This is a genomic window from bacterium (assembly GCA_021372535.1).
Taxonomy (GTDB): Bacteria; Latescibacterota; Latescibacteria; order Latescibacterales; family Latescibacteraceae; genus JAFGMP01.
The window spans coordinates 1-56,253 of sequence record JAJFUH010000015.1 but is presented as its reverse complement, the minus strand read 5'-3'; the positions used below and the strand labels follow the sequence as shown (position 1 = coordinate 56,253).

Genomic DNA, 56,253 nt, shown 5'->3' with positions numbered 1-56,253 from the left:
GTACTATGAACAGTGATTATAATATAATGGGTTTTTATGAAAAATGTAATACAGATTATATAATCAGAACTGTCCGGAAAAATATTGAATACCTTGTTGTTTGCAGTAGGACATGGTATTGCTACTATTAGTTACTGAAACTCACCACGCACATAACACTTTGATAATAAAGAATGTTAGCAGGTGATGCCCTTCTTTTGGAAAGGGGAGGATTGAGGGGTGAGTTCGGGTGGATAAAAGGGGTAGCAATTATATTATTTACAATCCATATACACGAAAAATCATAATTTTCAAGTATTTCGTGTTTTTGTTACAATTTTAACCGGACACTATTGTAATAGATGCAATCTTCGTGAACAAAATCCATCCATACGATGTTCCTTGCAGATACCCCATATTATCCACGGTGTAATATCAAGTTTGATGTTTCTGTTTGACATGAAGGTCTCCCGATTGCTATCTTGAACCATTGTAAGTGAAAATTGAAGCAAGGTTAACGAAAGGGGAATTATGGCGATTACGAAAGCTGTCATACCGGTCGCGGGACGGGGGACGCGGCTTCTGCCCGCAACGAAGAGCCAGCCGAAGGAGATGCTGCCCATCGGGCGCAAACCCATCGTGCAGTATGTTGTCGAGGAGCTGGTCGATGCCGGGCTGGACAACATCCTCTTTGTCACCGGGCGGAAAAAACGTTCCATCGAGGATCATTTCGATTACAATCCCGAGCTGGGCGAAGTAGGGCTCGAACCCGAATCATTCAACAATCTGTCTTTTTTCTATATCCGTCAGGCTGAACAGAACGGTCTCGGGGATGCCATCTCGTACGCGGAAAAATTTACGGATGGCGACAATTTCGCTGTGGCGCTCGGAGACTCGGTTATTCGCGGCGGGAGCCATTCGAGCCTGCTCAGGCGGATGATGGATGTTCACCAGAGTGAGGGAGCCGGTGCCACCGTGGCCTTCATGGAAGTGGCCGAGGATGATGTCCGCAAATACGGTATCGCAAAACCGAAGGGCCGTGCCGGAGCGACGTTCGAGGTGGAAGAGCTTATTGAAAAGCCCGCTCCTGCCGAGGCGCCCTCGCGGCTTGCCATTTCCGCACGGTATGTGTTCGATCCGGTGATCTTCGATGCCATCAGGCGTACCCCCGCGGGAAGAAAAGGCGAGCTCGAGATAACCGATGCCATGAACACTCTCCTGAAAATGGGAAGAAAAGTGATCGGTGTCAAGCTCCGCAAGGACGAGCACCGGTATGATGTAGGTGGATTCGAGTCCTATTTCAAGGCGTTTCTCGATTTTGCCCTCGATGATCCCGAATACGGGTACCTCGTGCGCCAGTATATGCGTCTCAAGCTTCATGAGGTATGACGGTGCCTGAGGACAGAATCACATATTCGGCTCCGGGGCGCTGCGGCATAGTGGGGAATCCTTCCGACATGTATGGCGGCTCGGTTATCTCCTGCTCGACAGTTGAGCGGGCTTTTGTGACGGTCGAGGATTGGAATACCCTTGAAATAGAGGTCGAAAATCACGTCCGCACGATACGGTCGAAGGCTGATCTCGTTCAGGACGGCGGTATGTTCGATGCCGTTCTTGCCGCTGTCGAATATTTCGAGCTCGGCAGCTCTCCGATTCGAATAACTGTAACATCCCGCATCCCGGTACGCGCCGGTCTTTCCGGTTCGACGGCGGTAATGACAGCCCTTGTCGCCGCGCTCCTCGAATGGATGGGAAAAACACGATTCGAGGCCTATGAAAAATCGGAACTGTGGAAAAGCGCACGAAAGAACCGATACATGCTTGCCGAAACGGTCCGGCATATCGAGCTCTATTTCCTGAAAATCGTCTGTGGATATCAGGATGCTTATATGTGCGTGTTCGGTTCGATCAATTTTCTCGATTTCAGCGATAAGGAAAACTATCTCTCGCTTGACCGGGAGCCGCTCGGCACCGTCGAGGATTTATCCCGTACTGCCCCCCCGCTTCCCGTTGTGCTTGCACATACCGGTGTTCAGCGTGTGTCGGGCTCCGTTCATAAACCGGTGCGCGATCGCTGGATTGAAGGGGACATGGTCGTGGTCAACGGCGTCCTCCGTCTTGCACATATAGCCCGCATGGCAAAGAGAGCCATCATATGCGGGGACTGGGAAATGCTCGGTGAAGCCATGACCGAGAATCATGAGATTGTCCGATCCTTCGGCTCATCGTCGGAGGTAAACGAGCATATTATACAAATTGCCCTCGATTCAGGTGCGATTGCGGCAAAACTTGCCGGAGCCGGGAAAGGCGGAACCGTACTTGCCCTCAATCCGGACCCTCAACCCATGATCGGGGCGTGGAAAGAAGCGGGTATAACGACCATCATGTTTCCGGTTCCTTCCGAGGGCGTCCGCAGGGAAAACCATGGCGATTAAACCGGTATGGCTGATACACAACATGCTGACCCGGATTATTCATAAATAATTCACCATTAAGACACTAAGACATTAAAAATATAATTGATTATTTATACTATGGTTAGAAATTATCAGCCGTCCACATTCAAAGTGATAAAAACAAATCAGCGAAAATCCGTGTTCTATTAATTTTGTGAACAGGTCGGGCTAAGAGGTTTATGAAATGAAGGCGATTATTCCGGTTGCTGGCTCGGGTACAAGGCTCAGGCCGCTCACCCACACCAAACCCAAGGCGCTCCTGTATGTCGGATCGAAACCGATTATCGCTCATATAGTGGATAGCCTGCTTCCTCTCGGGTGCAGACACCTTGTGCTCATTATCAGCGATGAAGGTTTCAATATCACCCGTTACCTGAAAAACCACTATCCCGGTCTTACCATAGAAACCATTGTTCAGGAGGAACGTCTCGGGCTCGGCCACGCGGTGAGTCTTACCGGAGATGCCGCCGGCGATGACGATCTCATCATTGTGTATGGCGATACAATCATCGAGGGAAACCTTACGGAAGTCACTCAGTGTGAAACCGATGGGCTGATCGCGGTCAAAAAAGTTAAAGATCCCCGTCGCTTCGGTGTGGTGAATATCCATGACGGACTGATTACCGAGTTCGAGGAAAAACCATCGAAACCTCGGTCGAACCTGGCAATCGTGGGATTCAACTATATAAAAAACTCCCGTGTTTTATTCGAGTGTCTGTCCGAAATCATCACGAAAGACTATAAAACACGAGGTGAATTCCAGATTACCGATGCCTTCCGGCTCATGGTCGAGCGCGGCTGTACGTTCAAACCGCTGATGATTGACAAATGGTTCGACTGCGGAACTCCCCGCTCACTCATGGAAACAAACCGTCACATGCTCGAACGCGAGGGAAACGATATCACCATTCCCGGCTCTATTATCATTCCGCCGGTTTCGATTCCCCCGAACGCGGAAATAACCACATCCATCATCGGGCCCTATGTGTCGGTCGGCGACTGTGCCGTTATCGATCACTCCATTATCTCGGACAGTATTATCGGCACCGGCGCCCGTGTTTCCAATGCCTCGGTGGCAAGCTCACTGATCGGGGATGATGCCACCATCGATGACCGGCCGAGGAGACTTATTATCGGAGATAATTCCAGCCTTGACTTTAACATGGAATAATAGTAAATTTGAGCCTTTGACAAACGAAGCCGGGCATTTTATGTGTTTTATATAATACCCGATAAATCAATATTTTACAGGTTAAGCAGGGGGTGTTTATGGCGATTGACAGGCCGAAGCCGGATTTTGTCAATACCGATGTGACCGGAGAGGATTATCCGTATAAAGTACCTGATCCTCCCAAAGTGATTCGTACTCTCGACATTGATGATATGGAACGCGTCAAGCGCTACAAGAGGCTGTACGGTGGTTGTGTAAGCGATGCCATGTGGCTTTCCGGCATCGTGAACACGATACTCGATCACGGTTTGAGGGCGCTCAAGGAACATGATATCATCGCAGGCCGCTGTCTGCCGATTAAATGGCATTCGGTCGCTACTGAGTCTCATCTGACCGAGGAAGAGAAGGACGCCCGTCAGCTCAAATGGCTCAAGGAGGATTCACCGCAGAAGAGGATGATGAAATCTATCTTCCCCGGCGCCGTTCTCGTTTTCGATACCGGCGGCGATATGCAGGCTGCGCAGTTCGGCGAAATGAGCTGCAACCTCGCACGGTCGCGCGGCTGTGTCGGCATCGTGAATTCCGGTATGACCCGTGACACCCAGTACATATTCAAGCTCGGCGATTTCCCGTACTTTGCCCGCGGCACAACGCCGAACTTTTACGGCGGCTGGCGTGTCCTGGAGGTCAATGTGCCCATTCACATACGCGGTCATCTGACCCATTATGTCGTGGTCAATCCGGGTGACTTCATTTTCGGTGATGATGACGGTCTCCAGATTATTCCGAAGCTCTATGTGGACGAGGTCCTCCTCCGCGCCGAGGAGATTCTGGCTTTCGAGAACGCCGAGCGCGAGGCTATCCGAAACGGCATGCCTATCGACAAGGTGTACGACACGTTCGGAGATTTGTGAGAAGCTGTAAGGTTTGAATAAATTATATAATAAACAAAGGGACGGTGAATGTGCCGTCCCTTTATTATTATGAGCGATTTCAGGTCGTTATTATGGCGTAATCACCAGATTTGCTTTCATTTTACCGTTTTGTCAAGTGGGATACCAAGGCTCTTATACAGCGAGCGCCTGCCTTCCTTGTCCCCCGCAAGCACTTCCTGCGCCCTGAGCGCCACTTCCTCGGCAACCTTCCTCGGTACCACGACGACGCCGTCGCCGTCAGCAACGATAACATCGCCGGGACAGACGAGCACGCCGCCGATCTCTACGGGACGGTTGACCGATTCGAGCTCGTTCCGTCCGGGGCGGATTCCACGGCCCTTTTTGAGGAGATAGAGTGGTACTTTCTCGATTGTCACCTCGTCCGTGTCGCGGGAGCTTGCATCGGTCACCACGCCGACTGCGCCTGCTTTATACCATGCGAGAATATTGTTCGAACCGATCGAGCCGATGTCTTTTTCCTCGACATCGTCGATGATAATGACGTTTCCGGGCTGAATGATCGACATGAAGGTCTCTGCGGAATAAGCGCCATAGAAATTGCCTTCCCAGTCGCTGAATTTTTCACCGGGCGCCGGTCTGTCCGGTCGTTGTGTCGGTACGAAGCGAACGGTGAGCGCTATACCCCGTATGATGTGCGACAGGTTCTCGAAATCCTGCCAGAGGGGATGAATTGAAGGATCGACAAGCCCGGTGTTCGGCAGGCCGACCTGATCGAGGCCATCGGAAACATCGGCGACACGCAGGTTTTCGTAGAGTTTGAGCAAGCGGGCGTTTTCTTCGGCGGTGTATGGATGTGTAGCGATGAAGTTGACGCCGTTTTCAAGGATTTTTTTATCGGCTTTCTGAGACCACGACAGGACTGGTAAGAACAGGAATATACTGACCGGGATTATGAATGTCCTCATGCAGCTGCCTCCTTTAATAGACATCTGTTCCGAAACCGGATTTACATTAAAAAAACTCCTCGCACCTTCATCTCCACGATTCGTTTATATTCCTTACGCCAGACCTTCGCTCCGCATCTTTTCAAGGTATCCCATGCAGTACTCGTCGTATCCCATGACCGCACGGGCCGAACAGAGGGTGATCATCATGTCGGCTTCGGTCGGATCGATTATGGCGCCGTCCGCACCCGCGGCAACGAGCATGGCAAGGAATGCCCGGTTGAAGTTGTTGCGTTTCGGAATGCCGAACGAGATATTCGAGAGCCCGAGCGCGATGTGCGCCTCCGGATACGTCTCCCTCGTGTACCGCACCGCATCGAGGATGAACCGCGCCTGCCCGGGATTGGTCGAGGCGGGACGGACGAGGTGGTCGAAGTACGCCCGGTCGTGCGACAGGCCGCTGGCGTTGAACATGGCAATGACATCGTCGGTGATCCGCGCCCTGCCCTCGTAGTCTTCCGGCATCCCCTGGTCGTTCATGGTCAGGCAGATTACTCCGGTGTTGAATTCTTTAACAAGAGGAAGGATGCCCCCGACGCGCTCTTTTTCCATGGTGATCGAGTTGACTATTGTTCCGGGACGGTTGCAGATTTCCAGGCCCGCCCTGATCGCCTCCGGATTCGCCGAATCGAACGAGAGCGGAATGCTCACCTCGTCGGAAACGACTCCGGCAAGCCATTTCATGTCATCGACTTCCTTGGAAGGGTCGCCGCCGGCATTGATGTCTATATGGGTTGCGCCGGCGTTTGCCTGACGGGCTGCTTCGGCGCGGATGAAGGCTTCGTCACGTTCCCATACCTTTGTCCGGATTGATTTACGGGTCATGTTGATACGTTCGCCGATTACTGTAAACATGCTGTTTCTCTCCTGTGAGGGCGGTGAAAAAGTATCATTTCCACGCGCGCGATAATGAAATGTATTGTTTTGTTGCTGTTGATGGCTTGTCAATCGGCACTTCGTGCCGACCCTTGACAGCTTTTATCCTGATATACCGTGTTTTATAACCACGCTTCCGCAGGTTCGTGGTTTACTGATACCGTTCTCTCATTTCTTTCATGCGGCCGCAGGACATTTTCCCCTCGGGACAATAACCGAGCTGCACGCATTTCGGTCCGATACCCCTGAAAATGACGGGCGATACCGCCCGTACCTGTACGAGCATACCATCCGCCGCGGTTCTGATTTCCCACTGGGCGCGGTTGCAGAGCCGCTCGCCGAAAAAGTGGAACAGCTCTCGGGCATTCATGGTCACCATGATTTTGGTTTCGGTCGCATTGGGAAGGACATACCGGGCATCCTCGATGGCCGATTCGTGCTCACCACCGAGCGCGGTTAAAAGTCTACGGTAGGTCTCTGCCGCATGCTTCATGAAATCCCTGAAATATATTTCGGCGTCAACACAGCCATCTTCCGTTTCGACCGTTTTTCCCCTGAGACTCGGCGGAACGATGTAGTCGAACGAATCATGCGAGACATACCGCTGGCTCCGCTGTGAATAGGAGGCTATACGGTGACGGACGAGCTGGTGAGTGAGCGCCCGCGAAATTCCCTCAAGGAGGAAGGTATACGAGGCATGTTCGAAAGGACTCAGGTGTCCCATGCTTCTGAGCCGCGCCAGAAATTTCCGTATCTCATCCCCGGAATTATCGAAAATGGTGCCGGGATCGGAGGCATAGCAGAGTTTTGCCGCCGCGCAGACAAGTTTTTCCGCATCGGCGGTGAATGTGAGAAGCTTGATATTCGGCTGATTCATTGAATACGACTTTTCCGGATGGTTGTATCGGGATGTTGTATATACCGAGAATATTTGCACACTTAACAAAGCGTGGTGAAAAACACCGTATGAGTGAATCTATGCTGTCAAGGGGCTGCACGAAGTGCCGATTAACATGCCCTTGACAGAAAACGGGCGATATATTTCATTATCGGGCGTGTGAAAAAGACACCTTTCACCGCTCTCTTAATTTAGGATTTTATCATACCTGTTATCAAGATAATTCCGCATGACAGGCATGTATAATACATGTGCTTCATGTCTGCGGTATCGTTTGTCCTGGTATAGCAAATCCGCTGTAATCTATTTGCTGATTTCCTTTCCCCAAACCGCATGGCTCTGAATCGATTCGATGACCGGAAGAAGCGGCTCCGCACGGTTCATCGAGGAAATCAGGTACAATCCGTATACCCGCGGCGCCATGCGCTCGACAAGCTCCCGTGCTATGGCGATCCCCTCCGTCTGCTGGTCGGCAGGCTCCGTATAACGCCCCAGACGCTCACGGATGGTATCGGGAATGTAAATACCGGGCACCTCGAAATGAAGATAATCCGCCTGGCCGGAGGATTTCAGCGGCATCAGGCCGATATAAACCGGGATATGAATATGCGCCTTGTCGAGCGCATCCTGCAGGGTATCGAGACGTTCGATATCGAAAATCGGCTGGGTGAGTACGAAATGAGCCCCCGCGTCGATTTTTCGCCGGAGTTTTCCGATCTGCCCGTCGATACTGCGGACATTGGGATTCAGCGCCACGCCGATGGAAAAGGATGTATGTCCCTGTTCGTTCAACCGCTGCCCCGAGTTGAACTCCGACACGAGCTTTACCAGTCCGATCGAAGTGACATCGAACACGCCCGAGGTGTTTGTTTCGTGGTACATCCGGATCGGATCGCCGGTAACACAGAGCAGCGACCGTATGCCGAGCACATGGGCGCCCAGTATGGTTGACTGCAAGCCTATACGGTTACGGTCACGGCCTGTGAGATGAGGTATGACCGGCATACCCGTTTTCTGCATGAGCGCTCCAGCCGCTGTCAGAACATCCACCCGCACGGAAGCGAGAGGATTGTCGGCGAGCGTAAAGGCTTGAACACCGGCCTTTTTGAGTGTCTCGGCGCTTTTCAGGAGTGCGGATATGTCGGGACGTTTCGGGGGGTCGAGCTCCACGAGAATACCGTGCGGCGGCGCGGGTATTTTCGATACAGCCGGTTCGGGAAGCGCTTCGATTCCTGTTGCGGGTCTGGCCTCGACATGGATCGGGGCCGGAACGACATACTTTCCCTCGGAAAGCGCTTTGACAATGGCCCTTATGGTATCGGGGCCAGTGCCGCAGCAGCCGCCGACAAGCCGGACGCCGCTGTGAACGAGCTCGGCGGCTTTTTTTGCCAGATAATCATGGGGGGCGATATAGATGAACCGATCCTCGATCCGCTCGGCGAATCCTGCATTCATGTATGCGCTCATGGGTATGCCGAACGGGGCGATTGTTCCGATAGCATCGACAACCGACTGTACCCCGCTGCCGCAATTCGCCCCCACGACATCGGCACCGGCTTTGATACAGGATTGGAGGAATTGTTCAGCGCTGTCGCCGCTCGCCGTCCGTCCCCCGCTCTCGAAAGCCATCTGGGCGATTATCGGGATACCTGTCAACGACCGCGCCAAGGCAAGCGCTCTCAGGAGTTGATTGAGATCAATGAATGTTTCGAAGATGAGGAGATCGACTCCGCTCTCCTGTAGAGCGGTTATCTGATCCGAAAACAATGAGTCCTGTTCTGAATCCGATAAGGGCTCGCCTTCGATGAGCGGCAGGGGGCCGACCGAACCGGCCACATAGATGTTTTTACCGGCGGCCTTTCGCGCCAGTTTTACCCCGGCGGCAATGATATCACGGGCTTCGTGGCCCGCCCCGTATTTTTCCAGATTCAGCCTGTTAGCGCCGAATGTATTCGTCTCGATGACTCTGCTGCCTGCCGCGACATAATCCTTGTGGAGTTCCAGCACCATATCCGGGGCCAGAAGATTCAACCGTTCCACGCCGGTGTTGAGGCTGGCTCCACGGGCGAACAGCTCTGTGCCGATAGCACCGTCCCCAATCAGTACGGTGCTGCGTATTTCATCCAGAAACGTATTCTGATTTCCCATAATTTGTACGTTCCATAATAGAGAACCGGTTGATGTCCAGTGTATGAAAGAATAGAGATATGGTTAATGAAACTTCTTCAACCATACGTATAGCACAATTAATATAATTCTATGGGGAAAGTAGCAAAAAATCTGCAGTACAGAATCCGTGCGGTTTCGATCCCCAATCAATGAGTACGCTCGATTTTCAGTGTACAAACTGAATAATAATCATGAAACGCTTTTCGTACTCCGAACGGGGAGCAGGGGAAAGATATGCGTCGTAAAATGCTCGCCGTTAATGATAAACCAAATGCGCTTCATTGTCAATATGAATGTTGAATCTGGCAAACACGAATTATTTATCATTATCCGGAATACAAAATTTAAGTATATTGTCAGTATAATTTTGTCTGTCTCTGGAGCCAGAAAATCCTTCTGTTCTCTGCCGGAGGAGATTTTTAAATGTTCATAGATTCGGAAAGATAACCAGGAGGTCCCAGTGTTGAATCGCCGTGAATTTGTACGACATATTGCTGCGGCTGTGCCATGCGCACTTGTGTTATCCGGCTGTGGTACGGAGAAATCGCCGGAAACAGAAAAGAAAAAAGCCGGGGTACTCACGAGTTTCGGATGCACCCTCGATGAAAAAGACAGGCAGTGGCTCGAAGATACCTGGAAAGCGATGACTCTCGAGGAAAAAGCATGCCAGATTCTCATGTCCTTTGTGGCGTCCCCTCAGCAGCTCGAAGATGCGCAGGCGCTTGCGGGCCAGGGGAGAGTCGGCGGCATCTGGGAGATACCCTTCTTCGAGAAAAACCGTACCCTCGACTATATCGTGTCATGGCGTGATGATCTCCGGAACCGGGCTCGCTTTCCTCTTCTCATGGGGTGCGATGCGGAATTCGGCACAAGAGGTATCTGTACGGAGGACGGTACGCTGACTCCTCCCAATATGGCGCTGTGCGCTACGGGTTCTCCTCAGAATGCCGCGGAAATCGCGCGTATAATCGCCCGTGAGTGCCGCGCCATGGGCTTTCATATCATCGGTTCCCCAGTCGTCGATGTCAACATAAATCCGGATAACGTCATCATCAATATTCGCAGTTTCAGCGACGACCCCGTCCGGGTCGCCGATATGGCGGAGGCGTTTGTCGGGGCAATGCAGGCTGAGGGCGCAGCGGCGACAGCAAAGCATTTCCCCGGTCACGGCGATACGAGTGTGAACAGCCACCTCGACCTGCCGGTCATCGATCATCCTCTCGAACGGATCGAACGGGTTGAGTTATTCCCGTACAAACGCCTCATTCCAAAGGGGCTTCTGGCAATCATGTCCGCGCATATCATATTTCCGGCGATAGACCCGTCACGGCCCGCGACGCTTTCAAAACCGGTGCTGACCGGGCTTCTCCGCGAAAAGCTCGGATTCAGGGGGATTATCGTGTCCGATGAGATGGCCATGAATGCCATCGAGAAGAACTTCCCGTTTCCGAATTCGGTTTATGATGCGGTCAACGCCGGGGTGGACCTCATCGTGACCCAGCACAACAAAAAAACTGCCGAGGCGCTGGCGGAAGGAGCCAGTTCAGGAAAGATCATGCCCGACCGTATCGAGGCTTCCGCCCGGAGGATTCTGGAGCTGAAAGCTTACCTCAAGGCGTATACCGCGCCGCCGTCGCTCGATGAAGCCCGTAAGATTGTCGGCTGCGCAGAGCACCGTGAGACCGCGCTGGCCATAGCCCGCAAGGCAGTCGTCGCCCCACGGTCGGAAGGGCTGCCGCTCAAAGCCGATAACTCCACTGCGCTCGTGATTTTGACCAATTCAAAGAGCGGAGCCCCCGAATTGAAATCCGTATTTCTCGAATCCGTTCCCGGCGGCACGGTCTTCGATCCGCCGCCTGACAGCGCTGATGCTTTGCCGGATGGTGTGCGGAAGGCGAAATCGGTAATCGTCGCCCTCAAAATTCAGCCTCTGAGCTGGGACCCGCTCGGCGGCAAAATGCCCGCTTCCCATAAAGCGCTGCTCGAAAAAATCCGCTCGCTCGGAAAGAAACCGGCATATCTCGTCATGGCATCGCCGTATATCGCCCGTGAGCTGCAGGATGCCCGGACGCTTGTCTTTACGTTCGGTGTGGGTGACCCGTGCGCACGGGCAGGTTTCGAGGCGCTTTTCGGCAGGCTTACACCGCAGGGGGTGCCCCCGGTCAGGATCGCGGGGATTCTCGAACCTCCGGCCTGAAAGCGTGTTTTGAAGCGCGCCGGGTGTGGCTGTATTTTACATGCCGTCTGTGAGAACACGTTTCTGCTGTGATGTATCCGGGTTTTCGACCGCCACGTGAGCATTCCCGGTGAGTCTGATATCCGATACTCTCGATATTCAGCGAGGTTTCAATGCCTGATATCATCCATGTCGATATGGACTGCTTTTTTGCAGCCGTAGAGGTCAAGGACAATCCCGACCTTGCCGGGAAACCGGTCATTGTCGGCGCGCTTCCCGGAACACGCGGCGTCGTGTCCGCCTGTTCCTACGAGGCGCGTGTATTCGGCGTCCACTCTGCGATGCCCATCAGCCAGGCCTACCGTAAATGTCCCCACGGCGTCTATCTGAAACCCCACGGGTACCGGTATGTCGAGGAGTCCGAGAAGATACGGGCGATTTTTCTCCATTACACCCCGCTTGTCGAGCCGCTGAGCCTCGATGAGGCGTTTCTCGATGTTTCCGGGTCGCACCGTCTTTTCGGAACGAGCGTTGAGATAGGCCGCGCCATCAAACGCCGCATCCTCGAAGATACCGGTCTCGTCGCCTCTGTCGGCATCGCACCGACCAAGTTCGTTGCGAAAATCGCCTCGGACCTCGAAAAACCGGACGGCTTCGTCGTAGTCAACGATGACGAGGTGCTCGATTTTCTCCGTCCCCTCGATGCCCGTAAAATGTGGGGAGTCGGCAAGGCGACCTGGAAAACCCTCGAAAAGCTCGGCCTCACCACCATCGGCGATATCGGCGATTATCCGGTCGATGAACTCGATCGCATGTTCGGAAAGCTCGGCTGTCACCTTCACAATCTCGCGCACGGGATCGACGAGCGTACGGTCAGCCCCGAAAGCGACCGCAAACAGGTCGGCGCCGAGTACACGTTCGATATCGATACCGCGGACACTGCCGAAGTCGAGCGGACACTTCTCGCCCTCAGCGACAAGGTTGCCTCGCGGCTCCTTGCGAAAGAGCGGAAGGGGAACCACATCACTCTCAAACTCCGCGACGAAACATTCAGGACGGTGACCCGCTCGCGGACGCTCGACCGCTCGATCGTATCCGGCGAGGATATCTACCGTGAGGCGCGCGACCTGTTCCGAAAGGAGAATCTTAAAGGGAAAAAGGTTCGGCTCATCGGCGTGTCGGTCTCCGGGTTCGAGTTCGAGGCGCAGACCTCGCTCTTTGACCATGGATCGGAGCGGAAGGAAAAGGTCGAGAAGCTGCTCGCCGATATACGGGGGCGGTTCGGAAAAGGGGCGATCACGAGGGCGTCGCTGATAAAGAATTCAAAAGATAGCAATAAAAAAAAGGATGCAAAAAGGGAAGGATTATCGAACAATGATGAGAAAAACTTTTAAAAGGGAAGAAAGCTGTATGTATTGGTGTGAAAAGATTAATATTTGATTAATTATCAATACATAATATACCTTGGATAATTTAATATCATACTATATTTCAGAATTAAATTGAACTAATTTTTTCCAGTTTATCTTTCCTCGATCACAGTATTTTTGAATAAATTCTTGAGTAAAATTATTCAAAATTTGAGCATAAGCTTCTATAAATTCTTCGTTTTTTCTTTTTGCTTTATGTCCGAGAGGTTCGATAATATCAGTATATAAATTATCATTGTCGGAGATAAATGACCAGAACCTCTGTCCGCACAATTTAAAATATTCACCCTTATCAGGTTTGTTATCTCTTCCGTAACAGCAGCCATTTATTGAGTTAACATTGATTTTCGAGTTACTTGACCTTAAAATCTTTTTTGCCTTTTTAAAATTATCTATCATTTTTCTTATTTGGCTACTATTACCCCAATTGGGTCCTGATTTTATTGATAAAATGTACCATATTCCTTCTTTTTCAAATTCCAGATCAATACCTTCAGCGGACGATTTATGGCCGCCATAAGCTTTTTCATTAATAAAAATTGCCAAACCTTCAAGAAAATCTCCAAAAATCGTTTCTTCTTGAGATGATAAATGTGCATCCAAAAGTGTTTTAACAAAATCTTGAGCGGTTAAAATATTTTTTGCCTTGAATAAATAAGGATTTTTACGCTTGAGAATTTTATCAAGCTTCAAATTTTCAAGACTCTGTAAACGTTTTGAATGAAATGACCCAATATTATGTTCAACATATTCAATAATTTCTTCCAACAGAACCTGATTCATATATTACCTTTTCTTCAAACAATAATGGTTTATTTATTTCCACTTTGTTTTTTACTATTTTAAAATATTCCGGTACAATTTCAATACCAATGGCATTTCTACCCATGTTTCGTGCGACAAATATTGTTGTACCGGAACCCATGAAAGGGTCTAAAACGGTATCATATTCATTTGTAAATAACTTGATAAACCATTCCGGTAATGCGTCCGGAAAGGCGGCACTGTGTTTTTTATTGTTACATTCGGTTGCCAGATAAAGAACATTGGTGGGATATACCATTGAACGGTTTATCCAATTTGATATATTTTTCCCGAATCCACTGCCGACTCTTGAATTATCTCTAACTTTATCCGTATTGCTCAGATTCTTTAAACGATTATCCGCCCAGTCACCAATTGGTACCATTACCCGGTCTTGATACATTTTAAATTTTTTATTCTTATTAAATTGCAGTAATCGCTCCCATGAATCTCTAAATCGGTTAGGCCATTTTCCCGGGTAGCAATTTTTTTTGTGCCACATATATTCTTCTGTCCATAACCATCCCTGTCTTCTCATCTCCATAATTAACTCAATTACATAGGTATGTCTCTCACCGTTATATACACGTTCTTTTATGTTCAGTATAAAAGTACCGGTTGTTTTTAAAACTCTCAATAATTCTTTTGAAATTGGTAAAAACCATTCAACATATTTGTCAGGATGTACCCCGCCATATGTTTTTTTGCGGCGATCAGCATAAGGCGGCGAAGTAAAAATCAAATCCACAGAATTATCTTCGATATTTTTTAATACTTCTCCGGAGTCACCCAAGTATATATTTGTGAAAGATTTCATTATATTGTCGCTCCCTTAAAGATAAATTATGTCTTCCTATGAGAAATAATAACATATTTTTTTTATCGCTACAATGTTTTTCTGGATAGTAGTTGTAACCAGTAGTTGAATTCAACTGTCAGGGAAGTACAATCCCATGAACATCCTCCTCATCAATCCCTGGATCACCGATTTTTCGGCCTACGATTTCTGGATCAGGCCGCTCGGGCTGCTCTATGCCGGCTCGTTTCTCAAGGAGCGCGGGCACGATGTCCGTCTTGTCGACTGCATGGATCGTTTTCAGGATGTCCATGGCCATGATATTCAGGGTCAGCGGCGGAAATACGGAACCGGCAAGTTCCGCCGTGAGGTCATCGGGAAACCGGCCTGTCTCGGTCATGTGCCGCGTTACTTCTGCCGGTATGGCATCCCCGTGGAGCAGTTTCGGGCGCTTGTATCCGGTGGGCCGCGGCCCGATGTCGTGCTTGTCACCTGCGTGATGACCTACTGGTATCACGGCGCTTTCGAGGCAATATCGGTTATCCATGACCTGTTTCCGGGCGTTCCCGTTCTCCTCGGCGGCATCTATGCATCGCTCTGCACTAATCATGCCCGGGCGAAGAGCGGCGCCGATGCGGTTATCGTCGAATCCCGGCCGTCCAGTATTATCGAAGCTGTCGAGTCGACAGGCGGGAAAAGGGGTGACGGGCCGGTTGTTCCCGATACATTTGACGAATGGCCCGAACCGCTCTGGGGCCTGTACGGCAGCCTTCCTGCCGCGGTGACCATGACCGCCCACGGATGTCCCATGCGGTGTACGGTGTGCGCATCGCATATTCTCTTCGATGGCTTCGAGCGGCGGCGTCCTTCGCATGCTGTGTCCGAAATCCATGCCCTTGCAGAGCGGGGCGCCCGTGATATCGCGTTCTGCGACGATGCCCTCCTGATCGATGCGCAGCGGTATGCCATGCCGATGTTCGAGGAGCTGGCGTCTGACAGATCGCCTGCCCGTCTCCATACACCCAACGGGCTTCATGTCCGCGAAATTACCCCGCAACTGGCAGGTCTCATGAAAAAGGCGGGAGTGACCACTGTCCGGCTGAGCCTCGAGACGGCATCGTGCGAGCGTGCCGGTGATTTTTCGGGAAAAGTCACCAGGGATGAGTTTTCCGGGGCAGTGGATGCTCTTTTCAACGCCGGGTATTCCGCCCGGGAAGTGGGTTCGTACATGCTGGCAGGGCTGCCCGGACAGACGGTGGAGGAGGTGCTCGATACCGCCGAGTTCATTCTCAGGTCGGGGATTACGGTCAAGCCGGCGCTGTTCAGCCCCGTTCCCGGCACGGTGGAATTTCATCGGGCGGTTAAAGCCGGCATGATACGGGAGGACAGCGATCCGGTTCTCCACAACAATACGCTGCGGGCGGTCGATTTCTGGAGCGAAGGCGAAAGAGGATATTCCGAATTCAGAGAGCTGATTACTCTCGCGAATAAACAGCTTGAAAACGGGATGAAAGCATTCGATGACAGGTTTGTGTCGGATGGTTTTGAAAAGCTGCGGAAACAATGCATGTGATGATACTTTCGGCATGACCGGTTGATTTATCGTTGTGAAATGCTGCCGAATTGACTTGCCCTTGAAAAGTAAGAGCGTTATAGTTCGTACTGCATGTGAGAATGACCATACGTTTTTCTATTCATTTGACCTAATGTACTCGTGCGTTACAACCGAAAGGATTCAGTGATGACCCGACAGCTTTCGCCGTTTTTTCGCCTTCCTCGATTCACCTGCCCCGGACGGGTATTGATAGTATTATCGGCCGCCTGTATGCTTCTTTCATCTTTCCCGGTATACGCCGCGCCGAAACCGGGAAAGGTAAAGCTCGAAAAGGATGTCGATGAGATTGCCCGGATGATCGAAGCCCGTGTCATTGCCTGGAGACGTGATATTCACGAGCATCCCGAGCTCGGTAACCGTGAGTTCCGGACTTCCAAGCTCGTCGCCGACCACCTTCAGAGTCTCGGTCTGGAAGTGAGGACAAATGTGGCCCATACGGGTGTTGTCGGTGTGCTCAGGGGCGGGAAACCGGGGCCGGTTGTCGCCTTACGTGCTGACATGGACGCGCTTCCGGTTACCGAGGAGACGGGGCTTCCGTTTGCTTCGAAGGTGCGAACCACGTACAACGGCCAGGAGGTCGGCGTCATGCATGCCTGCGGACATGACTGCCATACCGCGATGCTCATGGGTGTGGCGGAAGTGCTCACGGAGATCAGGGACCAGCTCCCCGGTACGGTGAAGTTCATTTTCCAGCCCGCAGAAGAGGGTTCTCCTTCCGGAGAAGATGGCGGAGCTTCGCTCATGATCCGTGAGGGAGCGCTCGAAAATCCGAAGCCTGATGTGATTTTCGGCCTCCACGTGAACGGCAGCGGGAAAACAGGCACCATTTCGTACCGTCCCGGCGGAACGATGGCGAGCGTGAACGGTCTCTCTGTAATTGTACGGGGAAGCCAGACCCATGCCGCGTATCCCTGGAATGGGGTCGATCCCGTGGTAACCGCCGCCCAGATTATCCTCGGGCTCCAGACCATAACGAGCCGTCAGATCGACCTGACCTGTGCCCCTGCTGTTGTTACGGTTGCCACGATACATGGCGGCATCCGGAGCAACATCATTCCCGGTGAGGTGACCATGACCGGGACGATCCGCACACTCGATCCCGACATGAAAAAGAAAATCCACGACCGTATCCGCCGCACGGCTGAAAATATTGCCCTGAGCGCCGGTGCGACTGCCGAGGTATCCATCACCGGCGACCTCCCGGTCACATATAACAACCCGGAGCTGGCGGAACGTATGCGCCCCTCGGTCGAGCGTGTGGTCGGGAAAGGGAACCTCGAAAACGCGGCGGCGCACACCGGCGGTGAGGATTTTGCCTATTACGCCGAGCAGGTTCCGGGGCTGTTCATATTTCTCGGCACCCGTCCGCCCGATCTTGCACCGGAGATCATAATCACGGGGCATTCGCCGACGTTTTTTGTCGATGAGGACGCCCTCATTTACGGTGTCAGGGCAATGGCAAGCATGACGGTGGATTATCTGGCGGGAGATAAATAGCAGTTCGAACATAAAATTATCAGTAAGCCCGATATTCATTCGGTTATTTCGTGTAAAAAAAGCATAACTGGATGTATGGTTTTTATTGCGGCAATTCATGAATAACCACTATATGTTTTTATAATAACGGCTATTAGATATATTACAAACCATTATGTGAATATGATCCCCCCTGCCTTCGGCATCCCCCCTTTTAAAGGGGGGAAAATGGGTCTGTTCCCCCTTTCTTTTATAAGGGTGATACGGCGAAGCCGAGGGGGATCAATTATTTAAAGTTATTACAGGATAAATAATTATCTCCCATGCCCACCTTTCCTGACAAACGTCTCCTTTTCCGGATGAGCATTTCCCGGATACGGGCGCTCCTTGAAGAAACCACGCCGGACGATACGGTCATCGATGCCCTTTCATCCGACAAAAGAGCCGGTGTCCGCGCCCTTGCACGGAAAATCGAAAACGAGCGTAGCCGTAAGAACAACCTGCGGGCGAAGCATGAGCGCCTTCTCGCCATCGAGCGAAGCCTCATGGCAGAGGGTAAAAAGCTCATTGCCGGTGTTGACGAGGCTGGACGGGGGCCGCTTGCGGGGCCGGTTGTTGCCGGAGCGGTCATTCTCCCGGATGGGGTGTGCCTGCTCGGTCTCGACGACTCGAAGAAGATGACGGCGAAACATCGAGAGGAGATGTTCGAACGCATTACTTCCCAGGCAGTCGCGTGGGGTATCGGGATGGCGGAGAACGACGAGATCGACGAAATCGGCATACTCGAAGCGACCATGAAGGCCATGCGCATTGCGGTGGAAAACCTCCATGTCAGGCCGGATATCGTGATCGTGGACGGGAACAGGGCTCCGGGCCTGCCGTGCGAGGAGCGCGCTGTGGTGGACGGCGATGCGCTGTCGCTGTCCGTTGCGGCGGCGTCGGTGATCGCCAAGGTGAGCAGGGATCGTATCATGGCCGATATGGATGGCATGTTCCCCGGGTACGGTTTCGCCCGTCACAAAGGGTACGGATGCAGCAGCCATATCGAGGCGATACGGCGTCTCGGGCCATGCGACATCCACCGTTTTTCGTTCGGGATCGTGCCGGAATCCGCGCCGCCGGGTACTGTTTTTGCGATTCTGAAAAAAAGGCTGCTCAAGGCCATGACAGGCGCATCGTTCGACCGCGCGGCGCAGGGTATCGCCCGTATTCGTGATCATATTCCGGAAAGCGAGCTCGAAATACTCCGGAAAGTATACTGCGACCGACGGGCAAAACTGAAAAAGACAACACGCAATACCGGCGCCCACGGTGAAAAGACCGGCTGCGAGTTTCTCATGCACAAAGGATATGCGATTCTCGACCGTAACTGGCGCGCCGATGGGTGCGGGTATGAAATCGACATTGTCGCCCGGCATGACGAGACCGTTGTGTTCTGTGAAGTGAAAACGGCGAATACGGCGGTGTTCGGCGAACCCGTCTCATGGGTAACCCCGGAAAAAACCAGGCATATTGCCCGCGCCGCGAGCGAATATATCGTGACCCACAATCTCGGCGGATGTCCCTACCGGTTCGATGTTATCGGCCTTCAGATGAAAGGGGAACTCAGTGAGATCGTCCATATCGAAAACGCGTTTAACGCCCCGGAGAACCTGTGAACGATAAAAAACAGATTTTCGGATGGGCTATGTACGACTGGGCGAATTCCGCCTATGTGACGACGGTGGCCGTTGCGGTGCTCCCCATATTTTTCTCCGGTGTGGTCGTAGGGGAGGGAGGATACGAATTTTTAGGAGTGCGGTATGATTCCCAGTCGCTGTGGGGCTTCATGATGAGCTTTTCGGCGCTCTGGGTTTTTATCTTCGCACCGGTTCTCGGGGCTATCTCCGATTTCTCCGCATCGAAAAAGAAATTCCTCATGGTGTTCTGCTATATGGGAAGCCTCTTTTCCATACTCCTGTTTTTCTGCGGTTCGGGCGATGTTGTCAGAACGATGATTTTTTTCATGATCGCCCAGATCGGATTTGTTGGCGGAAACGTGTTTTACGATGCCTTTCTTCCGCAAATCGCTTCCGAGGACACGATAGACCGGGTTTCTGGGAAAGGATTCGCCTACGGTTATGTCGGTGGAGGGCTGCAGTTTGCCCTTTCGCTCGCTCTTATCGCCGGGCATGACAGGATTGGTATCAGCGAGTCGCTCGCTGCCCGTATCGCAATCGCCACGGCTGGTTTGTGGTGGGCAGGCTTTTCGATTATCACATTTATCAGGCTGAAGGAAATGGAGGCCGTTGAACGGTTTCCCGAAACATACCGTTCGCTGCCTCCGGTTCTGGCTTATGCGAAAATAGGCTTGTCCCGCACGGTTGCGACGGCAAAAAAAGTCCGGAAATTCAAGCATCTTCTCCTTTTTCTCATCGCCTTCATGATATATAACGACGGTATCCAGACGGTGATCAGCATGTCTACCATTTATGGCACGAGCGAGCTGAAACTTCCCTCGTGGGTGCTCATGGCTACTCTTCTCATTATCCAGTTCATCGCATTTTTCGGCGCCCTCATTTTCAGCAGGCTCGCGGAAAAAACAACGGCAAAAAAGGCGCTCATGCTCACCCTTCTCATATGGGCCTTTGTCGTTGTATATGCATATTTTATTACGAGCGCAAAGGAATTCTTCATACTCGGAATTCTTGTCGGGCTTACGATGGGCGGCTCCCAGTCGCTGAGCCGATCATTATATGGCTCGATGATACCGAAACAGGCATCTGCCGAGTTTTATGGCTTTTATTCGGTTTTCAGCAAGTTTTCCTCGATCTGGGGGCCTGCGGTGTTTGCGGTGATCAATATCATGAGTGGGTCTTCCCGCAACGCTATTATTTCTCTCGTGGTTTTTTTCGCCCTGGGCATTATCATACTCTCCTTTGTCGATGTGGAAAAAGCCAGGGAGGCAAAAACGTCCGCGTTGTTCACATAATCCGGATTATTTCGGAAAATACTCATAAACAATGTCACCACTGAGACCTGCTGCGACAAAGCGCCAGCACGGTGAGCACGGAGATAAGGAGAAAAGCGCGATATTTTTATGAAAATACATTTTCATCCTTCGTTGTGATCATGTATGGTTATGAGGATTATTCATTTAACATATTTCACCACAAAGACATAAAAACAAATAATATATTATTTATATTGGCATTAGTAATTATCAATAGTTCGCATATAAAAATATATATATAAAAAACAAATCCGTGAAAATCCGCCCGATCCGCGAAAATCAGCGTTCCATTTGATTTTTGTGAGTAGGTCGGATAAATTTTGCCAGATGGAGCACACTATGACATCACGTGAACGGGTGCGGGCGGCTCTCAATCACCATCAGCCCGACAGAGTGCCGGTCGATTTCGGCGCAACATTTGAAACCGGGATAACGGTGAGCGTTGTCTCACAGCTCAGAAAAGTGCTCGGGCTTGCCGGTCCCGGCGACCGTGTGAAAGTAGTCGAATCTTACCAGATGCTCGGTGAGATCGATGACGACCTTAAACGGGCGCTCGCTGTCGACTGTACCGGTATCTTCAATATCATGAGCGTTTTCGGCTTCGAGAACAAGGACTGGAAACCGTGGACGACATTCGACGGCACCGATGTCCTCGTTCCGGCGCTGTTCAACACCGAGCCGGACGGGCACGGGAATATCCTCATGTATCCGCAGGGCGACCGTTCCGTTCCGCCGAGCGGGATCATGCCCCAGGGTGGCTTCTACTTTGACTCGATCAACCGTCAGAAGCCCATCGACGATTCCCGCTTGAATGTCGAGGATAACCTCGAGGAGTTCGGCCCGTTCACGGACAGGCTCCTCGATCATCTCAGGCAACGCTCTGAATGGCTCTATGCAAATACCGATTACGCAATCGTGTACAGCTTTTCCGGCACATCGTTCAACGACATCGGCAATGTTCCCGCTCCCGAGCTGAAAGACCCGCTGGGAATCCGTGATGTCGAGGAATGGTATGTATCGACGGTAACGAGACGCGATTATGTCCGCGAGGTGTTCGAACGTCAGTGCGAAATCGGGCTCGCCAACCTCGCCCGCGTGAGGGATGCGGTCGGCGACCGTATAGACGTGATCAAGATAACCGGGGCCGATTTCGGGATGCAGCGCGGCCCGCTCATCTCGCCGGATTTCTATCGCGAGATGCTCAAGCCGTTCCATTCACGGCTCTGCGGCTGGATTCACCGTCATACGTCGTGGAAAACGTTCATGCATACCTGCGGCGGCATCAGGCCGCTCCTCGATGATATTATCGATGCGGGTTTCGATGTCATCAGCCCCGTACAGTGTTCAGCCGAGGGTATGGAGCCGAGGAAGCTCAAAGAGGATTTCGGCGACCGTATCGTGTTCTGGGGTGGTGGCGTGGATACCCAGACAACACTTCCCTTTGGTACTCCGGACGATGTATATAACGAGGTCAGTGAGCGGATAAAGATATTCAACAAAGGCGGCGGATATGTGTTCAATGCCATTCATAATATTCAGACAAACACTCCTGTCGGGAATATTATTGCAATGACCCGGGCAATCGCGGATTCGTTTCAGAATGAGTCGTGCACATGAGCTGTTGAGTGTAACTACAATGATTTCATGGTGATCATAGAACGTGAGACAATCGTGGACGTGATGAAATGGGCTGTTCATTCACCCGATAAGCTCATGTTCTGCGATCATGGTTTTACAGATAATCGTTATGGATATGATTTAACGTTTATAAATATACTCTCGTCCGGAAATACGGGAACAGAAATGCATCGAGGGCGTTTATTATATATTGATATGCCGGGTGTGGTTTATGGTACGATGGTTTTTCGTCATCGTTGCTTTTCCATGATGATTGTAAATACGTATTACGGCTTACATATTGCAGGTATGCAGAAGTAATAATGTAAAACAGTAGTGACGGTTAAAATTTTTACGGAAAAATAAAAATCTTTTAAATCGAACTTCTACCGGCGCTTTAATTGTTTGGGATATGATTTTCACCCCTTTTCTCCACCCGAACTCACCCCTCGATCCCCTCTCTAACCAAGAAAGGGGAAGCGCCACTAACATCTGTATTGTCAAGATGTTATTCGCTGGATGAGTTCCCTTGATCAACGATGGTAACTATCATGTTCTGCTGTAAATGCAGGATGAGAAATATTTTACCACAGTTCTGAATGTAAAAAATAATCAATATGAAATTACCGCACTCTTTTTTCCAGTTATTAATTACAGTTGTATATGAACAAACGGGAAATCTTTTTAAAAAGCTTTTTTGTAAAGAATATTATTGAAAATAATGGAAACTTTGTATATATATGTCAATATAACAAGTTTTTTTGTGTTTTTTTTAAGTTTTAATAAATAACACGATAAACTGTGCGATCCATTTTAATTAATAAAAAATAGAGTTTTATTATTTTCAGCCGGTACCATGCGTTCAGTTGTCGGTATCTGTAATACGGTTCATCAATGATGGGATTCCGATTGAAAAAGAACAATAAAAGGGTATTGAAGAGCACCATCGGGACAAATAACATGACCTCGAATACCATGTATCTCGATCAGTTATGGAACATGTATTCTCAGAGTACCATACCGACCGTCATATCCGATAGTGAAGGAAACATTATCAGATACAACGATGCAATGTATGAACTGACCGGATATACCTATGATGAGGTTGCCGATTTTGAATCGTGGATGACGAAGGTCTATCCTGATGAAACATACAGGAAAGAAGTGGTGGAAATCAGCAGCAAGGCCAGGCAACATGAAATCGATCTTCTGAGATATCGATTGGTCATTACCAGAAAAGACGGGCAGAAGCGGTATACGGAATTTTCTTCATATGATATTGTACAAAAGGGAAAAAGAACCGGAGAACAGATTGTTCAGATTGTGGATATCACCGGGCGGATAACCGCTGAAAAAGCATTACAATACCGGATTGATTTCGAACAGCTTATTGTCGCTATTATAAATGACTTTATTACCCTGAAAGTCGATGAAATTGATTCGGGTATAAAAAAAGCCCTGGAAGAAATCGGGAAATTTACCGGAGTTGACCGCAGCTATATATTTGTATTTACTGATGATATGAAAAAATTGAGTAATACACATGAATGGTGTGCGGAGGGTATTGAGCCTCAAATACAAAGAATTCAGGAATTGCCGGTCGAACGGCTTCCCTATTTCTTTGAGAAAATGAAAAGAAACGAGATCTTTTATGTTCCCTGTACAGATGATCTTCCGGTCGAGGCGCAGGCTGAAAAAGAAGAGCTCAAAGAACAGAGTATAAAGTCGTTAATAGATGTGCCGCTTATTTACTCCGGCATTCTTGTCGGTATGCTCGGTTTTGATGCCGTGCTATCGGAACGCATGTGGACTCAGGATGAGATCACATTACTGAAAATTGCCGGCGGGATGTTTGTCAATGTTCTTGAACGGAAAAGAACGGAAAAGGCGCTCCGGGATAGTGAAGAAAAATTCCGTCAGCTCTTTGAGATGGAATCCGATGCGCTTTTTCTGATCGAAAATGTATCCGGCCGTATTCTTGAGGTCAACAATGCGGGAGTCTCGCTCTACGGATATTCCAAGGAAGAACTGCTCGGTATGCGAAATGTCGATCTTTCCGATGAAGCCGATCAAACGAGTAAAGCGACCCGGGGACATTTAACACGGATTCCGGTTCGTTATCATCGACGGAAGAACGGAACTGTTTTTCCGGTAGAGATCGCCGCTCGTCATTTTATTTTTCAGGGACGGGAAGTTCATGTCGCTGCGATACGTGATATTACTGAAAGACATGCGGCCCAGGAAGAATTACAACGGCAGGAAGAATTCCTCAAAATGGTGATCGACCAACTCCCCGTATATATCGCCGTAAAAGACAGAAAAGCCCGCGTTATTCTGGCCAACCGGATGTATACGTTAATATTCGGACTCAGTATGGAACAGATGATGGGGAAAACCTCCGATGTACTCCATGCTGACCGTGAAGCCGGCAAAAAAATATACCGTGATGATATGACGCTCATACACAAGGAGAAACCGTTCATAGAGTATGAAGATCAATTCCTGGATAAACAAGGTACATACCATTCTGTCAATACACTTAAAATTCCCTTGTTCGATAAAAACGGGGATGTTGAATATATCCTTATTGTCGGATCGGATATGACCAGCCAGAAACAGGCGGAACATGCTCTCCGGGAAAGCGAACGAATCCTTTCTACCCTCATAAGTAACCTGCCGGGCATCGCATACCGTTGTAAAAACGATGAATACTGGACCATGGAGTTCATCAGTGAAAGGTGTAAGGAAATTACAGGCTACGACAGTGCGGATCTGATAGGTAACCGGGTATTATCATATGATGATATCATTCATCCGGACGATCGCGAAATGGTTCGGGTATTCGTCATGGAATCGTTGTCAGAGAATAAGCCTTTCCGGTTGAATTATCGCATTATCACCGCTTCCGGACAGGAAAAGTGGGTATGGGAACAGGGTGAAGGAGTCCCTTCCGATGATAGTGAACTGGCCACAATCGAGGGATTCATTGCCGATATTACGAATCAGAAGGCAGCTCAGGAAGCTCTTCGTGAGAGTGAGGAACGGTATCGCTCTCTTTTTGAAACCTCCCTCGATCCGATTATGATCACTTCATTTGATGGAACGGTTCTCAATGCAAACAAGGCATGGTTCGATATTTTTGGATATCAGAGAGAAGAAGTAATCGGACACGATATTCGAGAAACATACGTCAGACAAGAAGACCGTAAAAACTTTTTATTTGAACTCGAAAAGAAGGGATATTTGAATAGTTACCCGCTCCAGTTTCGGAAAAAGGACGGTTCACTTATTGATTTTGAGGTTACTACTAATGTACGGCGGAAAGAAGACGGGCAGATTGCATATTTCCAGAGCGTAGGTCGTGACGTTACCGAGCGCAGACGGCTGGAGATGCAGTTTCTTCAGGCCCAGAAGATGGAGATGGTTGCGCGGCTTGCGGGCGGGATCGCACATGATTTCAACAACCTGCTGACGGCGATTATCGGATATGCGGAAATTATAATGCTTTCGGTACCCCCCATGGACCCGATACACTTCGATGTGGAAGAGATACTGAAAACATCTCAGCGCGCCGCCAATCTGACCCGTCAGCTCCTCGCTTTCTCGCGCCGTCAGATCATCGAGCCACGCATCATCAACTTGAATAAAGTGCTCCTGGAAATGAATAAGATGCTCCGCCGGATAATCGGAGAGGATATCGAGCTCGTGATTCTTCTGCCTGAGGACCTGTGGTTCATCAAGGTTGATCCCGGCCAGATCGAACAGGTTTTAACCAACCTTGTGGTAAATGCGCGTGACGCCATGCCGAACGGCGGCAAGCTTACCATTGAGACCAGGAATGTCATGATTGATCAGCTTTATGCCGATGTTCATCCTGATACCAGGCCGGGGGACTATGTCTTGATTGCGGTGAGCGATACCGGTATCGGAATGGATCAGGAAACAATGTCCCATCTTTTCGAGCCGTTTTTTACCACAAAAGAGAAAGGTAAAGGAACCGGACTGGGTCTTTCGACATGTTACGGCATCGTTAAACAGAATTTAGGAAACATCTGGATATACAGTGAGCTCGGACATGGAACGACGGTAAAAATTTACCTTCCCCGGACTGCCGGCGAACCTGTTCATATATCATTTGAACGTGATATGGCAGAACTGCCGGAAGGCAGTGAAACAGTACTCGTCGTTGAAGATGAAACAAGTGTCCGCAGAATGGTTTCCCGTCTGCTCCGTGAACATGGATATACTGTTCTGGAGGCGATCAACGGCGAGGAGGCTCTACGGGTTGTCGATAAAGCAGGCGGATCGGGCATTCATCTTCTTCTGACCGATGTGATCATGCCGCGTATGGGCGGGAAAGAGCTTGCCATAAAATTGAGTAATATTTTTCCTGATATAAAAGTTCTGTATATGTCCGGTTATACCGATAATTCCATTGTTTCCCATGGTGTTCTTGATCCGGGTATTGACTTCCTTCAGAAACCTTTTTCACCGAGGGCTTTTCTCGAAAAAGTACGGAAGGTGCTCGACCAGAAGCCTGATGAGTGAAAAACTCCGGTGTACCGTAAAATAACGGGGCGCCGGGGAATCGAGACATTCACGGACCCGGGAATTGCCGTTCGTGAAGATTATGACACCGTGGAGGTTGATTTTTGAATATTTAACCGCGCTTTCCCCGGCAGCAGCACTGGCGGGAAGTGTTAACCTTTGGCAGGAGAAAGAGTCAGTGAGTGTGAAAAACAATCGTGTGTGCCCGGTTGAACGGGCGGGCAGTCTCGATAATCGGATTCGGAGGTGGATACAGAACCCTCAGAAAATACTGAGCCCCTATATTGAAAAGGGAATGACAGTCCTGGATATTGGGTGCGGCCCCGGCTTTTTTTCTATAGAAATGGCTCGGATGGTTGGCGAATCCGGCCGGGTGATTGCCGCTGATCTGCAGGAAGGGATGCTTCGGAAACTGAGAGATAAGATTGAAGGAACGGAACTCGAGAAACGTATCACACTCCATAAGTGTGAAAAAAATAAAATTGGCGTATCGGATACCGTAGATTTTGTTCTATCGTTCTATATGGTTCACGAAGTCCCCGATGCAGCAGATTTTTTTTATGAAATTGGTATAATACTGAGACCGGACGGCCTGCTTTTCATTGTTGAACCGTCTTTTCATGTTTCTGCGGCTGCGTTTGAAGAAACCGTCAAAAAAGCACTGGAGGCCGGATTCACAGTTGCCGGAAGGCCGAAAATGCTTTTAAGCAAGACTGTTATATTGAAAAAAAGCTGAACTCCCTCTGTTCTGCACGAATCCGCATTCAACTCCCACCTGTGCATGGCATGAATTATTCCGTCAGCATATGCGGATATATTGAATTTTTTGGATTGAGACCTGGTATTCCGCACGAAAAAGGGGTATCGAAAACATCCCCGATACCCCTTTCAATTGCTTTATGAACAGGCCGTTATGCTTTAATTGCCTCTTCGAATTTCGCTTTGAACACCGCAAGCGCTTCACGGATGACTTCCACGTTGCCGGGAGCCTTTTTGTCGGCTACGAGCGCCAGCGGGGCGCTCATGCCCAGAACAGGCGTGTATCCGTTCTTGGAGATGGTTTTGATATATTCCGGTCCGGTCACATAATCCACCGCGCCGGTTGGCATGATGATCCTGCCGTTGTGCCGTTCGCGGACATAAGGCGCCAGGAGGTCGCCCACACCCTTTGGGCCGTGCGAGCGGGCGGGGAAAACCTTGATGGCGTCCGGCTCGTTGCCGTCCTCGCGCTCGATGAAATAATTGAGTTCGCTTGGGCTGAAAACTGCCGGGGCGCAGAAACGGTTTGCGGCATGGGCAATCTTGACGAATTCGATGCCGGGGGCGTAGCCGCCCATGACATTTGCCGGGGCGACGATCATGTCGAAGCCCATATCGATTGCCATTTCAAGCTCTTTCGGATTGATGATGGAGCCGACTCCAAGCACGAACGGCCGGTCGGCTGGGCTCGCGGCGCGGCGCTTGAGGAGTTCCTGCATGCCTTCCTTGAGGATGCCAGGGTCAATGCGGAATGTGCACTCGCTCACATACCCGGCCTGGTATACTTCCCACATCGTGGTGACAAAATGGTCGGGAGCCTGGATGTGGCTTTTGTTCATGACCACGACGACGCCGCTTTTTCTGAGGGCTTTGTCGACACGTTTCCTGTCATATGTGTATTCTGCCATCGTTTCGTTCTCCATAATTGTTTTGTGTTTACGTTACATGTATTAAGGACTGTTAGTCCCGGTTGCTTGCCTTTGCTTATTATCGCAGTGCGCTTACGCCGCCGCCGGATTTTGCGCGCTTGATTTCTTTTTCGATCATCGACAGGGTCGCCATGGTTGTGTCACCGGGGAACTCCTGAACGATGATGCCGTGAGCCGCGCCGTAATCGACCGCTTCCTCGGTGGATTTGCCCATCATGAGCGAACCTGCAACACCGCTGCAGAAGGAGTCGCCACCGCCGGTACGGTCGGCGATTTCGACACGCTCGCGCACGACCCCCTGGTAAATCTTGTCTTCGGCGACATCATAGAGCACGGCACCCCAGTTGATGAGGTCAGCCGAGAGCGCGCTCCTGAGCTGTGTGCCGATGATCTTGAGATTGGGATAATCCTTGGCCACCGTGCGAAGCGTTTCGGTGTATGCAGCCATGAAAGCATCCATCGGCTCGTCTTTACCCACCTTGCGGGTTTCATAGCCGAGTGCATCGAAGAAATCGCCCTGGTTGCCAACGAGGAATTCCACATGCTCGACGATTTTGCGGTTATTGGCGCGGGCTTTGTCTTTATCGGGCTGAACCTTGGAGCGGTAGTTCAGGTCGAACGAGCGGAAGGTACCGTATTTACCGGCCGCTTTCATCGCTTCGAGGGCGAATTCCGCAGTTCTGGGGCCGATGAGGGTGAAAATACCGCCCGAGCTGAACCATCTGACTCCCTTGGAAAACAGCGCATCCCAGTCGAAATCACCGGGTTTGAGTGTCGATGCCGGGGTATGTGCGCGGTAGTACTCGGTTACGGACGGCAGCACGCCCTTGCCTTTCCATGTGAAATTGATGCCGTTGTGGAGCGTTCCCTTACCGTCGGTGGAATGATCCCCTTTACCCGATGTATTGAACCAGATGATGTTCTTTGTATCGACACCCGCTTCATTTATCTGCGATTCGATGTTCCGTCCGATACCGTCGTCGACAAGCGCCGTGATAATGGCGGCTCTTGCGCGGAATACATATGCAAGTCCCTCGGCGACATTGGTTTCGCCGCCGCCGTGCCATATCCGGGCGTTACGGGCGCGGGCGGTTGGAATATCGCCGGGATCGATGCGCATCATGACTTCGCCCAGAGAGACGATATCGTATGTGGTTTCGGAAATCGGTTTAAACGTGAAAGTGCTTGCCATTGCAGTTCCTCCATGTGAAAAATGTAACCGGTAAATAATGATGGGTATTGAATAGGCTTTATTGTTTAAAATATGCTCTTGTCGAAATAAGATAATAAAATTGAGCGTAAAAATCAAAGGGATAGCGGGAGGAAAACAAGATTATTATCATTATTATTGCATAAGCAAAGACTCGGAGTTGACTCTGAAACGGGATTGTGGTATTATTACCTAATTAATGTGATATGATACCATCTTTCCAATATAATGAGAAAAAAACTATGCTCGAGAAAAAAATCGAAGATAAAAGCGCCCGGATCGCCGTGACAGGTCTCGGTTATGTCGGGCTGCCCCTTGCGGTTGCTTTTGCCCGCGCCGGGTACAGGGTATTCGGCCTCGATGTACAGAAGAAAAAAGCCGATGCGGTGAACAGGGGAGAATCGTACATCGGCGATATCTCTTCCGAGGATGTCGCGGCATTCGTCAAAAGCGGACAGCTCACCGCTTCGAGCGATTTCAGCCTCCTCGAACAGGCCGATTGCGTTTCGATCTGTGTTCCCACTCCCATCGACAAGAACAAGGTTCCCGATACGAGCTATATTTCAAATGTTTCTGATATTGTCCGTAAATATATGAAGAAACAGCAGCTCGTTGTGCTCGAATCGACAACCTACCCCGGTACGACCGAAGAGGTCGTTCTTCCTATTCTTGCGCGGGACGGGAAAAAAGTGGGGCATGATTTTTTTCTCGCATTCTCTCCCGAGCGTATCGATCCGGGTAACAGATTGTACGGTTTCAGTAAGGTGCCCAGGGTTGTCGGCGGTGTTACGGGCAGATGTACGGCGATAGCAGCTTCATTGTACGAGCATGTGGTGCCGTCCGTGTTCAGGGTCGATTCGCCGAAAGTAGCCGAAATGAGCAAACTCCTGGAAAATATTTTCCGGATCGTCAATATCTCCATGATCAACGAAATGGCCCTGCTCTGTGACCGGATGGGTATCGACATCTGGCAGGTTGTCGATGCGGCGTCGTCCAAACCGTACGGTTTCATGCCCTTTTATCCCGGTCCGGGACTTGGCGGTCACTGCATCCCCGTTGATCCGTTCTACCTGTCATGGAAAGCTAAAGAGTACGATTTTTACACACGATTCATCGATCTTGCCGGTGAAATCAACGATATGATGCCCCATTTTGTCGTAACCAAGGTCGGTTATGCGCTCAACACGGTCGGAAAATCCCTGAAAAACTCGAAAATTCTCGTGATCGGCGTGGCCTACAAACGCGATATAGACGATATCCGCGAATCGCCCGCGCTTTCGGTCATCCAGATACTCCAAAAGAAGATGGCAAAGGTTACCCTTTGCGATCCGTACGTGCCATCGGTGACGATCGGGAACCGTGCCTACACCAGCCATCGCGCTGTTACCGAAAAACTCGTTGCTTCGGCTGATGCGGTATTGATTCTCACCGATCACAGCGCCGTGGATTACAATCTTATTGGCCGGCATGCCGATATAATCGTGGATACCAGAAATGCCATGCACGGCATCAGAAAAAGAAAGGTATATAAACTCTAACCTATGAGAGTACTGATTATTGCAAATCCCATTATCGGCATAAACAAGGAAAAACGTGAGATTCTCAATGTATTGTCATCGCGTATCAGCCGTAACGGCGGAAATGTCGATATAACATATACCATGAAACCCGGGCTCGGGAAAGTGTATTCATCCCGGGCGGCACTCGAAGGGTATGATGCGGTTTACGCCGCCGGCGGAGATGGGACTATCAACGATGTGGCTTCGGGGCTGGTAAAGCGTCCCACACCGCTCGGGATAATTCCTCTCGGGACGGGAAACGGTTTGGCGCGCAGCCTCGGTATCCCTTTGCAGACAGATCGTCTTATCGAGATGCTTCTGGCACATAAAACCACATTAATCGATGTGGGTAAAATTTCTTCACGGTTTTTTGTCGCGACTGCCGGCATTGGTTACGATGCCATGATCGCTCATGATTTTAATAAACAGCACACCCCTTTTCGCCATTTGTACAAATACTTCTGGGTCGGAATAAAGAATTATTTCGTTCAGCCCTCGGAAAAGCTCGTGCTCTTTGTTGATGGAACGGAGATGCATCGAAAAGTATTTGCGCTGACGATTGCGAATGTTTCACAGTACGGCGGCGGTGCTGTCATTGCCCCTCAGGCAGGCCCGCAGAGCGGTTCCCTGATTGCGGTCCTCGTCCCCAAGCTGAACATGTTCAAAGCAATTCCAGCGGTACTCAAGCTGTTCACCGGCTCGGTGAACACCCTCAAGGATATCGAATTCCTGGAATTTAAAAACCTTAAAATAAAACGCGCAAAACCTGGATTTTTCCATGTCGACGGCGAGGTTTTCGAGGGATCCGCAACCCTGAATGTGACAGTCATTCCAGGCGCGCTCAAGGTTATCGTACCGTGATATAATCATCTTGTCTTACTGACATACATATCTGCCATATCCACAGATAATGCTGCCATAATGACAGTTTGGCACTGCCACTCCTTGTCTGCTCATGTAGTTCCCCCGGTTATTAACAAATTATCTTACCTTAGTAATAATAATAAGATAAGTATTAATATCATTTTTTGGCACGCTCGTTGCTCTTTAATACGTGTGAAAAAAATGAACGATTAATTAATAAAAGGAGGAACTTCCATGACATTAGTACGATTTATACCGACTTCACAGAACAGAACAGCGAGCGACGGGTGGAATATACCGGTTGATATCATTGAAAAATCGGATGGTTTTTCCCTCGTGTTCGATGCGCCGGGATTCAACAAAGACGATCTGAATGTCAAGGTTCATGAGAACCTGCTTACGGTGAGTGGCGAAAGGAAACGTGCCGAGGACAATGAGAACAATTATTTCACTCATTACGAAAGGCCTTCGGGAGCTTTTTCGCGGACGTTCAGGCTGCCCGAATATGCCGACGGCGAACATGTGAAAGCCACTTATGAACAGGGTGTTCTGACGCTGAAAATCGATAAAAAAGAAGAGGCAAAACCTCGTACAATCGAGATCAAGTAACCGTAACCAAACAACATAACAATCACACAAACAATTATAAACGTTATATAAGGAGGTGTTCACCATGTTACCGGAACTTTGGGGAAACAGAGGCTTACTAAGGGGACCGTCCCTCGATGATTTTGTTGAAAAATTCTTTTACGGATGGCCGCGGTACGAAGGTGCATCCGATGTAACCTGGAGCCCGAGGGTCGACATTAATGAGACGGACAAAGACCTCGTTATCGATGCCGAACTTCCGGGTATCGACAAAAAGGATGTCAAGGTTGAGGTAAAGGATAACCTTCTCACCATCTCCGGAGAGCGTAAACAGGAGAAGAAGACCGAAGATGCCGAATGCTGCAGGCTTGAACGGCATTACGGCAAGTTTGAGCGGTCGTTCGCTCTCTCCGATACTGTCGATACGGGCAAGATATCCGCAAAGTACAAGGATGGTGTGCTGACGGTGACTCTTGCAAAAACAGAGAAAGCTTTACCCAAAGAAATCTCTGTTGAAGTCAATTAACGGAATACCATCCGGATTCAACCATTACGGGCAGAACACAGGTTCTGCCCTTTTTTTATCGAATTCGCAAAAAAACTTTTCACAAAAGCATGAAAATGTATTATTCTATGGGGGCGTTTTTAAAATGCTTATTACCAGTGATTGCATGGATCAGGACTGCTACAACGTTGCAACACCTGTAGACAGCCATGGAACATGTAATCTCATATATTCTTAACGTTTCACACAGGAGGGGAACCATGGGGGTAAAAAGGCAGACATGCCGGATTCTTTTAGTGGCCATTGTTCTTTTTGCCTTGAGCGGGGTAACTGGAGCCTTTTGCATGACAATTAAAGTTGCTTTGCCGACCGCACAGGTTGTCACGGTCGAAGCCGTGCCCGAAGATACGGTTCTCCGTGTCAAGGAATTCGTATACAATGTCACGGAAATCCATGTGGGAAACCAGAGAATGTTTAAAAACGCTGCCGAGCTTGACAATATGAAAACCCTTGCATCATATGGTGTTGCCGATGGCGATACACTTCAGGTAAAATACGGTGTCGATGATTCCGGTGAACAGGTCAGAGCAACAGGCGGCTGGTGGAAAATACTTATTATCATCGTCATACTTGCGGCAGTAGCATTATGGGTCAAGAAGAAAGTGTTTTCCGGTGAGCAGGAATAATCCCATATTTGCATTCATGCTGTATGTGTATTAATCGCAGGAATCCTCATTTTTTCCGCAATACTCATGTACGATAGATTCAAACATCTCCATGTCCTCAGATGCGCCCGAATCCGCATCTTTACTCTATGGCATTTTGTTCAATAAAATAACTCCGGTCCATGCATTACTGTTGTTCATTTTGAGTTCTTTCGGTATGAAATATGAACGGACAGGGATGCGTGAAGCCCTGAGAGGCAATGCTTATTTCATGCCCCTGTAATAGGAGGTGACAAGGTCGGCGGCTTTTTTATCCTCGGGCACATCGAGAACCGGAATGAGCTCTGAGCGCCTGATATCAAGAACACCGTCAGCCGTTCGCGAGAGCGTGACAAGGCCGACGAACTGTCCCCGCGCACCCGGCGCGACGAGGATTCCATGTTGAGAGCGGTATGGCGTTTCGAGACGGTCGTTGCTGTAGCCCTGAACGACAATATCTATTTCGGGGTAATCGGCAAGCAGACGCTTGTTTGAACCGGTTTCCATGTGGGAGAGAACGATGATGAAGTCGACTTTTTTCCTGAGATCGCCGAGAACGGGTTTAAGGGAGCGGTCGAACGGAAGAAGTGAAAAATCCGGCTTTATCGATTCAGTGGTCAGGAAACACGTGGTATCGCAGACCGAGATAATTCCGGCGGTTTGCCCCCCGATCGTGCGTGTCATGTACGATTTGAAAACGGGGGTGGCGGTATTCATCCGGACGATCGAAGAGGAAAGCAGGGTAAATTGCGCGCTGCCGGCCATTTCCAGCGCGTTGTCGACACCGTGATACATTTCGAGCTGACCGATTCCTGCGGCATCGTACTTCATGAGATTCATGATCTTTGCAATGGTCGTTGTCTTTAACTTGTAGTCACCGTAAAGGCTCACCATGTTCCCGCTGTCGACGAGGAGAAAGGGCGGTTCCTTTTCACGGAGCTTTTTGATGAGGGTAACCCGCTCCGATAGACCGCCGTACGGGTCGCCGGGGCATCCGCACTCCCTGAGTTTCCCCTGGCTGTTTGCTGTATAAACGATGGTCAGCTCGCCGCCGAACGAATCAACGGGGCATAACCAGAGTATTGTCAGGAGGAGCAGCGAGACGGCGACGCATATTTTTTTCATTGAACGATGTCCTTCCCGACAAGCGATTGTGCGATAAATTCTCCGAGCACACGGTATCCTTCGGGAGTAAGGTGCCGTGTATCCTCGAAATACCCGGCCCGGCCTTTTTTCATGGTTTCGAAAACCGCCGCCGCATCGAAAAGAAAGGTATCTGTCTCCGTGGCAATCTGCCTGATGATCGTGTCGTAAGCATGGTATACTTTCAGGAAATCCCCAAAGTTTTCATCCTCGATAAAATCGGGCAGAGTCGCTGCGGAAATGTCCGGGTCATCCGGTCGGGAAAGGGAATCCGGTATCAGCTTCGGGAGGGTCAGGAGCACCGGCAACGCGGATGCCTTCCGTATCTCTGAAATAATGAGTGAGAGGTTGTATTCGAAATTGAAGGGAACGAATTCATCGGGCGTATAGGTAAGGGGAATCGGTTTACGGTTCTCGTACCCGGCGATTTCACGGATTTTTGCCGCGAGATGAAACCTTATGTTTTTCTGCGAGAGAGTATGCCAGTATGAGCTGTAGGGGAGACGGTTGTCACAGTACCGGTCGACCGGCTCGTTGAAAAGATCGTTCCATCCTGCATATACTATGACGATATCCGGTTTGAACCCCAGAAGATGCTGAATTCTGAAGATCATATTGCTTGTCGAATGGCCGCAGACACCCGCGTTTATAACCTCGACGGGACGGCTCGTGCGCCGTTTGGCAAGCATGGTCTGAACGATTTGAGGATAGGGATTTTTCTCTCCGGAAGGACCGAAAGTCGTTGCGTCGCCGAGACACAGTATCCGGGTCATGTCACCTTTGATAAGCTCCGGCCCGCGAAAACCATGGTGGTTAATCCGGATATCCCCGGAAACAAACCCCGGGATCAATTCCCAGCCTGAACAGGGATCGAACCGTTCCCACGGCCGCTCCATCGTCCACCGTTCGCGGTGAAAACGGGTTCTGGAAGCCGCACGGTCTTTAAGCCTCAGAACGATTTCCGCTGCTCCGAGAGCTGCTGTGGCAATTCCGATGCCATAGAGCAGATTTTCCCTTTTCATCGAATATCCTCCCAATGATTTCGTCACAACCCGTATCATAATAACACGACGAAAAACATTATAAGTTCCCCCAAATTTTATCGCCGTATCCGGGAATAAATGTACGGATTTTAACGTGTAAGGACAAGATAAAACAGGATTCGTATACATGATATACTTACCTCTAAGTCTCTCTGCCTCTCTGTTCCTTTGCTACTTTATAAAAGGAATTATGTTGTAAATATCTGTTTTCATTTTTATATTTTTATCATGAGAGGACTGAGAATAACCATAGGGCAGATAAATCCCACGGTCGGTGATCTGGAAGGCAATGTCGACCGGTGTCTCGAGGCTGTTGCCGCAGCGGCCGAACGTGGAAGCGACCTTGTGGTTTTCCCCGAACTCGCCGTTACCGGGTATCCCCCGGAAGACCTCCTGCTCAAGCCGGGTTTTCTCAAACGATGCCGCACTGCCATCGAGCGGTTTGCGGACGGTGTTACCGATATCTGCGCCGTCATAGGATTCGTGGACGGTGTCGGGCCGGTCTATAACGCCGCCGCGGTGATCTCCGGAAAAACCATATACTCCGTATACCATAAGATGTTCCTGCCCAATTATGGTGTTTTCGACGAGAAACGGTATTTCACGCCCGGAAGCCAGCCCGTCTCGTTCATGCTCGGCACGGTGGGTATCGGGTTGAACATCTGCGAGGACATATGGGTGGAAAACGGCCCTTATGGTACCCTCATGGGCGATCATCGCGTGGATATGCTGCTCAACCTGTCCGCGTCCCCGTTCCATGCCGGAAAAGTCCATGAACGTGAGGAGCTTCTCAGAAAACGATCATCCACAGGCGGCGCTGCCATTGTCTACGTGAATCTTGTCGGCGGTCAGGACGAGATCGTGTTCGACGGAGGCTCGCTGGTTTTCGACAGGGACGGCAACTATATCCATAAAGCCCCGGCATTTGTCGAAACGCTCGCGACCTTCGACATGGAATTTTCCGGACCCGCTCCCGGCGGACACATGGCATCCGCCCGCATCGGTCTCCATGTTCACAAAAAGCCGCCGGTCGAACCGATTATCTCACGCGCGCTCACCCATGACGAGGAAATACTCGAAGCGCTTGTGCTCGGTACCCGCGACTATATTCTCAAGAACGGTTTCTCGAAGGTCGTTATCGGGCTTTCCGGAGGTATCGATTCGGCGCTCGTGGCGGCAATCGCCGTTCATGCTCTCGGCGCTGAGAACGTTATCGGGGTGACCATGCCCTCGCAGTATACATCGACCGGAACACGTTCCGATGCCGGGATATTGGCGGATAATCTCGGCATACGGTTCATGGAGATACCCATTTCACCGATTTTCGGGGCGTTCAACGAGTCGCTTGCCGATGCTTTCAGGGGATACGGACAGGATGTCACCGAGGAAAATATTCAGGCGCGGATTCGCGGGACACTGCTCATGGCGCTTTCGAACAAATTCGGGTGGCTTGTGCTCACGACGGGGAACAAGAGCGAGATGGCGACCGGGTATGCAACCCTGTATGGCGATATGGCAGGCGGTTTCGCGGTGATCAAGGATGTTCCCAAAACGACCGTTTTCCGGATCAGCAGGCTTGTAAACAGCCAGGCGGGACGAGAGATAATACCGGAGAGCATCATCACGCGCGCTCCTTCTGCCGAGCTGCGGCCCGACCAGAAGGATTCCGACTCCCTGCCAGAATACCCTGTCCTCGATCCCATTATCAAGGCTTATATCGAGGAAGACCAAGGTATCGAGGACATTGTCGCGATGGGATTCGACCGTGAAATGGTACAGAAGGTGGTCAGAATCAGCGACCGCTCCGAATACAAGCGCCGTCAGGCCCCGCCCGGGGTCAAGATAACTCCGCGCGCTTTTGGCCGCGACCGCAGGCTTCCGCTTACCAACCGCTTCAGACCCTGATGGTTATACGTTTGGACGTCCTGATGAATCTCCCGATGGTTATCGAATCCTTGTACGCAGGCATTTCCTCCCCATCATATCCGGAATGGATTATAGCTGCGGGCACGAATCATGATTCCCGTATGGCAGAAATGATGCTGCCAATGCCCCGCTACAGGCCTGACATCGATCATGTATGGGGGAATCGGAGATGAAGCAGGTGCGGACAGCCGTCCGGAGTGTCAAAAACATCGCCAACTTTATTCGGAGTATCCCCGCGGTTGTTCTTGCCAACATACTCCTGACCCGGCGGTGCACACAGAACTGCCTCCAGTGCACCATTCCGCGGAACGCCGGTGACCCGCCGTATATACCGATGGAGCATTTTATCTTTCTCGTCGACCGTTTCGACAGTCACGGCACTCAGTTTATCAGCCTTTCCGGCGGTGAGCCGATCCTTCATCCCAATATCCATGAATGTCTGCGTTATGCGGCAGGAAAGCGGTTCGTTCATGTCCAGCTCCTCTCGACGCTCTATGCGCCGATGAAAAATGTGGAAAAGACTGTGGAAACCCTCCTTTCGACCGGAGCGGGCATACAGGTTTCGTTCGACGGCTTTGACGAGATTGCCGACATGCTCCGCGGCGCACCTCATGTGTCCGATACCGTCCGGCAGGGCATGGAACTCCTTACCCGCGAAAACAGAAAGCTCCGGAAACCCATACGTACATCGGCAAACATCGTGGTGAGCAGGCTGAATCTCCGCCAGATTCCCGATATCTTGCGCTATATCGAGAGCCTCGGCTGGAAATGCAATGTCGATCTTTACCGCTGGACTTCCGACAACACGGACGAAGTGAGCGACATGAAGATCGAGGACGGTGAGGCATTCAGGAACATGCTCAGCGCTGTCAGAAACTCGCCGGCAGTGACGACGCCGCGGGTTATCATCGACGGCTTTCCCGACTATCTGCGCGGGAAGGCTGCCAAACGCTGCCCGTACCTCGATTCGCGGGGTTTCGGAACAAAAATCTACGTGAATCCCGATGCCTCGGTCAGTGTCTGCCTCGGCAAACCGTTCGGAAATCTTCTCGAACAGACTCCCGCCGAACTGTTCCGCTCGAATGAATGGAAAAAACGTATCGAGGAGATACGCGCCTGCAGGGGATGCTGGAATTCATGCTACACACCATCGGGTATCGTTTTCCACCCGTCCGGCTTCGGCGACATACGGGCCATCTGGGGAATTATCAGAAAAGGCTGATGTAATTTCCGCGTTCGAATACCGGCTTTTTTACCTTAGAAATTCAGAAATAATGTACGATTTACGGTCTATAGAGGTCTGTCGAATAAAAAATCGTAAATCTGAAATCGTATATCGTAAATACTCGGTTTAAAGAGTAATTCAGCCTCATGCGAACAGATCGGATACCTTCCCTCCACGCTTTATCATGCGGTCGAGTGCGAGCAGGTTGAGCATGAGGTGGCGCGGATGGTGAAAGTTGCCGACACGGTTGTAATGGGGCACGAAGGTCACCTTCCTGTCGGCGGCGAGTATCCAGATGGGGAAACCGTACTGCTTGAGCGGGAATTTCTCACGGACATAGGTGAACATCCTTCTGAATATGTCCTTCGCCCACTGTTCGCCGGTATGTTCGACGATTAAGAGCGACCCGATGAGTACTTCCTCCTGCGCCCAGAGAACTTTATCGAGCGTCCACTCGTTATTGTCAACATGCTTGAGACCGGCGAACACCCCGCCGTACACATCGTCCCAGGCGACCTCCACATGACGTCTGAACCATTCGGCTGCGGTGAAAAACAGCTCCTTGTTCCTGCTGCGCGCGGCTTCAGACATCACCATCCAGAGGGTTTCGATGGCGTGACCCGTGTAAACGAGCTGGGCGATTTCATTATCGGGCCGTGACATGTCGTGGTTGACAATCTCGTTGATAAGGTCGAACTGCGGGTTGAAATGATATTTTGTTATCGCCTCGACACACCGTTTGTTGACCGCCTCGATATCGGAGTCCTGTTTGTGAGTGAGCATCTGCGTGGTAAGACGGACAAGCACCATCCACACGCCGAGAATACGGGCGCCGGGGATAAGTGGGGCCTTCGCGTCGAGATAGCCGCGGGCGGCTTCGGGCTGGTAATCCGGTTTGTCATAATACTCGACATAATCGAGGAGAATTTCCTTCGCCGTGTTCCAGCTGGAATCATCGCCGGAGGCTTTGGCGTATTCCGCGAGTCCGTTCGCGATGAACAGGTTGCCGTACCCGCGCATGTCCGGCGCGCCGGATGGCTTCCCCTCGCGGGTGTAACTTTCCGGCCAGAATCCACCGCGCGGCGGCCTGTGTTTCATGATGAACTCGACCGATTTACGGGCGATTTCGAGGTTTTTCGGTTCATGTTCGAGGTTATTGAAGAGAAACGAATAGACCCATATCCCGCGTCCCTCGTACCAGGCGCGCTTGTTTTTGGTGATATTGGTACCGTCACGGTCGGTGTCGCACATGAATCCGCCGTATTCGTGATCGATGACAAACTTATCCAGAAACGGGAGAAAGTCATCGAAAAGATCGTACCGGTACTGTTCGCGGAGCTCATCGAGCGTTTTTCCCGCCAGAAAGCCGTTGTCGGTGACCGAAAGAGTTTGAGCGGCAGGCTTTTGTCCCTGTCTGTCGGCACCGGTACCGCATCCGGCTGTTCCGGCAATGGCCGGAGCAACGGTGCCGGTTATCTGAAGGAACGATCGACGTTTCATGGGCGGATTCTCCTTTATGTGCACCAGTCAAAACGGCGCAGAACTTGATCTGTTGACTGAATAAACCGTACATTATTCCCGGTTACAACTTTATGAAAATCTTCCTGCGGTAGAGCCAGAAACAGACGAGCCACTCTGCCGTGAGACGGACTGCATGTTCGAGAGGAGCAACCCAAACACCGATAAGCACAGCGAGAGGCTCGATAAATATCCCCGAGGTATCCAGAAGCCAGGGATTGAAAAGCCCGTTGAGCATGTACACGAAAATCGAGTTCATGCCGAAAACCATGAACGGGAAACTCCACTTCGTATATCCCCGGACATCGATAAGCCAGTAAAAGAGTATGAGAAGAAAAGACGCGAGGCCGCAGGTGAACAGGGTGTACGAGCTTGTGAACATCCGCTTGATAATCGGGATGACCGGATGGAGCCCCAGCCCGCTGAGAACGCCGATTGCACCGAACACCGCGAGCGTCTTCATGAACTGCGTGTGGGAGGTCCGGTTGAGGAGGAGCCTGCTGACGATGCTCCCGTAAACGACGACGGCGACCGATGTTATGGTCGGGTACAGGTATCCCCATCGTGATGTGCTTCCCGTCAGCCTGTTGTCGATAAGATACACGAGGTTCTTGAATACCTCATAGCTGTTACGCCCCGCTTCGGGAACCGGGATGATGAAGATGAAGAGCCAGTAGATGAACAGGAGCGCCCCGAACACGGCGAACTGGGTTTTCATGTTCTTCGTGAGACATAAAAAACCTCCGAAATAGCACATGGCGAGAACCTGGAGAACCCCGGGGCCTAAGGTTGGTTTCTTAGCGCCGATCCATGTCAGGATAAATCCCAGGCAGAAGAGGACAACGGCCCGTTTGAGGGCATGGTTGAATCTCGCCCGGTACGGCTCTCCGCGCGAGCGCCGCTTTTCATCGGAAAGTCCCAGCGACACGCCCATGATAAACAGGAACGAGGGAAGAATGAGGTCCTCGAAATGAAAACCCACCCACGGAACATGGTTGAGCTGGTTGAAAATGAATCCGACGACCGGGAAATCCTTGAGCTTTTCGAGCCCGAACGTATGGAGCAGCATCGAAAACATGATGAATCCGCGCAGCGCATCGAGCGAGCCGACCCTTTTGCCGGGATCGGGCAGTGACACCGTGTTCTGATTCATGATCCGCCTCAGTTCATAAGTGGTTACCGAATATTTTCGATATTTTTTTCATGGTCTGTCCCGGTTATATGAGTGAATAGAGGGTATAAGTCTTAGACCGTCACATTTCATCATGCGAAAAGGTCCGTTACTTTGCCTCCCCGTTCGATCATCCTGTTGAGGCAGAGGAGATTCAACATGAGGTGACGGGGGTGGTGAAAATTTCCGACCCTGTTGTAATGTTCGACAAAAGTGACTTTTCTGTCCGCACCCAGTATCCACAGCGGGTACCCGTACTGCTTGAGGGGGAACTTTTCGTGGACGTAGGTGAACATCCTGCCGAACCAGTCCTTCGCCCACTGGTCGCCGGTATGTTCGATCAGGAACAGCGTGCCGATGAGCACCTCTTCCTGAAGCCAGAGGACCTTGTCGACCTTCCAGACATTGTTGTCGACATTATCGAGGCACCGGAAAGCACCGCCGTAGACATCGTCCCATGAAACCTCGACATGACGTTTGAATATGTCTGCCGCACGGGTGAACAGTTCTTTGTCTTTACGGCGGGCCGCCTCGAAGAGCACCATCCAGAGAGTTTCGATGGCATGTCCGGTGTACGAGAATTGTTCATACCCGTTTCCGGCGCGCGAGAGGTCATGGTTGACGGCCTCGTTCATGAGACCGTATTCGGTGTTATAGTGGTAGTTGAGAATTGCATCGATCGACCGGTCCGCAATCTTTTCAATATCGGGGTCCGACCTGTTTTCGAGCATCTGGGTCGCGAGCCTCAGGAGAACCATCCAGTGACCGAGTACGCGGGGCGCAGGAAGAGGGGGCGGTTCGGGCATGAAGTAGGTGACCTTGTAATCGTAATCCGGGCTGTCATATCGTTTCATGTGCCGCAAGAGAATATCTTTCGCGAGATCCCAGTACGAGGCATCCCCGACCGCTTTTGAATATTCAGTCAGCCCGTTTGCGATAAAGAGCCCGCCATAGATGTCGCCGGGACCGCTGAGAGGATTACCCTCCTTCGAATACGAGCCTGTCCAGAATTCGTCATCCTTCGGTTTGTGTTTCAGGATGAATCCCACCGATTTACGGGCGACTTCGATGTATTGATCCTCATGGGCGACCCTGTTGTAAAGGAACGAGTATACCCATATACCCCTGCCTTCATACCATGCCGACTTGTTCGTCGTGATGTTTGTGCCGTCACGGTCGGTGTTGCACATGAAACCTCCATACTCGTGGTCGATGACATGTTTATCGAGGAACGGCAGGAAATCATCGAACAGGTCGTACTGGTAACGGGCACGGAGGTCCTCGAGAGTCATACCCGCGAGGAGTCCTTTATCGGTGACCGAGGGTGATTTCGTGGGGGGAGTAATTTTCTCGACTTTACACCCGTTTATTCCGGCCAGCGCAGCAGCGGTTCCTGCACCGGCTCCCATAAATGTGCGTCTTTTCATTCTTCCTCCTGGGAGGGCGCGCGAAAATGATACTTTTTCACCGCCCGCCTCGTTTCTTGTGCTATCATGAATATCCGGTCCCTTCCGCCGCTTCAGCCATTCATTTTTCACTACCCGGATCATCGTTGTCCGAATCCATTTCGTCATCGTCGCTCTGTTTACCTGTACGGTCATCGGGAATAAAATCATGCCTTTCAAGGGCGGTTTTTATGAGTCTCTTGGCCCGCCTGCTCAGCTCATCGGCCTCTTTTGACATTATATCGAGATCATCGATAAGATTTCTGAATTCATCATCGGTAATACGTTTCTCGAATTTCGGGCACCGTACGATTTTCAAGTGTTCGTCCTGTTTGCATGTATTGACGCATCTTTGACATAGTTTGTGAATCATCACCATGTTCCTCCACGGTGTTATGACGTGCAACCGATATATAACACAGGAAATTCGGACAGGCAACGGAAAACATGAGTTTATCCGGTTCGAAGAGGAAATTCGGTGATTTATGTACTTATGGGGTGGTATGTCTGCAGAGCATCGAGCAGGGAGTCGAGACACATGACCAGAAACACCATGCCTTCTTCATGGATATCCTCGACTTTTTTCAGGATGAGGAAACGGTTGACAGCTATAAAGTAAAGTGAAAAATCCTGGCTGTTTTTTCCGGAGGCTGTTGAATATTCGGCGGAAATTTCCGGCAGAACAAGCTGGATGTATGCCATGAATTCCCATATTGCGCTGAGGAATTCCCGGTGTTTTTCATCACGGTACGAGTGAGCGAGACGGTCGAGAATCTTTTTGATACGGTCAGGCTGGTCGTGTTTGAAGAGCTTTATATGGGAAATGTTTTTTCGCATATGCCGGATAAGATCGTTGACCGCATCGGTCCGGGCATACTCCTCTTTTGCCATGATACGGTAGAAGTTGTTGCCCGCGCCGAGGACACGGCATACGGCGTTGAGAAGCTGGAGCCTGAGCGTGCTCGACCGGAAATCCTCCATCCTGTCCATGACCGCTTCCACGATTTCCCTCACACCGAGCCGTGAGAGACCATCTGCAAGTGTGGGGAAAATATCGCTGTTGTACGGTGCGGTGAACAGCTCGAAAAGCCTCTGTTTCGCTTCTTCGCCCCCGATTTCCGCAAGAGCGGTCACCGCTGCGCTGCGTATCCTGTTGTCTGTATCATCGAGCGTTTTCACAAGCGTTTCAACGGCGGTTTTGTGCCCGATTTTGCCGAGGGCTTCGCATGCTTCATACCGGATGTCCGATTCCCTGTTTTCCAGTTCACGGATGAGCGGGGCAACCGCTTCCTCAGACTGTGTTTTTGCGAGCGCGAATACAGCGTTTCTCCGTACTTCCGGGCTCGCATCGTCGAGGGCTTCAACGAGGGCGTCGATTGCCATGGGGCTTCGCGACCTGCCGAGCTCATCGATTGCTTTTGCACGGGACTCCTCGGTGCGGGCATTGAGAAGGTAGAGGGTGTGATAGGCATACATGAGCGGATTTCCCCTCGTGAGCTGACGAAGGACATAACCGAGCGGTTTATCATGAAGCGAGGGTATAGTGAACGAAATGAGCAGAGGTACCGCCATAAGCACAGCACTGGAAAAAAAGACCATATGAATACCGGACAGGACAACCGACCCGTACGAGAGATGAACGCTGCCGAAACCTTTCATGATCATTACAGCGGCAAGCGGAGCTGCGACAGTGGCGCACCCCACATATGAATTCCATGCCGAAAGAAAAACAGGCGGGGGTGAATTTTGAGGAATAGTGTTAAACAGGAGATTGCGGGACGCTACGGTCATACCGGACTGGAAAAAACCGCTCATTCCCATGATGAACGGGATCAGAAACGTGTTGTCCCGGTTGACGAATATCCACATAACGGGAATAAACAGCGAAACGGCAAAAACCGTATGGAGCACCGGCTTCGAGCCGTACTTTTCCGCGGCGAACTTCCAGAATGAAAAACCGGCGACAAAAAGAACAATCTGGATGTTTGCATAAAGGGCGACAAGGGAAAGGCGCATGTCGAGATAGTTCACCGATTTCATGTAAACAATGTAAAACGGCAGCGCCATGCCCAGCGACAGAAACGTCGAAGCGCGCATGAATACGAGACGCCCGAAATCCCTGTATCGCCAGGGTATAGTATAAGTGCGGAACGGAGTGGCAGGCAGGTCATCAACCCTGCCGGGAAGCTCGACATTTTTCAGAAAAAGGTACCCGGTACACCCGCAAACGAGCCCGATGGCGAACACCAGTCCATAAGCCCGGACGCTTTCATGACCGGGATACTCGAGGAAAAAACCGAAAAGAACCGAAAAGAGCACCGCAGTTGCGTTCATCCAGAGCCAGAGCCTCTGAATGTATCGTACCCGGAGAGTTTCGGAAAAGCTCGCGGTAAGCCATGAGGTCGTGGCGGTCTGCACCGCATTCTGAATAAGCACGCCGAGATTCAGTAAAATACCGATAGTCACTATCCGTAACATCGGGCCTGTAATAACCACAGGAACCAGCACGGTGGCTGTGATGAAAACAACTTCAATCAGACCCCCGATTACGATGATTCGTTTTCCTGTAAGAAAACGGCGTGAGAATGAGTCCAGAAAAGGGATGAAAACAGCCGGAAGTGAATATAACATGATAACGATACCCACATCGGTATCATCTATCCGGGCGACCGTAAGGAGGAATGCAATAAAAATAAAACCGGTCGCACTTCCTGTCTGGCTGTATACGGAGGTAAAAATCGTATTCCAGAAAAAAGCCCGCTTGGCTCGTGAAGTTCTGGAGCGGATTTGTCTCATGGCTGTCAGCGTCTGCTTCATCCGCGGAACCTTGTTTGTTTCCTGTGCATTTTCATGAAAGGTAAAATTTCCATATTCCGGTGGAATAGTTCCATACAGACTCAGGGCCGGTTTATGGGTCGGGAAAAAAGAACCGTGAAGAAGTTTATCCCGCAGTCTTCTTCACGGGTATGTGCCATTAAGAGGGCGATGAAAACATCTATTTCACCGCCCGCGTCAAAAATATACAAAAAATATTCCATCGTATCAATACGTATACGGGATGGAATCCCGATCCGTAAAGGTCAGTGCTCCGATTCCACCGTTTCAGGCTTCGGGTAGAGCTCCTCGATTTTTGCGGCGATATCATCGGGAATGACCACATCAGCGGCCCTGATGTTATCCTCGACCTGTGAAACCTTTGTAGCCGCAGAGATGACACTTGTCACCGCAGGATTTCTGAGACACCATGCGATAGAGAGCTGCGCCGCGGTGATACCCATATCCGAGGCGATTTTCACGAGCTCCTGGCTCCTGCGCTTGTTTTCCTCGGTCCAGTACAGGCGCATGATGACTTCGTTCGTATCATCGTCGGAAGCGCGTGTTCCTTCTGGAGCCTGTTCTCCCGGTTTGTACTTGCCGGTCAGCATGCCGTGCGCGAGAGCTGAAAATACGACATTACCGATTCCCTCCGCCTGTGTTGCAGGAAAAAGATTCCGTTCAGGATATCGGAACAGAAGGTTATACCGAGGCTCGCTCACTCCAATCTGCCGGGCGCCGATCTCCGCGGCGACACGGTTGGCGCGGGTTATGAGATGAGCAGGCCATTCGCTGACCCCCCAGTAAAAAATCTTACCCTGACGGGCGAGGTCCTCAAGCGCCCGGATGGTCTCTTCGAGCGGCGTGCCGGGGTCGGGGCGATGGCACATGAAGAGGTCGATGTAATCGGTTTTGAGACGTTTCAGGCTGGCATGGCACGCCTCGACGATATGTTTTGCGGAAAGGCCGCCGCCGTTCACGAAACCCGTGATGTTGAGCCAGCACTTGGTCAGGATGAAAAGCGATTCGCGGGGAAATTCCGAGAGATATGTACCGAGCACCCGCTCTGCCTGGCCTTTGTTGTATGCATCCGAAGTATCGAAAAAGTTGATTCCGCCGTCATAAGCCTTTACGATGGTGTCGCGGGATGTCTTGTCATCGAGCTTATACCCTATGGTAAGATAGCTTCCGAGTCCTATCGCGCTGAGCTTGACCCCCCATTTACCCATTTTACGGTATTGCATGGCATATACCTCCTCTTGTGATTCCGTTATATATATTTCTGTTGCATAATAAAAAAGCGCACCGGAAGATACAAGAAATTTGTTTTCTCCGGTTGTTCATTTCATATATCCTGTTTCTGCCAGTAGAAAAAACTCGGAACTTGACAAAACCGCTTCCGGAACATTAGTTATTCCCTTGACATACCGAATATCACTTTCAAATATGAAACCTGCTTCCCGGAGGAACCATGCGTACCCTGTGTACCGGTATCGGAATATTTCTTGCGCTCCTTTTTGTAATGGTATCCGAATCGAAAGCCGAACATAAACCCGTTTTCACCTGGCGGATACGTGGCGATGCGAATTACGAGCAGTGGATTTATGACGGGAACGATCCCATCGCCCAGTTCGACAAGAGCACGATGAACGAGCCCATGCAGGCCCTCATGTTTTTCAGCGCTGTTCCGCGGCCCCTTCTCCTCAAGCACCTCAAGCTCACACCGGGGGGAATTCCCCTTGTCAAGGCGGTTCAGCTCTACTGGAAATGCAGCGGATTCATCACCGATGTGCTCGATGGCCTTACGGTCGAGGGGGACGGCACCGAGAAACTCACGGTCACCTTTACGGTGAGGGACGAATGGAACGCGATACAGGTGAAACGGGTTCTTACGGTGACGTATGACAGTACACTCGACGGATATGTCTATGACTTTCAGGACCGCGGGATTATCAACAATCCCGAAACGCTCGACAAAAACAGCGCGGTCGGAATCGAGTACTGTGATCCGTGGTTCGTGGACTGCCCGGCACCGGCGCAGCGTTTTCCCGGTATGTGGAAAGGGCGGTATTCGAAATATGTTTTCGAATCCAGAGACAACCGTATTGTCGCCATACCCCATAACCACTTTTCACAGTCGCAGAAATCGGGGATATTCCTGAAAAAGGAGGGCATATTCGCCGCTGTATACGAGCCGGACGGCAATCCGGCAATTCAGATGCTCGACGATACCGCGGACAGGTCTTCCATCAGTATCTGCCCATGGGGGTATGATGTTCACATGAACTGTTCTCTTGCGCCGCAGGAACTCTATAAACCTATCAACCTCCATTTCAGATTTGTCCCGTGCCCCTATGACAGAGCCCGCCTGCTCGACAGGAGCGCCGTGATACAGCCGGTCAAGCCGACCGAGTTCAACGGACTCAAAGAGGTGCCAATGTACGAGCCGGTGAGCAGTTTTGAAAAGGCCGTTTCGGTCGAAAAACCCCATGAAGGCGACATCGACCCGTGGTTCTGGGTGCCTCAGGACGAAAAAGGCGCCGAGTGGGATAAAACCTCCGGCCATACCGGGTCGTGCTCCCTCAAGATCGAAAAGAGCACTCCGGGAATCTCCACATGGTATTCCATGTGCGAGGGGCAGGGGTACTTTTCCGAACCATGGACTCCCTGCAAGGGTTACGAGATAACCTGCTGGGTAAGGACGAAGGATGTCGCAGGTCCCGGTGCTTCGATCGGCGTCTGCTGCCATGTGCCCAATATTACCCCGGAATGGCCGATAGCACGATCCGAGCGCATTACCGGCACGAAGGACTGGACAAAGCTGACGCTCCGTATCGGTCCTCCGCCAAAGGATACGAGCATCATGTCGCTCTACCTCCAGCAGGTCGGGAAAGGGACAACCTGGTTCGATGACCTCGAAGTGAAAATGCTCAGGTAAGCATGGAGAGAATAGAGCGTGACAGTGTAAGAAAATAATGGTTATAAAAAAAGCCGGGATGGAGAGAACATCCCGGTTTTTATTATATCCTGGAGCATCGAAACCGCTCAGCTTTTCTTCAGAGCGAGCTCCCTCGTTTCGCTGTAATCGTTGAAGCGGAACCGGTACGCGTAGGTTCCCGACTCGAAGGTGCTCGTATCCCACGAAGCCATGTAATATCCCCGCTCCGCGATGGCGTTTACGAGAACTGTCACGGTTTCCCCTTTGCTGTTCAGGATCTCCAGCATCATAGTGCCTTTTTCCGGCAGGTCATATTCAATCGGAAGCAGGGGATATGATGCGGTCGGGCAGCACTGGGCAAATACCCCGGTTCCGGGTTTCGATGGATAGGATGGCTTCTTCTCTGTCACCGTGCCGTAATCGAACGGCTCGTTGACAAGGTGCCAGAACGGCTCCTTCCTGCCGTCGAAATCTTTATGGAGGTAATAGCTCCTGAGCGGCGTACGGGTAAACCAGGTAACCGGTTTCGGCACCGCCTGCCCGTCTTCCCAGAGATACACTGGTACGTTCATGGGATTGAGCACATCGAGCATGCCCCGCTCCATTGCAATGTGGAAGAGGCCGAAGTTCCCGGGTTCGTGGCCTCCGAGCCATTTACCGACAATATCGATCCTGAAGGGGTCCATGCCGAAAATGATGATATTGGTCATGTAGTCCCATGCATTCCCCTTCGGATTATCCTCGTTGCCCTCGGGATTCGGGCCGCGGCTGAAATTCCCGTCGCGGGCGTAGATGCCTTCGACGACATGGAGGCCGAACCGCGTTGCCGAAAGGCTGTCCAGCGTACGGTGCGTCCAGATTTCCTGGCATACGGTATCGTATACATCGACGGGTGTTCTCGAAGGGTCGTCATCCTTTTTGACCGGCCGGTTCCACCGGGGAAGTGTCGCCACATGCCGTTTCAGGCTGGCCTCGATGTCCTTTTCGACATTGGGATTCCTGTGTTCGGGGCTCATATTCATGACGCTCTTCATCTTCTGGCAGAAATGCTGATACCCGTTTGCGACGGCTCCCTGAAAATTCTTGCAGCAGAGCGTAAGCCCCATCGAGTGCGCCTTGAATTTCGCAATGTTGAGGAGAAACGTATCGGGTGAGTTTATCGGCCTGAGATAGGGGATTTTCCTGAACACCATGCCGTTAGGGACATCGACCCACTGGAGCTCGTCATCGCTGATGACCGCAGGAGTTTTGGTCCAGTCGGCCAGCCGCTCGTTATTTATCCCGTTGACCCTTCCGTTCATGTTGTGGAGATCGGCCCCGGTACGGCGGGCAATCGGATAATACACATGGTGTTCCCAGTCCTTGCAGTTGACTTCCCTGAGGTGAAACTGCTTACCCTGGATTCCGAGCCCTTTCATGCCCTCGATGACACCCTCGACGAAAAACGGGTCGGTGATTATTCCCATGGTGTCGAAGGTGTTTCCGCCGCCGCCGGTGATGTTGGGTTTGATGGGAATCAGATTGCTTGCGGGAAAGCCGGAACTGTCCCTGGGGATGAATACCGAGCGGGAGAAACGTTCGCCTTCGGATTTGTTAGCTTCGGAATTGGTCTTGACATCGACATGAGTAAACATGATAAAAACCGCTTCAGGGTGATTTTCCACAAAAGGATGGACTCCGAAATAACCCGCTGGTTTCCCGGACTGCACCGCATGAATCTCGACTGGTCTCATGAGTCCCAGTGGGGCTGCCAGAGCAGTTGTTTTCAGAAAGCTTCTTCGGTTTATCATTGTGCCCGCCTGCTGAAAAAAACCGGGACTTCGATCAATCCCGGTTTTTTTTGGAATTAACTGTTTCACTATTTGTTAACTCAGATTATTTAAAAAATTCTTTTTACCACGAAGACACGAACTGATATAAGAAATTATTAATACTATCTTCAGTATTGCTGCGGCGAATGTATAATGATACTAATTTTGTGAATTGATGCCAAATCAAATTCGGCATGACGACATCCGATGTCACTTTTTAATAATCGGGTAATAATCACTAATCGTTCACAAAAAAGATATAAATAACAAATCCGCGTAAATCCGCTTAATCGGGTTAAGAATATGTTACGATCTGCTGTGCCGCATCCCAGCCCATTCCCTTGACATATACATTGTACAGGCCGGGGGACGCGAACCCGTCCCAGACAAGCTCGTGCGTTCCCGCATCGAGTTTGTCAGCAAGCAGACTTCCCACCACGGTGCCGTCACGGTCGTGAATTCTAATATTCACGTATTCCCGTTCGGGAAGCGTAAGGTCGAGGATGACATTGTTCCGGGCGTCCCTTCCGAGCTGACGGACAGTCGGCCTGCAATCCGCCGACTTTGCCCCAGCCTTCCACGCGGAGTAATTGAACGGTTCGTCGCAGAGGTGATATTTCGGCTCTGTGCCGCCGTTATAATCCTTTGTGAGGAAGTACGTCAGCAGCGGGTGACGTTTAACGCTGTCGAGCTTCACCAGTTCGGCCTTGCCGTCCTTCCAGACATATATGGGAATATCGTGGGGATCGAGCACATTCGAGAGACCACGCTCGATGCCGATATGGAAAAGCCCGAAGTTCCCCGGCTCATGACCGTCAAGCCAGTGGGCGATGATGTCGAGCCGGAACGGGTCTATTCCGAACAGGATGAAATTGGTCATGTAATCGCGGCTTGTAACCTTATAATCTCCGAGCGGCTCGAACGGGCCGGAACCGAATCCGTTGCCGTCCTGGCTGTAGATTGCCTCGATGACACAGATACCGGTCGGGGTGACGCTGTACGAGTCGAGCATTCGCTGGACCCACTGTTCCATCCAGATACCGTTGTGCTCCAGCGATTCGGGTTTTTCCCAGCGCGGGATACCCTCCTTCAGGTGTTCGGCATAGAGTGTCTCGATATGTTTTTCAAAATCCTTCTTTAAAAATGCCCGATAGGGCTCCTCGAATCTTTTTCGCACCATGTTGTGCGCCGTGCAATACTGGTGGAATCGCCTGCCGGTGATTCCCTGGAGATTTTTTATCGTAGCGGTGATACCCATGGCATGGGATTTGTTCTTGGCGATATTGCAGAGAAAAGTGTCAGGCTCGTTCATGGGGGACATGAATCCCATCTTGTCGAACACGACACCGTGGGGAATCTGGATAAAGTTGATATCGTTCGGGCCGAGCTCCCAGAAATTCTGAGATGACAGATCGCGGAGGTCGATGTTAGCCCGCTCGCACATCGCCTTCCATCCCATCGGCTCCCACTGCTGCGGACAGCAGCATTCACGGATGAAATACTGCTGGGGACCGGCTTCCCTCATGCCCTGAACCCAGCCCTCGATAAAGTTGGGATCGGTGTTGATCCCGAGCTTTTCATAGACCGGTTTGCCATCCTGCGGTCCTGCCGATGTCCAGTTGGGTTTTACCGTGATTCTCTGTGAAAACGGGTATCCGCCCGATTTTGATTTCACGATGATTTCCCGGGCCAGCCTGTTTCCGGCGTTACGGATAGCGTCGGTATCCTTTTTCGATTCGATGTCAGTATACGTGATAAAAACCGCTTCCGGATGTTCCCGGATAAACGGGTGGACATCGAATCCAGGCCCCGATGTCCTCTTCGGCGGTCGTCTCATGGGTGCGGAACAGCTTGTAGCGATGAAACCGGTCAATCCTGCTGCCGCAGATGTTTTAATGAAATCCCTTCTTTTCATAATAGTATTCCCCGATGTAATAAAATCCCGCTCATTGTGGAAAATATTGGTTTGTACTATAATTCATAACGTTTCATGTAAAAAAACGTTCCATTATAATTGTAATGTAATAACAGTAACCATTAATGTCAAAAGAATTTATCAATGTTTGAAATCTTTGAAGTGTTGTATTCCCTCACCCCTTTATCTTCTCTTTCATGAATGGGAGAGGGAGCCATTACCCACGCCCGGATTGAGGCTCCCCTTCGCCCACACGCTGCGGGGGATAGGAGATATGGGGGTGAGTGTAGAAAAAAAGTGTAAAGTCATGAATAAGCGGATTAATTCACTCCTCCCCTATTCCCCTATTTGAGATAAGAATCAGGGATAGGAGCAGTTCCTGATACCGGAAAAACAGCGTGAAAATGAATACTCCGGGAGTAAAATCATCAACCATAAATATATTGACATGGGAACCGGGTGCACATATCTTTCGACTATCGATCCGGGTGGTTTGCAGTCATCGAGGCCGTTGCGCCGGCGCCTCAGTGAATCCGCCCGGTTTCACACGGTATGATTGAAGGAGCGGAGATTACGTGTATCCCATGCACTCGTTTGATGTCTCTATAAACGAGGCTCTCGAAATTCAGAATATGCTCCGGAAACTTGTGGTTCTTGACAACGTTGTTGATATCAGCGGAGTTTCACTGGTGGGCGGCGCCGATGTCGCGTTTCTGAAGAAACCTTCCGGTTCTTCTCCTTATCCTGTCGAAGTCTCCGAAAAATCCGGCGGATGTGGTGAGGAAAGCGGAGGGGAACTGCCCGGTGAAAAAATCAGGACATCGGAACTAATTGCTCTTGCAGGTATCGTCATCATCGATACCTCCGGTGGAAACGTTGTCGAGAGCGTATATGCGGCTGTCCCGACAGCTTTTCCGTACGTTCCGGGATTTCTTTCATTCCGTGAGGGACCTGCGGTTCTTGCGGCTCTCGGGGAACTCAATAACCGTCCGGGCGTCATGCTGTATGACGGGTGCGGGATTGCCCATCCGAGAGGTATCGGCCTTGCATCCCACATGGGTGTGTTGACCGGAATACCTTCGGTCGGTTGTGCGAAATCGCGCCTCTGCGGCAGATGCGATGAACCCTTGCAGGGTAAAGGCAGCTGGACCGAAATTGTCTATCATGACGAAATTGTCGGTATTTGTCTCAGAACCCGTGATAACGTAAAGCCTGTCTATGTGTCTCCGGGAAACGGATTCAGTATCAAGGGCGCACGGGAAATGGTCATGTCGCTTGTCGGAAAGTACCGTCTGCCCGAACCGACACGGCTTGCCCATCAGTATGTTACTGATAAGAAGAAAGAACTTATGTGTCAGGGTGTCTAAAGGCATTGTTTAACCGGAGTGAGAGGTTGGGGGAAAAATGATCATGGAACTGCCGAAATGTCTGAAATGTGAGAAGGGTATTCTCGTTCCGCTGTCCGATTATGGCAGGGAAGGCTCGTCCATCATGTTTAAAGCCTGGGTCTGTACAAATCCTGATTGCGGGTATAATCTCAGGATCGATAACGGTGAAATCAGCCTGGGACGTTCAATCGGCATGTCGGGAAAATGATTATGCACGATGATAACCATGGGAATGGGGTGTGAAAGTAACAATAACCGGGTCCAATATGACGGCAAAGATCGCAAGCCTGATGTTCGCTTTGGTGTTATGGCTGGGCGTGTCTCTGAATGCGCCATTTACATACAAAGTTGATCTGCCTATCAAATATATCGGGCCGTCGGAGGGATTTGTCGTAACCGGGCAATACCCCGGCAGGGTTCTGGTATTGATCGAGGGTTCGGGGAAATCGCTCCTGCCTTTCAGCCTCATGAGGATGCGGGATCCGGGGAAATACTATGCCCTCGTGTATCTGACCGGGCTTACAAAAGGGAAACACCAGATCGAGCTCGATAAAACTAATATCAATGTTTCGGACGACGGGAGCTTAGAGGTTCAGAGCATTCTTGACAAGGCATTTTTCCCTATCGAGATCGACAGGGTAATTACCCGTAATATCCCCGTCAATACGGACAGCCTTCCTCCGTATCAACTGGAAAAAGGGTATGTAATTGTCGGTAAACCGAGGGTAAGACCTCAATTTATCGTGGTACAGGGACCCGAGGATACCCTTGCTGTCATAAAATCGGTCAGAATCGTGTCCATGGAACGTAACAAGATTTCATTGAAAGATACCGTTCTTAAAGCCAGTGTCGGAACCGAATTCGGTAATCTTGTTTCCTTGAATCCCGAGGTAGTTGAGCTTTCTTTTACCTTTGAACCGTTTGCCCAGAAAGTATTTGTCAATATACCCCTTACGCTCAAGAGTTTCCCGAGGAAAAACCTCCCGGATTTCACTCCTGAATCGTTTTCTGTCGATGTAAAAGGGCCCGAATCGATCGTGTCGAAACTGAAACCCGACGATATTCTGGTAACCTTACGATACCAGACATATCTCGAACTGACAGCTCAGGGCGAAAATCTCGTACGACCGGAGATTATCTTTCCGGAAGGTCTCGATGTCACGCTTATCCCTGAGTTTGTACGATTCACCGTAAACCCGGAAAAAGGTTAACGGGCCTGTCGGTACACCTCGCACATAAAGGTATTACGTGAACGTTCTCGGTATTGAAACATCCTGCGATGATACTTCCGCCGCCGTTTACAGCACCGATCGGGGACTTCTGTCGTCCCTTGTGTCATCCCAGCTCGAACATCTCGAATTCGGCGGCGTAGTTCCCGAGCTCGCCAGCAGGGCGCACCTGACACTCATACTTCCCGTCATCGACCGGGCGCTTTCCATGGCGGAGCTTTCACTCGATGATGTGGACGGTATCGCTGTTACCGCCGGACCGGGTCTTGTCGGATCACTCCTGGTCGGGGTAAGCGTTGCAAAAGGTCTTTCGCTGTCGCGGAATATTCCCATGATCGGCGTGCACCATATCGAGGGACACATCATGTCCAATTTTATCGACCAGCCCGTTCCCGGATATCCGCTCCTCGTTCTAGTCGTTTCGGGCGGGCATACCGAACTCGTGGTCATGCGTGAGCCGCTCGAATACGATGTCATCGGCTCGACCCGTGACGATGCCGCGGGAGAGGCATTTGACAAGGTGGCTAAGCTGCTCGGTCTCGGCTATCCGGGAGGGCCGGTTATCGAAAAACTGGCCGGAGACGGCGATTCATCATTCGTGAAATTCCCCGTGAGCACCGTGCCCGATTATGAATTTTCGTTCTCGGGGCTCAAGACCGCCGTTCT

General features: G+C 50.8%; 44 protein-coding genes. 26 read left to right on the top strand and 18 right to left on the bottom strand.

Annotation, left to right across the window (positions count from 1 at the left end):
* Positions 1 to 510: 510 nt before the first annotated feature.
* The 4 genes from LLG96_01480 to LLG96_01465 all read left to right on the top strand — a co-directional run bounded on the left by LLG96_01480 (position 511) and on the right by LLG96_01465 (position 4,520).
* Positions 511 to 1,368, top strand: a complete 858-nt coding sequence (locus LLG96_01480; protein ID MCE5248870.1) for an NTP transferase domain-containing protein — start codon at positions 511 to 513, stop codon at positions 1,366 to 1,368.
* A 2-nt stretch (positions 1,369 to 1,370) separates the two neighbouring features.
* Complete coding sequence (locus tag LLG96_01475) at positions 1,371 to 2,414, top strand: hypothetical protein (GenBank protein MCE5248869.1); 1,044 nt, start codon at positions 1,371 to 1,373, stop codon at positions 2,412 to 2,414.
* Between the two features lie 205 nt (positions 2,415 to 2,619).
* Positions 2,620 to 3,606, top strand: coding sequence for an NTP transferase domain-containing protein (locus LLG96_01470; GenBank protein MCE5248868.1), 987 nt, complete (start codon positions 2,620 to 2,622; stop codon positions 3,604 to 3,606).
* A gap of 98 nt (positions 3,607 to 3,704) precedes the next feature.
* Complete coding sequence (locus LLG96_01465; GenBank protein MCE5248867.1) at positions 3,705 to 4,520, top strand: RraA family protein; 816 nt, start codon at positions 3,705 to 3,707, stop codon at positions 4,518 to 4,520.
* Positions 4,521 to 4,636: 116 nt separating this feature from the next.
* Here LLG96_01465 and LLG96_01460 read toward each other — a convergent pair whose 3' ends face one another.
* The 4 genes from LLG96_01460 to LLG96_01445 all read right to left on the bottom strand — a co-directional run bounded on the left by LLG96_01460 (position 4,637) and on the right by LLG96_01445 (position 9,428).
* Entirely contained in the window at positions 4,637 to 5,467 is an 831-nt protein-coding gene (locus tag LLG96_01460; GenBank protein MCE5248866.1) for an RraA family protein, read from the bottom strand.
* A gap of 93 nt (positions 5,468 to 5,560) precedes the next feature.
* Positions 5,561 to 6,361, bottom strand: coding sequence for a dihydropteroate synthase (locus LLG96_01455; protein ID MCE5248865.1), 801 nt, complete (start codon positions 6,359 to 6,361; stop codon positions 5,561 to 5,563).
* A gap of 172 nt (positions 6,362 to 6,533) precedes the next feature.
* The gene (gene thyX / locus LLG96_01450) at positions 6,534 to 7,259 is read right to left on the bottom strand and encodes an FAD-dependent thymidylate synthase (GenBank protein ID MCE5248864.1); all 726 of its coding nucleotides are present in this window, start codon (positions 7,257 to 7,259) and stop codon (positions 6,534 to 6,536) included.
* Positions 7,260 to 7,583: 324 nt separating this feature from the next.
* Positions 7,584 to 9,428 carry a bifunctional homocysteine S-methyltransferase/methylenetetrahydrofolate reductase gene (locus LLG96_01445; protein MCE5248863.1) on the bottom strand — a complete coding sequence of 615 codons (1,845 nt, stop codon included), beginning with the start codon at positions 9,426 to 9,428 and terminating at the stop codon, positions 7,584 to 7,586.
* Between the two features lie 484 nt (positions 9,429 to 9,912).
* Between LLG96_01445 and LLG96_01440 the strand changes: the two genes are divergently transcribed.
* Positions 9,913 to 11,646 carry a glycoside hydrolase family 3 protein gene (locus LLG96_01440; protein ID MCE5248862.1) on the top strand — a complete coding sequence of 578 codons (1,734 nt, stop codon included), beginning with the start codon at positions 9,913 to 9,915 and terminating at the stop codon, positions 11,644 to 11,646.
* A gap of 152 nt (positions 11,647 to 11,798) precedes the next feature.
* On the top strand, positions 11,799 to 13,019 hold the full coding sequence (gene dinB / locus LLG96_01435; protein ID MCE5248861.1) for a DNA polymerase IV: 1,221 nt from the start codon (positions 11,799 to 11,801) through the stop codon (positions 13,017 to 13,019).
* Positions 13,020 to 13,109: 90 nt separating this feature from the next.
* On the opposite strand, the gene LLG96_01430 is transcribed toward dinB, so the two are convergent.
* Both LLG96_01430 and LLG96_01425 read right to left on the bottom strand, forming a co-directional pair.
* Complete coding sequence (locus LLG96_01430) at positions 13,110 to 13,838, bottom strand: cytosolic protein (GenBank protein MCE5248860.1); 729 nt, start codon at positions 13,836 to 13,838, stop codon at positions 13,110 to 13,112.
* Positions 13,807 to 14,676 (bottom strand): site-specific DNA-methyltransferase, encoded by an 870-nt coding sequence (locus LLG96_01425; GenBank protein MCE5248859.1) that lies wholly within the window; start codon positions 14,674 to 14,676, stop codon positions 13,807 to 13,809. Before LLG96_01425 ends, LLG96_01430 begins: the two co-directional genes overlap by 32 nt.
* 136 nt (positions 14,677 to 14,812) lie before the next feature.
* Between LLG96_01425 and LLG96_01420 the strand changes: the two genes are divergently transcribed.
* The 8 genes from LLG96_01420 to LLG96_01385 all read left to right on the top strand — a co-directional run bounded on the left by LLG96_01420 (position 14,813) and on the right by LLG96_01385 (position 27,639).
* A complete protein-coding gene (locus LLG96_01420) occupies positions 14,813 to 16,228 on the top strand; it encodes a radical SAM protein (protein ID MCE5248858.1) in 1,416 nt (471 codons plus the stop codon).
* Positions 16,229 to 16,396: 168 nt separating this feature from the next.
* The gene (locus LLG96_01415) at positions 16,397 to 17,767 is read left to right on the top strand and encodes an amidohydrolase (GenBank protein ID MCE5248857.1); all 1,371 of its coding nucleotides are present in this window, start codon (positions 16,397 to 16,399) and stop codon (positions 17,765 to 17,767) included.
* A gap of 302 nt (positions 17,768 to 18,069) precedes the next feature.
* Positions 18,070 to 19,404 (top strand): ribonuclease HII, encoded by a 1,335-nt coding sequence (locus tag LLG96_01410; GenBank protein MCE5248856.1) that lies wholly within the window; start codon positions 18,070 to 18,072, stop codon positions 19,402 to 19,404.
* Positions 19,401 to 20,717 carry an MFS transporter gene (locus LLG96_01405; protein MCE5248855.1) on the top strand — a complete coding sequence of 439 codons (1,317 nt, stop codon included), beginning with the start codon at positions 19,401 to 19,403 and terminating at the stop codon, positions 20,715 to 20,717. Before LLG96_01410 ends, LLG96_01405 begins: the two co-directional genes overlap by 4 nt.
* A gap of 360 nt (positions 20,718 to 21,077) precedes the next feature.
* Positions 21,078 to 22,355, top strand: coding sequence for a methyltransferase (locus LLG96_01400; protein MCE5248854.1), 1,278 nt, complete (start codon positions 21,078 to 21,080; stop codon positions 22,353 to 22,355).
* Between the two features lie 54 nt (positions 22,356 to 22,409).
* Entirely contained in the window at positions 22,410 to 22,676 is a 267-nt protein-coding gene (locus LLG96_01395) for a hypothetical protein (GenBank protein ID MCE5248853.1), read from the top strand.
* 588 nt (positions 22,677 to 23,264) lie between these two features.
* On the top strand, positions 23,265 to 26,903 hold the full coding sequence (locus tag LLG96_01390) for a PAS domain S-box protein (GenBank protein ID MCE5248852.1): 3,639 nt from the start codon (positions 23,265 to 23,267) through the stop codon (positions 26,901 to 26,903).
* An 82-nt stretch (positions 26,904 to 26,985) separates the two neighbouring features.
* Positions 26,986 to 27,639 (top strand): methyltransferase domain-containing protein, encoded by a 654-nt coding sequence (locus LLG96_01385; GenBank protein ID MCE5248851.1) that lies wholly within the window; start codon positions 26,986 to 26,988, stop codon positions 27,637 to 27,639.
* A 175-nt stretch (positions 27,640 to 27,814) separates the two neighbouring features.
* Here LLG96_01385 and LLG96_01380 read toward each other — a convergent pair whose 3' ends face one another.
* Positions 27,815 to 28,570 (bottom strand): hypothetical protein, encoded by a 756-nt coding sequence (locus tag LLG96_01380; GenBank protein ID MCE5248850.1) that lies wholly within the window; start codon positions 28,568 to 28,570, stop codon positions 27,815 to 27,817.
* A gap of 79 nt (positions 28,571 to 28,649) precedes the next feature.
* Positions 28,650 to 29,783: a sugar kinase gene (locus LLG96_01375; protein ID MCE5248849.1), complete on the bottom strand. Its 1,134-nt coding sequence runs from the start codon at positions 29,781 to 29,783 to the stop codon at positions 28,650 to 28,652.
* A 260-nt stretch (positions 29,784 to 30,043) separates the two neighbouring features.
* Between LLG96_01375 and LLG96_01370 the strand changes: the two genes are divergently transcribed.
* From LLG96_01370 to LLG96_01350, 5 genes are all read left to right on the top strand, one after another.
* A complete protein-coding gene (locus LLG96_01370) occupies positions 30,044 to 31,339 on the top strand; it encodes a nucleotide sugar dehydrogenase (protein MCE5248848.1) in 1,296 nt (431 codons plus the stop codon).
* 3 nt (positions 31,340 to 31,342) lie between these two features.
* The gene (locus tag LLG96_01365) at positions 31,343 to 32,221 is read left to right on the top strand and encodes a YegS/Rv2252/BmrU family lipid kinase (GenBank protein ID MCE5248847.1); all 879 of its coding nucleotides are present in this window, start codon (positions 31,343 to 31,345) and stop codon (positions 32,219 to 32,221) included.
* 237 nt (positions 32,222 to 32,458) lie between these two features.
* Positions 32,459 to 32,833, top strand: coding sequence for an Hsp20/alpha crystallin family protein (locus LLG96_01360; GenBank protein ID MCE5248846.1), 375 nt, complete (start codon positions 32,459 to 32,461; stop codon positions 32,831 to 32,833).
* A gap of 64 nt (positions 32,834 to 32,897) precedes the next feature.
* The gene (locus tag LLG96_01355; protein MCE5248845.1) at positions 32,898 to 33,338 is read left to right on the top strand and encodes an Hsp20/alpha crystallin family protein; all 441 of its coding nucleotides are present in this window, start codon (positions 32,898 to 32,900) and stop codon (positions 33,336 to 33,338) included.
* Between the two features lie 323 nt (positions 33,339 to 33,661).
* Positions 33,662 to 34,003: a ubiquitin family protein gene (locus LLG96_01350; protein MCE5248844.1), complete on the top strand. Its 342-nt coding sequence runs from the start codon at positions 33,662 to 33,664 to the stop codon at positions 34,001 to 34,003.
* A 243-nt stretch (positions 34,004 to 34,246) separates the two neighbouring features.
* Here LLG96_01350 and LLG96_01345 read toward each other — a convergent pair whose 3' ends face one another.
* Positions 34,247 to 35,146, bottom strand: a complete 900-nt coding sequence (locus LLG96_01345; GenBank protein ID MCE5248843.1) for a hypothetical protein — start codon at positions 35,144 to 35,146, stop codon at positions 34,247 to 34,249.
* On the bottom strand, positions 35,143 to 36,186 hold the full coding sequence (locus LLG96_01340) for a GDSL-type esterase/lipase family protein (protein ID MCE5248842.1): 1,044 nt from the start codon (positions 36,184 to 36,186) through the stop codon (positions 35,143 to 35,145). The genes LLG96_01345 and LLG96_01340 overlap by 4 nt, the downstream gene beginning before the upstream one ends.
* Positions 36,187 to 36,435: 249 nt before the next feature.
* On the opposite strand from LLG96_01340, the gene LLG96_01335 reads away from it, so the two are divergent.
* Together LLG96_01335 and LLG96_01330 are read left to right on the top strand one after the other, a co-directional pair.
* Positions 36,436 to 38,112 (top strand): NAD+ synthase, encoded by a 1,677-nt coding sequence (locus LLG96_01335; protein ID MCE5248841.1) that lies wholly within the window; start codon positions 36,436 to 36,438, stop codon positions 38,110 to 38,112.
* A 190-nt stretch (positions 38,113 to 38,302) separates the two neighbouring features.
* Complete coding sequence (locus LLG96_01330) at positions 38,303 to 39,355, top strand: radical SAM protein (protein ID MCE5248840.1); 1,053 nt, start codon at positions 38,303 to 38,305, stop codon at positions 39,353 to 39,355.
* 147 nt (positions 39,356 to 39,502) lie between these two features.
* On the opposite strand, the gene LLG96_01325 is transcribed toward LLG96_01330, so the two are convergent.
* The 6 genes from LLG96_01325 to LLG96_01300 all read right to left on the bottom strand — a co-directional run bounded on the left by LLG96_01325 (position 39,503) and on the right by LLG96_01300 (position 47,550).
* The gene (locus LLG96_01325) at positions 39,503 to 40,858 is read right to left on the bottom strand and encodes an AGE family epimerase/isomerase (GenBank protein ID MCE5248839.1); all 1,356 of its coding nucleotides are present in this window, start codon (positions 40,856 to 40,858) and stop codon (positions 39,503 to 39,505) included.
* Between the two features lie 82 nt (positions 40,859 to 40,940).
* Positions 40,941 to 42,029 carry a hypothetical protein gene (locus LLG96_01320; GenBank protein ID MCE5248838.1) on the bottom strand — a complete coding sequence of 363 codons (1,089 nt, stop codon included), beginning with the start codon at positions 42,027 to 42,029 and terminating at the stop codon, positions 40,941 to 40,943.
* Positions 42,030 to 42,139: 110 nt separating this feature from the next.
* A complete protein-coding gene (locus LLG96_01315; protein MCE5248837.1) occupies positions 42,140 to 43,474 on the bottom strand; it encodes an AGE family epimerase/isomerase in 1,335 nt (444 codons plus the stop codon).
* A gap of 100 nt (positions 43,475 to 43,574) precedes the next feature.
* A complete protein-coding gene (locus LLG96_01310; protein MCE5248836.1) occupies positions 43,575 to 43,811 on the bottom strand; it encodes a hypothetical protein in 237 nt (78 codons plus the stop codon).
* 164 nt (positions 43,812 to 43,975) lie between these two features.
* Positions 43,976 to 46,309: an MFS transporter gene (locus LLG96_01305; GenBank protein ID MCE5248835.1), complete on the bottom strand. Its 2,334-nt coding sequence runs from the start codon at positions 46,307 to 46,309 to the stop codon at positions 43,976 to 43,978.
* Between the two features lie 263 nt (positions 46,310 to 46,572).
* Entirely contained in the window at positions 46,573 to 47,550 is a 978-nt protein-coding gene (locus LLG96_01300; GenBank protein ID MCE5248834.1) for an aldo/keto reductase, read from the bottom strand.
* 227 nt (positions 47,551 to 47,777) lie between these two features.
* On the opposite strand from LLG96_01300, the gene LLG96_01295 reads away from it, so the two are divergent.
* Positions 47,778 to 49,244, top strand: a complete 1,467-nt coding sequence (locus tag LLG96_01295; protein ID MCE5248833.1) for a hypothetical protein — start codon at positions 47,778 to 47,780, stop codon at positions 49,242 to 49,244.
* A 107-nt stretch (positions 49,245 to 49,351) separates the two neighbouring features.
* Here the strand turns inward: LLG96_01295 and LLG96_01290 are convergent, their stop codons facing one another.
* Both LLG96_01290 and LLG96_01285 read right to left on the bottom strand, forming a co-directional pair.
* Positions 49,352 to 51,034, bottom strand: coding sequence for a DUF362 domain-containing protein (locus LLG96_01290; GenBank protein MCE5248832.1), 1,683 nt, complete (start codon positions 51,032 to 51,034; stop codon positions 49,352 to 49,354).
* Between the two features lie 316 nt (positions 51,035 to 51,350).
* Positions 51,351 to 52,970: a DUF362 domain-containing protein gene (locus tag LLG96_01285; GenBank protein ID MCE5248831.1), complete on the bottom strand. Its 1,620-nt coding sequence runs from the start codon at positions 52,968 to 52,970 to the stop codon at positions 51,351 to 51,353.
* Between the two features lie 584 nt (positions 52,971 to 53,554).
* Between LLG96_01285 and LLG96_01280 the strand changes: the two genes are divergently transcribed.
* From LLG96_01280 to tsaD, 4 genes are all read left to right on the top strand, one after another.
* A complete protein-coding gene (locus LLG96_01280) occupies positions 53,555 to 54,337 on the top strand; it encodes an endonuclease V (protein ID MCE5248830.1) in 783 nt (260 codons plus the stop codon).
* Between the two features lie 43 nt (positions 54,338 to 54,380).
* Complete coding sequence (locus LLG96_01275) at positions 54,381 to 54,566, top strand: hypothetical protein (GenBank protein ID MCE5248829.1); 186 nt, start codon at positions 54,381 to 54,383, stop codon at positions 54,564 to 54,566.
* Between the two features lie 31 nt (positions 54,567 to 54,597).
* Positions 54,598 to 55,569 (top strand): hypothetical protein, encoded by a 972-nt coding sequence (locus tag LLG96_01270; protein ID MCE5248828.1) that lies wholly within the window; start codon positions 54,598 to 54,600, stop codon positions 55,567 to 55,569.
* A 37-nt stretch (positions 55,570 to 55,606) separates the two neighbouring features.
* Positions 55,607 to 56,253: tRNA (adenosine(37)-N6)-threonylcarbamoyltransferase complex transferase subunit TsaD (gene tsaD, locus LLG96_01265; GenBank protein ID MCE5248827.1), on the top strand; the 647-nt coding region annotated here is incomplete at its 3' end.

Excerpts from the sequence above, each read along its gene's own strand:
- LLG96_01320 (MCE5248838.1), bottom strand. The coding sequence starts at position 42,029 with ATGAATCAGAACACGGTGTCACTGCCCGATCCCGGCAAAAGGGTCGGC.
- LLG96_01330 (MCE5248840.1), top strand. The coding sequence starts at position 38,303 with ATGAAGCAGGTGCGGACAGCCGTCCGGAGTGTCAAAAACATCGCCAAC.
- LLG96_01355 (MCE5248845.1), top strand. The coding sequence starts at position 32,898 with ATGTTACCGGAACTTTGGGGAAACAGAGGCTTACTAAGGGGACCGTCC.
- LLG96_01455 (MCE5248865.1), bottom strand. The coding sequence starts at position 6,361 with ATGTTTACAGTAATCGGCGAACGTATCAACATGACCCGTAAATCAATC.
- LLG96_01430 (MCE5248860.1), bottom strand. The coding sequence starts at position 13,838 with ATGAATCAGGTTCTGTTGGAAGAAATTATTGAATATGTTGAACATAAT.
- LLG96_01300 (MCE5248834.1), bottom strand. The coding sequence starts at position 47,550 with ATGCAATACCGTAAAATGGGTAAATGGGGGGTCAAGCTCAGCGCGATA.
- LLG96_01295 (MCE5248833.1), top strand. The coding sequence starts at position 47,778 with ATGCGTACCCTGTGTACCGGTATCGGAATATTTCTTGCGCTCCTTTTT.
- LLG96_01380 (MCE5248850.1), bottom strand. The coding sequence starts at position 28,570 with ATGGCAGAATACACATATGACAGGAAACGTGTCGACAAAGCCCTCAGA.
- LLG96_01315 (MCE5248837.1), bottom strand. The coding sequence starts at position 43,474 with ATGAAAAGACGCACATTTATGGGAGCCGGTGCAGGAACCGCTGCTGCG.
- LLG96_01290 (MCE5248832.1), bottom strand. The coding sequence starts at position 51,034 with ATGATAAACCGAAGAAGCTTTCTGAAAACAACTGCTCTGGCAGCCCCA.
- dinB (MCE5248861.1), top strand. The coding sequence starts at position 11,799 with ATGCCTGATATCATCCATGTCGATATGGACTGCTTTTTTGCAGCCGTA.
- LLG96_01470 (MCE5248868.1), top strand. The coding sequence starts at position 2,620 with ATGAAGGCGATTATTCCGGTTGCTGGCTCGGGTACAAGGCTCAGGCCG.
- LLG96_01360 (MCE5248846.1), top strand. The coding sequence starts at position 32,459 with ATGACATTAGTACGATTTATACCGACTTCACAGAACAGAACAGCGAGC.
- LLG96_01275 (MCE5248829.1), top strand. The coding sequence starts at position 54,381 with ATGGAACTGCCGAAATGTCTGAAATGTGAGAAGGGTATTCTCGTTCCG.
- LLG96_01410 (MCE5248856.1), top strand. The coding sequence starts at position 18,070 with ATGCCCACCTTTCCTGACAAACGTCTCCTTTTCCGGATGAGCATTTCC.
- LLG96_01335 (MCE5248841.1), top strand. The coding sequence starts at position 36,436 with ATGAGAGGACTGAGAATAACCATAGGGCAGATAAATCCCACGGTCGGT.
- LLG96_01340 (MCE5248842.1), bottom strand. The coding sequence starts at position 36,186 with ATGAAAAGGGAAAATCTGCTCTATGGCATCGGAATTGCCACAGCAGCT.
- LLG96_01480 (MCE5248870.1), top strand. The coding sequence starts at position 511 with ATGGCGATTACGAAAGCTGTCATACCGGTCGCGGGACGGGGGACGCGG.
- thyX (MCE5248864.1), bottom strand. The coding sequence starts at position 7,259 with ATGAATCAGCCGAATATCAAGCTTCTCACATTCACCGCCGATGCGGAA.
- LLG96_01375 (MCE5248849.1), bottom strand. The coding sequence starts at position 29,783 with ATGGCAAGCACTTTCACGTTTAAACCGATTTCCGAAACCACATACGAT.
- LLG96_01460 (MCE5248866.1), bottom strand. The coding sequence starts at position 5,467 with ATGAGGACATTCATAATCCCGGTCAGTATATTCCTGTTCTTACCAGTC.
- LLG96_01285 (MCE5248831.1), bottom strand. The coding sequence starts at position 52,970 with ATGAAAAGAAGGGATTTCATTAAAACATCTGCGGCAGCAGGATTGACC.
- LLG96_01305 (MCE5248835.1), bottom strand. The coding sequence starts at position 46,309 with ATGAAGCAGACGCTGACAGCCATGAGACAAATCCGCTCCAGAACTTCA.
- LLG96_01370 (MCE5248848.1), top strand. The coding sequence starts at position 30,044 with ATGCTCGAGAAAAAAATCGAAGATAAAAGCGCCCGGATCGCCGTGACA.
- LLG96_01415 (MCE5248857.1), top strand. The coding sequence starts at position 16,397 with ATGACCCGACAGCTTTCGCCGTTTTTTCGCCTTCCTCGATTCACCTGC.
- LLG96_01385 (MCE5248851.1), top strand. The coding sequence starts at position 26,986 with ATGACACCGTGGAGGTTGATTTTTGAATATTTAACCGCGCTTTCCCCG.
- LLG96_01325 (MCE5248839.1), bottom strand. The coding sequence starts at position 40,858 with ATGAAACGTCGATCGTTCCTTCAGATAACCGGCACCGTTGCTCCGGCC.
- LLG96_01465 (MCE5248867.1), top strand. The coding sequence starts at position 3,705 with ATGGCGATTGACAGGCCGAAGCCGGATTTTGTCAATACCGATGTGACC.
- LLG96_01280 (MCE5248830.1), top strand. The coding sequence starts at position 53,555 with ATGCACTCGTTTGATGTCTCTATAAACGAGGCTCTCGAAATTCAGAAT.
- LLG96_01365 (MCE5248847.1), top strand. The coding sequence starts at position 31,343 with ATGAGAGTACTGATTATTGCAAATCCCATTATCGGCATAAACAAGGAA.
- LLG96_01425 (MCE5248859.1), bottom strand. The coding sequence starts at position 14,676 with ATGAAATCTTTCACAAATATATACTTGGGTGACTCCGGAGAAGTATTA.
- LLG96_01400 (MCE5248854.1), top strand. The coding sequence starts at position 21,078 with ATGACATCACGTGAACGGGTGCGGGCGGCTCTCAATCACCATCAGCCC.
- LLG96_01345 (MCE5248843.1), bottom strand. The coding sequence starts at position 35,146 with ATGAAAAAAATATGCGTCGCCGTCTCGCTGCTCCTCCTGACAATACTC.
- LLG96_01445 (MCE5248863.1), bottom strand. The coding sequence starts at position 9,428 with ATGGGAAATCAGAATACGTTTCTGGATGAAATACGCAGCACCGTACTG.
- LLG96_01350 (MCE5248844.1), top strand. The coding sequence starts at position 33,662 with ATGACAATTAAAGTTGCTTTGCCGACCGCACAGGTTGTCACGGTCGAA.
- LLG96_01420 (MCE5248858.1), top strand. The coding sequence starts at position 14,813 with ATGAACATCCTCCTCATCAATCCCTGGATCACCGATTTTTCGGCCTAC.